Genomic DNA, 41258 nt, shown 5'->3' with positions numbered 1-41258 from the left:
TATGAATTTACAATTCACGGGTATGACCAGACGTAGCATTGCTACGTCTCTACAATGATTTGGCATCGAGCTACAAAAATGTATGCAAACATAATTCATGACCAAATTCAGCAACGCCAGTTGCAAAAGTCGGGAGCCTCCAAATCCTCGTTACTAGGTTGAACCTGGTAACGAGAATTAGAGCCTCTAGCTCCTATTGAATCGGACATGATATCAACCAACTACTAACCACCAAAAAACCTTAAAAAATTTTCTGTTATTGATTAACATTTACTCAATGTGTGTCTGCTATTCACAATCATGTAAACAAATATTGACTTAAATAGCCACTTAACATATCTAGTTTATTTTTATTAAAAAATCAGCATCCGTCTTAGCTGAATTACCATGCTTATATGAAAAATTTACTGATGCTCGCTGACTGCATAAATTTATTTATCACTTCGTTCAGTTAATTATTAAACAAATTGGTGTTTATCTTTTCATATCAAACAAAATTTCTATTTAACAACTGGGAATGTAAAGAGATTCGCTACTAACTAAAAGTAAGAAAAGTTACTATTTTAGAATGCTTTATAGTTTCCATCAGATTTTTTTAAAATTGCCTTCCACGAACAGTCCAGTTGATGCTAGCTATGCTAATGTTGGTGTTAATTCTCATGATTTCAGCGGCAGGGCAAATTAGTTAGTTGATTGAGAGCGGACAACTAAACACTAAAAAAAGTCTAATTGCCATCATTAATTACTAGTTCAATTATTTGGTAAATTTGCTCATGAATTCGGATGAAAGGAGGCGTTTTTCTGTAACGATTTTGTCAAATAATGTTTGACAAAATTTATAGAATATATTATCTTGGAAGTCGAAACTGCTATGGCATTTATTAAGATTCAGAACGTTGTCATTAACACTAACTACATTGCCGCAGTTAAGCTAGAGAATCAAACTGGCTCTGGAGAAAAAAGCATTTCTATCCTCTTAGTTACTCCCAAGTTTTCATTATTCCAGCTTGAAAGCATCTCCACCAATCACCATCATTACGAATGGATTGAGTTCACTGGTCAAGCAGCTAACGCACTGCAAGACTACTTTACTAGTTACAACAACGTTATCGACCTACTACCAGAATCTCAGGAGTCGAGCGCTGTGTAATATTTTTTTATCCGATCGCAACAGACGTAGCCGAGATGATTTTCATCGGGTAAAGCGTCTACTCATCAGGGTGACATTTGCTATTTGGCATGAATGTCTGTACAGGTATTTAGCTTTCGTGCATAGGATAACTGCTACATTAATTCGCTACAGAAATTGTAGCAGTTCTAGCATCCACATTATCAAAGATTAGTCTATTTTTCTATGTCTGCTCATTCAATTGATATTGCCTTAGCGCAATTGGAAGAACAGATAAACGATTGTGAAAAGGCTTTGGTGAGGTTTATTGAGGTCAAAAAAAAGATGTCGGATCAATCAACGCCAATCGAAAAAATTAACAGAAAATTGCAACATAATCCTATCGCCATTATTGGTATGGCTTCTTTATTTCCTCAAGCCAGAAACTTGCGGGAATATTGGCAAAATATTGTTAACAAACTCGACTGCATTACCGACATCCCATCAACACACTGGAATGTAGAAGATTACTACGATCCCAATCCCAGAACACCAGAAGACAAAACCTACTGTAGAAGAGGTGGATTTATCCCTCATGTTGATTTTAACCCAATGGAGTTTGGTATTCCACCAAATATCTTAGAGGTTACAGATGTTTCGCAACTGTTGAGCTTGCTAATTGCCAAACAGGCGATGGAAGATGCTGGCTATACAGAAAATCGCGAGTTTAATCGCGAAACTGTAGGCGTTATCTTAGGTTCAGCAGCACTGAAACTGGGGATTCCCCTTGCTGCGCGTCTGCAATATCCAATTTGGGAAAAGGCACTCAAAAGCAGTGGCTTATCTGATGAAGATACCCAAAAAATTATCGAGAAAATCAAAAGCGCCTATGTGAAATGGGATGAAAATGCATTCCCCGGTATGCTAGCTAACGTAATCGCCGGACGCATTGCCAACCGTTTAAATTTAGGCGGGATAAATTGTACAGTTGATGCTGCTTGTGCTAGTTCCTTCGCTGCCCTGAAAATGGCAATTAGCGAGTTAGTAGAGCATCGCTGCGATATGATGCTGACTGGCGGCGTTGATACAGATAACTCCATCACAGCTTATATCAGTTTCAGCAAAACACCAGCAGTATCTCCCAGCGAAACCGTTAGACCTTTTGATACCGAGTCCGATGGCATGATGTTGGGTGAAGGTATCGGTATGGTTGTCCTCAAACGCCTAGAAGATGCGGTACGAGACAACGATAAAATCTATGCAGTCATCAAAGGCATCGGTACATCCAGTGATGGACGCTATAAAAGCATTTACGCCCCTCGCCAAGAAGGGCAAGTGCAAGCATTACGCCGTGCCTACGAAGATGCAGGCTTTACGCCCGAAACTGTCACCCTAATTGAAGCACACGGTACGGGAACTATGGCAGGCGATCCCACCGAATTTGGTTCTTTGCGAGAATTTTTCGGGAAAAACAACTCTAAAAAGCAATATATCGCCCTTGGAACTGTCAAATCTCAAATCGGACATACAAAAGCTGCTGCTGGTGCGGCGAGTCTAATCAAAACTGCTTTGGCACTTCATCACAAGATTCTCCCAGCCACGATTAACGTCACTCAGCCCAATCCCAAACTCAACATCAAGAATACCCCCTTCTATTTGAACATCGAAACCAGACCTTGGATTCGGTCAGAAGGTGAACCGCCAAGACGGGCGGGTGTGAGTTCGTTTGGCTTCGGCGGTACAAATTACCACGTCGTCCTCGAAGAATACGAAGGCGAACATAACCAGGCTTATCGCTTGCACATTGCTCCCAGTGAAGTAGTGCTGTTTGCTCAAACTCCGGCGCAGTTGTTGAGCAGTTGTGAAGAAACTTTAACTAAGTTGCAGTCTGAAGCAGGCGACAAGCATTATTTAGAACTGGTAGAAGCTTGCAAAACTACAGAAATTCCTGAGAGTGCTGCCAGAGTTGGTTTTGTGGCAGAGTCTCGCGCTGAAGCTTGCAAGTTCATGCAAATAAGTATCGACTTGCTGAAAAACAAAGCTGCTGCAACATCTTGGGAGCATCCCCAAGGTATTTTCTACCGCGCTGCTGGTATGGAGTTAGCTGGGAAAGTAGTGGCTTTATTTTCCGGGCAAGGTTCGCAATACTTGCATATGGGTCGGGAATTAGTCATGAATTTCCCGGAAATGCGCGGTCTTTATGGCTACATGGATAGCCTGTTACGCAAAGATAATTTGCAACCACTCTCGGAAATAGTTTTTCCCCATTCTGCATTTGAAGAGACGGAAAAAAATGCCCAAGTGGCGGCATTGCAGCGAACAGAATACGCTCAGCCTGCCATCGGCATGTTAAGCGCAGGGATGTATAAATTACTGCAAAAATCTGGATTTCAGGCAGATTTTGTAGCCGGACACAGTTTTGGTGAACTCACAGCTTTATGGGCGGCGGGAGTTTTGAGTGATGCAGATTACTGTTTGCTGGTGAAAGCACGGGGACAAGCAATGGCTGCACCCAAAGACCCGAATTATGATACGGGTGCGATGCTGGCGGTAAAAGAAGACCTGAGTAAGGTGGAAGGGGTGCTGAGGAATTTTCCGCAGGTAGCGATCGCCAATCTCAATTCACCCCGACAAGTAGTGTTAGCAGGCCCTACAGATGAAATCGCAAAAGTCCGGGATGCTTTGCACAACCAAGGATACGCCGCTGTCTTGCTACCAGTATCCGCAGCTTTCCATACACCGCTAATTGCTTTTGCTCAAAAATCCTTTGCGATCGCCATCAAGAACGTTAACTTCCAAATTCCCCAAATCCCTGTTTACACCAACGTCACAGGTAAGGAGTATCCCAAAGAACCAGCAGTAATTCAAAGAACCCTAGAATCCCACCTCTCGAACTCAGTCTTGTTCAAACAGGAGATAGAAAATATCTATGCGGCTGGGGGTTACTGCTTTGTGGAATTTGGGCCGAGAAACATTCTCACCAACTTGGTAAAAGATATTCTTGGCGAACGTCCGCATATGGCGATCGCATTGAATCCCAGCGCCCAAAAGAACAGCGATCGTTCTCTGCGGGAAGCTACTGTGCAGTTGCGCGTCGCAGGAATGCCCTTGAAAAACCTCGACCCTTACCAACTACCACCAGTTATTGCCGAACCACAGAAAAACAAGGGTTTGAGCGTGCAGTTATGCGGTAGTAACTACGTATCAGAAAAAACGAAAATGGCATTTGGGCAAGCTTTACAGAATGGGCAAACAGTGAAATTGCAGCACAGCGGATCTGAGGAAAAGACAGTTACATCTCAACCTCTTACCCTAACTGTAAATGCCACTCCCACCCCAGCAGTGCAACAAAGTAACGGAAATAACGGACACAGTAAAAAACCCCTTCTGATAGAAGACACAGAACAGAAGGGCAATGGGCAAAGGGCATGGGGCATTGGTAACAAAACCAATCCCCAATCCCCAATCCCCAATCCCCCCCTCTCACCCAAACCAGATCTGGAGTCGAAAATGCCAGATATCCCAGACAAACTTGTAAATTATCAAAGAGTTTTAGAAAGCTTAGAGTACGTCCTGACACAGTTTCAACAAAATCAAAGTGAAAATTTACAAGTTCATTCCCACTATCTGAACCATCAGGTGGAATATGCCAAAACCTTTTTCCAACTGATGCAGCAGCAAAATTCCTTGCTTGCTAACAACAAACATTCACCGGATGCGGCCAAACTGAAACCAACAATCATCGAAAGCTTAGACCGCAGCATGACGCAGTTTCACGCCCAACAAGGTGAAACCCTACGCATCCACGAGCAATATCTCAAGGATCAGGTAGAATATACCAAAAACTTTTTCCAACTCGTCCAGCAAGAATATTCCCAACTCATCACCGATGGGGCAACTCCTCAACCAGTAATTTCTACAAATGGGAGAATAGAAGTACCAGAAGAAGTCAAAACAATAAAAGAAGTCACAGAAGTAAGAGAAGTCAAACCAGTCAAAGAAGTAACACAAGAAAACACTTCTCTACCTTCCCCCACCTCCCCCACTCTCCCACTCTCCCACTCTCCCACTCCCCCCACTCCCCCCACACTGACCGTCAGCACACCACCTCAACCAGTAGTTTCTCAAGTACCACTACCGCCAGCATCAGCACCAGCCATTGATTTGTCCGACTTGGATCAAACCCTGCTAGCCATCACCAGCGAAAAGACTGGCTACCCAGTCGAAATGCTGGATATGGACATGGACATGGAAGCAGACTTGGGGATTGATTCCATCAAACGTGTAGAAATCATGGGTGCGTTGCAAGAGAAATACCCCGACATGCCCAAGCCAAGTAATGTAGAAGAACTGGCAGAATTACGCACCATCGGTCAAATTGTCCAGTATCTGCAATCTTTGGTTTCTACCCCAACCACCACCCACCAACAACCAACCACCACCCACCAACCACCAACAACCAACAACCAACAACCAACAATAGCCAACGACTCCACCGCAGTTAGCGAAAGTGTTGCAGTAGCCGCAGAAACAATTATCACAGTTACTGAAACACATACTCCTGTATCAGAAGTTGACTTAAGCAACTTATCTGAAACCCTGTTAGCTATTACTAGCGAAAAGACAGGCTACCCAGTCGAGATGCTAGAACTCGATATGGACATGGAAGCAGACTTGGGGATTGACTCGATTAAACGGGTGGAAATCATGGGTGCGTTGCAGGAGAAATACCCCGACTTACCCAAGCCAAGTAATGTAGAAGAACTAGCAGAACTACGCACCATCGGTCAAATAGTCGAGTATCTCCAGAAACTAGCTGCTGGGGCTGAAAAAAAAAAGTACCAGCATGAATCTGCTGACCAGCTAGACGACTTAAAACACAATGTCCAACGCCGTCCAGCTAAACTGCAAATTCTACCTCCACCAGATTTTTGGGAAATTCCCATACCAGAGGGACACATCGCCTTAATCACCGATGATGGTTCTCTCACCACTACCAAAGTTGCTGAATTACTCAGCCAACGGGGATGGAAAGTAGTAGTTTTAAATTTACCCCCATCCCTCGTTCCCGAAAAATCGCCCCTACCCCCAAGCGTCAGTCGCGTTACCTTGCAAGACCAAAGTGAGGAACATCTGCAACAACAATTAGCAGCGATCGCCACTAACTATGGTGCAGTCGGGGCATTTATCCACATTCATCCCGTCTTCCAGGCAAGTAATACAAGTAATAATGGTACAGTTGCGTATTTCCCAGAAGAAAAAGCGATTATTAAGCAAGTTTTCTTCATGGCGAAACACTTGAAAAAATCCCTCAACGCAGCAGCTAATTACGGACGCAGTTGTTTCTGTACCGTAGCACGTCTAGACGGAGTTTTTGGCCTGGAACACAAAGTCAACTTTGGGGCGATCGGTGCAGGTTTATTTGGACTAACCAAAACCCTAGTTTGGGAATGGCCAAAAGTGTATTGTCGAGCGATCGACCTCAGCCCTGATATTAACTCAGAAGAATCAGCACATCACATCGTTGCCGAACTTCATGACCCCAATCGCTATCTTACCGAAGTAGCCTATGGTTCACAGGGAAGAGTAACTCTCATTAGTACACCTGAATAAGAGGAGGGGGAGATGGGGAGATGAGGGGAAATTAGCAGGGGAAGAGAGGGAGAGGGGGAAATAGGAGTGGGAGAGGGGGGGAAAATGTTAAAACAACTCCCCCACTCCCCCACAGCCCCCACTCCCTCACTCCCCCACTCCCCCACTTCCCCACTCCTCCACTCTGCTTGAAGATATGTCCAAGAATCAAACAATTACTTACCTGGGTCGCGTTCTAGATCAAAAGAAACATGCCCCTATTAGTGGAGCAAAAGTTTCACTAAATTATGAAGGTCATTCAGTTTCTACCTATACAGATTTAGAAGGAATTTATCGACTGACTGTAAACTTTAACAACAGCAATTATTTGCAGGGACAACTATCTATTCAAGCCAATGGCTACAAAAGTTATAACTCTTTTATAAAACTCTCACCAAAACAGAAAGACCTTGGTGATGTTCGGCTTGTTGAGCCTAATTCCAATTTAGCTTCATATTCAAATATCGGGTCAAGTTCCAATTTCAGTTCACAATCTCAAAATGAAAATTTTATACCATTACCAATAATAATAGCAATCATGATTGTAATGTTTTTAATTATGGCGATCGCAATCAAGCCTTCACCTCAAAAAAATCCTACAAACAGAAGAAATACTGTGATTAATATCTATCAACAATCAGATTTTGATAGTTTCATAATTACCTGAAAATAACAAGAATGTTTTTATTTAGAAAATCTTTATGCACGCATACAATTTTTGATTATTTTCGACCACAGATGAACACAGATTAATCATCAGTGTTTATCGTTACTTGACAATGATTTCTTTGCCTTTAATCGCTGCAAGAGGAAAATTTATGACTACAGTAGCTCAAATTCGCCCTTCATCAGTTTTTCTGGTCAGTGGCGGTGCTAAAGGTATTACAGCTAAGTGTGCTATTAGGTTAGCGCAGCAATATTCTTGCAAGTTTATTCTTCTTGGTCGTTCGGAAATTTTAGAAACAGAACCTGATTTTGCTCAAGATTGTTTTGATGAAGCGACATTAAAAAAACGCATCATGGAATATCTTCTTTCTCTTGGAGAGAAGCCCACACCCATGAGTCTGCAAAAGGTTTATAATCAAATCTCTTCGAGTCGAGAAATTAAAGAAACTTTGGCGGCGATTCAAAAAGCAGGTGGTCAAGCAGAATATATCAGTGTTGATGTCACTGATGTCTCAGCTTTAAATCAAAAACTCGCTACAGCTGTTGAACGTATAGGTCAAATTACAGGCATCATTCACGGTGCTGGCAATTTAGCCGATAAGTTGATTGAAAAGAAAACAGAACAGGATTTTGAAAAGGTTTACACTGCTAAAGTACAAGGTTTAGAAAATCTTTTAACTTGCATCAAACCCAGTCAACTTGAACATTTAGTTTTGTTTTCTTCGGTAACAGGTTTTTACGGTAATATCGGACAATCTGATTATGCTATTGCTAACGAAATTCTCAACAAATCAGCCCATTTAATCAAGCAAAAATATCCCCAGTGTCACGTTGTTGCTATTAACTGGGGAGGTTGGGATAGTGGCATGGTGACACCAGAATTGAAAAAAGAATTTGCCCGTCGGGGTATTGATATTATCCCAGTGGAAGCGGGAACACAAATGTTAGTTAGAGAAATGCATCTTGCCAATCACAATACCACACAAGTTGTGATCGGCAGTCCAATGACTCCACCCGCTGCAACTATAGAACCAGAACTCCGCAGCTATCGCATCCGTCGTAAACTTGCACTCGCAGCAAATCCCTTTTTACAGGATCATGTAATTGCCGGTAATCCCGTTTTGCCAGCAACTTGTGCAGTATCATGGATGTCCGATGTTTGCGAAAAACTATATCCAGGATATAAAGCATTTAGTAGTACAGATTTCCGGATATTCAAAGGAATTACCTTCAATGAAACCTTAGCTAATGAATATATTCTCGACTTGCAAGAAACTTCCAAAAATATCGATACTCACGAAGTTAATTTCTTGTGCAAAATTTCGAGTAAAACTCCAGAAGGTAAAACCATATATCACTTCAGCACTCAAGTTAAACTCCTGCGTGACATTCCTCCCGCCCCTACCTATGAAAACCTGAATCTCGTAGAAGATAACATCATTACCACCACTGGTAAAGACTTTTATCAAACAGGAGAATCAGCATTATTTCACGGTTCCACTTTCCAACAACTTAGAAGAGTAATAAATATTAGTCCCGATAAAATCACCGTCGAATGTTTTTGGCAAGAAATCGACAAAACCAAACAAGGTCAATTTCCAGCATATTGGATCAATGGATTTACAACCGATCTGAGTACCCATTCCTTATGGATTTGGCTATATCATTACCATCAAGAAATTTGCTTGCCAGGACAACAAGAAAGATACGAACAATTTGCCAAAACTCCCTATAATAAGCCTTTCTACGTCTCCTGTGAAATCAAAAGTAAAACACAAACAGGCGTAGTTGCTGATTTCTTTGTACACGATCAACAAGGAACAATCTACTCACAACTCTTGGGAGGTAAAGGCATTATTTTCCCAGCCAAATTAATGCAACCTAAGTCCTAAATCTAAAACTAAACAAATCCCAATACGAATTGGATATTCACTCATAAAAACTCTGCGTACCCTCTGCGCTAACCTCTGCGTTCCTCCGCGTTTAAATTATCAAGACTTAGGAGATCACCCGTGGAAAAAATCGCCATCATTGGATTCTCATGCCTATTTCCCGACGCCAAAAATCCTGAAGAATTCTGGCAAAATCTCATTCAACAAAAAGATTCAACATCATCCATAACTTCCGAAGAACTCGGAGTAAATCCACAAATATTTTACGAACCAACCAAAGGTAAACCAGACAAAATTTACTCCTTAAAAGGTGGATTCATCCGCGATTTTAAATTCTATCCTACAGGATACAAACTACCAGCAGAATTACTAGAAAAACTAGATGACACCTTTAAATGGTCACTGCATGTTGCTAAACAAGCTTTGCAACACAGTGGTTATTTAGATCAAGAATCTCTTCTCTCTCGGTGCGGAGTAATATTAGGTACTCTCTCTCTACCTACCAAAGCTTCAAATCAATTATTTGCGCCAATATATCAGCAAGTTTTAGCACCCGCAGTTAGAGAACTTTTACAGCAACAAGAATTCGATTTAGCTACATTAAATTCATCTGACCAAACTTCACCCTACAATGCGATGATATCGGGCTTACCAGCAGCAATCATCGCCCAAGCTTTTTCACTATCAAATATTCATTTTTGTATAGATGCTGCCTGTTCATCGCCACAATATTCTATTAGGCTGGCATCCCATTATCTGTGGACGCACAAAGCTGATTTAATGCTAGCGGGAGGTATTAGCTGTGCAGATCCGCTGTTTATCAGGATGTTATTTTCTGGTATTCAAGGATATCCCGAAAATGATGATATTAGCCGTCCTTTAGATAAATTATCGCGGGGGATGCTAACTGCGGAAGGTGCGGGAATGGTGGTGCTGAAGCGATACAGTGATGCAGTTAGGGATGGCGATCGCATTTATGCTACCATCACAGGCAACGGGCTTTCTAATGATGGTCGAGGCAAGCATTTACTTAGCCCCAATTCCAAAGGGCAAACTCTCGCTTTTGAACGTGCCTACCAAGAAGCACAGATCAATCCTAACAACATTGATTACATGGAGTGCCATGCTACTGGCACGTTATTGGGAGATAGCACCGAATTCCAATCAATTGAAACTTTCTTCGGTAAATATCAAGCAACACCTTTGCTGGGTTCTGTGAAATCTAACGTCGGTCACTTGCTCACCACCGCTGGCAGCGTTAGTTTAATTAAGGTGCTAATGAGTATGTCTCATGGTGTCATCCCAGCCACGATTAATATTACAGAACCGATGGGTTCAGATAACAATGTTGTTTCCCCAAAACGCATTGTGACTAGCACCACAAATTGGCCGGGAAATACACCAGTCAAACGCGCCGCTATCAGTGCATTTGGTTTAGGTGGAACCAATGCCCACATGATTTTAGAACAAGGAAATACAACAGAAGCAGTTACACCCGAAGAACCTCTCCACCCTGCCAAACTTGCCATCGTTGGTATGGATGCCTTGTTTGGTGGATGCGATGGTTTAGATGCTTTTGAACGCAGCATTTATGAAGGCACACAACATTTTATTCCCTTACCACCTAACAGATGGTACGGGATAGAAAAGCAAGCAGAGTTACTTAAAAAGTATGGGTTGGCTGATGGTAAACCACCATTAGGAGCATACATCACTGATTTTGAAATCGATACTGTTTCAAGCAAAATTCCGCCGAATGAACTAGAAAAACTCAATCAACAACAATTATTACTGCTAAAAGTTGCCGAACGTGCTTTAAAAGACGCAGGCATTAAAGAAGGTGCAAATGTATCAGTAATAATTGCCACAGAAACAGAATATTCTGCTCATCATTTACAGCAAAGATGGAATTTATCTTGGCAGATTAAGGAAGGATTAATTGCTGGAGAAATTTCTCTACCGTCCGATCAAGTCGATCAATTAGAAACCATCATTAAAGATGGCATGCACCATCCCGTCGAAAGCAGTGAATATGTAAGTTACATCGCCAATATTATGGCGAGTCGCATTTCTTCACTGTGGAATTTTACTGCCCCTGTTTTTACCATCACTGCGGGAGAAAACTCTACTTTCAAAGTTTTGGAAGTAGCACAACATTTACTTACTACTGGGGAAGCAGATGCTGTACTTGTGGGTGCCGTCGATTTAGCTGGCGGGTTGGAAAATGTACTGTTGCGAAATCAAATGGCAGCAATTAATACGGGTGCAAATACCCTTGCCTACGACCAAAAAGCAAATGGCTGGATGGTCGGTGAAGGTGCAGGCGCAGTAGTATTAAAGCTGCACGAAACTGCTAAAAAAGATAGCGATCGCATTTACGCGGCCGTTGACGCCATCAGTTTTGTGCAAGATCGTCTGGGAAACAGTTGTGCCAAAGCTGTTCACCAAGTTTGCCAGCAAGCTTTGTTGATGGCAGGTATTAAACCTACAGACGTGAACTATCTCGAAGTTCATGGTAGTGGCATTCCACAGGAAGATGAAGCAGAAATCACAGGTTTGCTTCAGGCTTATCCAGGAAGTGCAAATGATTTAAGCTGTGCAATTGGCAGCGTTAAAGCAAATATCGGTCATACATACACTGCATCGGGAATTGCCAGTTTGATAAAGACTGCCCTGTGTCTTTATTACAGATATATTCCAGGTACACCCAAGTGGACTGGAGTGAAGAGTAAAGAATTATTTCAGGGCAGTCCCTTTTACGTTGCAACTGAATCAAGGCCTTGGTTCCTTGACAAACAAGCGACAAAAAGAATCGCTGCCATCAATAGTATTGGAATGGATGGCACATACGCCCATGCGATCTTATCGGAAGAACCAGACCAAACAGAACGCAGCAGCAGATTTTTGCAGCAAACACCCTTTTATTTATTCCCGATTACCGGACGCGATCGCACTGATTTACTCACACAACTTGATACCCTCGAAAACACCGTTAACAACGGCACTTCCCTAGCAAACGCTGCTAACCTGGCTTTTGCTAACTATAAACTTGATGCGCGTGCAAATTACATCTTAGTAATTTTGGCACACAACCAAAACGAACTAACCAGAGAAATCGCCGCCGCCCGTAAAGGTATAGACAAAGCCTTTGCAAGTGGAGAAGACTGGCAAACACCGCTAGGTAGTTATTTCACAGCCAAACCACTAGGTAAACCAGGTGGAGTTGCTTACGTCTATCCAGCAGCAGTCAATTCCTATCTAGGTATCGCCCGCAACCTCTTCCGTTTATTCCCCAAAACCCTCGACGATATTGCCCTCAAAAAACTGCAATACCTCGTCGCCGACATTTCCCGCATAGTCTTTCCCAGAAGCTTGAACAAACTCTCATCGCGTCAACTCGAAACTCTCGAACAGAAATTCTTGGACAATCCTCTGGCCATCTTCGACGTTGACATGCTGTATACCAGATTCATCACCCAAATCATTCGGGATGAATTTCAAGTCAAACCTAAATTCGTTTTTGGCTACAGCCTGGGTGAAACTAGCATGATGTCTGCGGTAGGTGTGTGGGATAACTTTACCGAAGGAATTCGCACCTTACACGCCTCACCACTATTCGCCGACAGATTATCGGGTGCAAAAACAGCCGTCCGCGAGTATTGGCATTTACCACCAACCCAAGATAATAACTTCTGGGCTAACTACGTTCTCATGACTACCCCATCCCAGGTTCGAGAATACCTCAAACATGAGAACCGTGTCTTCTTAACTCAAATCAACACACCAGAAGAAGTCGTCATCGCCGGTGAACCGGCAGCATGTGAAAGAATCATTCAAATTTTAGGCTGCAACGCCTTCCGCGCCCCCTTCGATCATGTCATTCACTGCGAGGCGATGCGTTCAGAATACGGGGAAATAGCTAGAGTTAACACCCTACCCACCCAGAAAAACCTACCAGATGTCACTCTCTATTCTGCTGCTGAGTATGGCCCGGTGAAAATAGAAAGTGGGGCGATCGCTAACAGTATCGCCACAGGATTATCACAACAATTAGATTTTCCCCGCTTAGTCAACCGAGTCTATGAAGATGGGGCCAGAATATTTATCGAGACGGGTGCTGGCAATATTTGCTCACGATGGATTGATAAAATTCTCGGCAATAAAGAACACATCACTATATCTTTAAATAGAAGAGGTTTAGACGATCATAGCGGTATTGTTAAAGCGCTAGCAAAACTTGTCAGCCATCAGGTTTCTGTTGATCTATCGCCACTCTACACCCCGGTAACAGAAACTAATAAAAAATCCAAACTCACCCTTAAAAAAGTCACATTGGGTGGTCAAAGCATTACTGACAAAATCTTGACGGAAGAAAACAAAAAACTCTTCCACAATCTCGCTACAACTGCCAAAAAACCTGAACCCATCAACTCTCTTCAGACTCAGCCAGAAGAAATGCCAATACAAAATATCATGGATAACAGCTTAGAGCAAAAAGCAGCAGTACAATTTGTTGAGTTAACAGCCAATCCTCAGAAAATTACTCGACCCATTACCATTTTAAGTCAGGCTCATTACCAACAACTGAATGCTAACAATATCAGGGTTCATAAAACCCATGATGCTTTCTTAAAATCTCGTCAAGAATTTAGCCAGCAAATCAGCGAATTGATTCAACTACAAGTAGCTTGTGCTGAAAATTTGCTAAGTGAATAAAGGTTGCTGTAGTTATTTTATTACCACCCAGATAATACTTGTTTAACGAACCACAAAGGGCACAAAGAGCGCAAAGAAAGAATTTGACTGGCAAGTTAGAAATATAGCACTTTATTTATCTCTTTAATATCTTTACTTCGTGTACTTCGTGTGCTTTGTGGTTCGTTCTTATTGCCCATTTTGCATTGTGTATTAATCAATTACTAATACTTGAGGTCTAACTACCGTGAAAACAGTAGATGCGGTACTAGGTAAACAAGAGAATGGTCTTGATTTTTATGGACAACCCTGTAACTTCAATCAGGTATGGAAAGGTTCCTTAGATTGCGTCACATTTGACCCTGACATAATCAAAGAAAAACTTCTATCTTTAGATAAACCTTGTTATATTGTTAGAGTTGACGGCAAAATTGGTGTCAGCAACGACGGTTATTTGTCTCCTCTTGATAATGGTAAAACAGGACAAATTGAACTGTTAACAGTGATTCCACCCATCAAGCTACAACAATTAGGAGACCCAAATTTTCTCTCTTTTCATGGCGTGAAATATGCCTATACCACTGGTGCAATGGCTGGTGGTATTGCTTCAGAAGAAATGGTTATTGCTCTCGGAAAAGAAGGAATTTTGAGTTCCTTTGGTGCAGGTGGTTTACCTCCAAATCGCTTAGAAATAGCTATTAACCGCATCCAGCAAACCTTGCCAAATGGCCCCTATGCTTTCAATTTAATTCACAGTCCGAATGAACCTGCAATTGAGCGTGGTGCAGTGGATTTATACCTCAAATATGGGGTGAGAACAATAGAAGCTTCGGCATTTTTGGACTTAACTCCTAACATTGTTTATTATCGTGCGGCGGGACTGGGTGTAAATGCAGCCAATGAAATTGAAATAAAAAATAAGGTTATTGCCAAAATTTCCCGTCGTGAAGTTGCTAGTAAATTTATGCAACCAGCGCCGCTAAGAATGCTCCAAGAACTGGTTGCACAAGGATTAATTAGTGAATTTCAAGCGAATTTAGCCGCTAAAATTCCCCTAGCAGATGATATTACAGCAGAAGCAGATTCCGGCGGTCATACTGATAACCGTCCTTTAGTTTGTTTGTTACCTTCAATTGTCGCTTTGCGGAATGAAATTCAGGCACAGTATAACTATGAAAAACCGATCCGAGTAGGAGTAGCAGGTGGAATTGCGACACCACAATCAGCTTTAGCTGCCTTTATGATGGGTGCTGCATATGTAGTGACTGGTTCAATTAATCAATCATGTATTGAATCTGGAAGTTGTCAGCACACCAAACAATTGTTAGCACAAGCAGATATGGCTGACGTGATGATGGCCCCAGCAGCAGATATGTTTGAAATGGGGGTAAAATTGCAAGTTCTTAAACGCGGTACGATGTTCCCTCTCCGCGCTCAAAAATTATATGAAATCTACAGGAACTATAACTCAATTGAAGAGATTCCTAACCAGGAAAGAGAGAAGCTAGAAAAACAAGTTTTTCGCAAGCCGCTTGCTCAAGTTTGGGAAGAAACTGTAACTTATCTATCTCAAAAAAATCCAGAAAAACTCGGGAAAGCTGTTAATAATCCCAAAATGAAAATGGCATTGATTTTCCGCTGGTATTTAGGGTTGTCTTCTCGCTGGTCTAATTCTGGAGAAAAAGGTCGAGAAGTAGATTATCAAATCTGGTGTGGCCCAGCAATAGGTAGCTTCAATGATTGGCTGCGAGGTTCCTATCTGTCAGATCCTAATAATCGCCGAGTAGTTGATGTCGCTAACCACATCATGATTGGTGCTGCATATTTATACCGGATTCAAAGTTTGAAAATTCAAGGACTGCAAATTCCGAATTATTACACTCAGTATTCCCCAGTTCATTCTACATTGGAAGTCTAAATATGAAGACAGCAAAAAAATCTTTAACAGCAGCAGAAATTCAAGCTTGGTTACTATCACATCTTGCTGAATTATTAAAAGTTGCACCCGACCAAATCGATACTGAACAACCATTAGATAGCTACGGTTTGGATTCTACCCAAGCGATGTTGCTTGTTACCAAAGCAGAGAAAATGCTAGGATTTAAAGTGGCTCCAACGCTGCTGTGGCATTACCCAACAATTGCATCGCTATCACAGCGTTTAGCTGAAGAATCTGAAGAATTATCATCAGATTTACAAGATACTGTTGCAGTTAAAAATGTAACTCCTGTCTTAGATTTAAGTGCTGAAGCTGTTCTCGATCCAAACATTCGTCCTGTATCTGGCTCTTTTGTGTTTAAAAACGAACCAGATAACATCTTTTTAACAGGTGGAACTGGCTTTTTGGGAGCTTTTTTAATCCACGAACTACTACAGCAAACTCATGCAGATATTTATTGCTTAGTACGTGCTGCTAATCCAGCAGAAGGTAAGCAAAAACTCAAGAAAAATTTGCAAAGTTATGCGCTGTGGGATGAACAATTCAGTTCAAGAATTATACCTGTTATCGGCGATTTGTCTCAGCCTTTGTTAGGGATTAGCAAAGAAGGCTTTGAAATGCTAGCTGCTAATCTTGATAGTATCTATCACAGTGCTGCAACGCTGAATTATGTTTATCCTTATTCAGCACTCAAAACTCCCAACGTTTTAGGAACGCAAGAAGTGTTACGCTTGGCAAGTATTTTTAAAGTCAAGCCTGTACATTATGTTTCTAGCGTCGCAGTTTTTGAATCGCCTTTTTATGCTGGCAAAGTTGTTAAAGAAGATGATAGCTTTGAGCATTGGCAAGGCATTTTTCTGGGTTATTCTCAAACTAAATGGGTAGCAGAAAAGCTAGTCACAATTGCTCGTAAAAGAGGGCTTCCTGTAACTATCCACAGACCACCTTTAATTGCAGGAGATAGCCAAACAGGTGTTTGCAATACAGATGATTTTATCAACTTGGTAATTAAAGGCTGTATCCAAATGGGATGTTTTCCAGATGTGGATTATATGTTGGATGCATCACCTGTAGATTATGTGAGCAAAGCGATTGTTTATCTATCTAAACAAAAAGAATCACTGGGCAAAGCTTTTCACTTACAGCATCCCGCACCTGTTCCGTTATCTAATTTACTTGAATGGATGCGTTCTCTTGGTTTTTCTATTCAAGTAATTCCCTACCAAGAGTGGCAAACAAAGTTAATTAACGATATCTATTCCGCAGATAATCCGTTATATACGCTACGACCTTTCTTATTGGAACGCTGGTCGGAAGAACAAATCACTATTCCAGATTTGTACTTGCAAACTAGAAGACCAAAAATCAATTGTGAAGCTACTTTGAATGCACTTGCTGGTAGTGGTATCGTTTGTCCGCCAATGAATACGCAATTGTTTATGACCTATTCTGCTTTCTTGATTCAAAATGGTTTTCTAAATGTTGCGTAGTACAGTATTGTACAAGTTCGTTCAGAACTAAAAGTATTTTTCGACCCCCCGCAACTTTACTGGGGGGATCTAATTTGTGGCAATAAATCATAGCTTTTTTAAACGCAGAGGAACGCGGAGTAACCGCAGAGGGGCGCAGAGTATTTAAAATTTAATTCGTTACGAATTTGTGTAATCTTGTACTTGGTAGATAAAACGTTTGTTAATTGGCAAATTTACTATTAACAAAAAATGTTGATAGCTGAATTGTAAGTTTAGGTTCGTTCAAATTCTTATCAATTCAAACTCAATGTTTGGTGGGCATATTTCATAAAAACCTCTCTAAAAGATACGCCCCTTGACAGATTGCAAGAAATGGAGATATCTCTAGCATGAACATGAAGGCATGAGATCTTCCGCTTCGGTTTTGGGCTTGCTTTTCTCATCTACTTTAAGCAGAATACTCGCAATATTCGTCAATTAATTTCTGGAATATTTGTTCATGAGATTAAGAACAAATACTCTTTGTTTTGACAAAGGATATCTAAATTTATGAATCTTAAAGACAAAACTATCCTAATTACGGGAATAGGTGGATTTATTGGCTTACGTACTACCGAATTAGCGATCGCCCGGGGAATGCATGTTAGAGGACTAGAAAATGATCCTAATAACGCAAAAACGGCGCAGAGTCTAGGTGCGAAAGTGATTGTTGGTAGCGTCTGCGATCCAATTGTTGCCCAAGAGGCTTGTCAGGGAGCGGACATTGTTCTGCATACAGCCGCCCTCGTTAAAGAAGGAGGATCGCTAGACGAGTTTCGTAATGTCAATGTTGGTGGCACCCTCAATATAGCAAGCGCAGCCAGAAATGCTGGTGTCAAGACTTTTGTTCACCTCTCCAGCGTAATAGTATATGGCTTCACCTATGCAAATAAAGTTACAGAAGAAGGGCCACTCCGTAGCGAGAATAATCCTTACTCTTTGACCAAAATAGAAAGTGAACAAGAAATATTGAAGCTGAACGCACCACCAGATTTTGGTGTCATTATTATTAGACCGACAGCTGTTTATGGGCCAAGGAGCAACCCTTGGGTGGTTCGTCCCCTTTCGCTAATGCGTCAAAGACGATTTGTGATCCCTGATGCGGGAGGGGGAGTGATGAATCACGTATATATAGATAATCTAATTGATGGAATCTTTCTCGCTATAGAAAAGGAAGCATACGGAGAAGCTTTCAATATCTCTGATGGACAGGAAACCTCTTGGAAAGAATACTACAAACGTTTGGCTGAAGTTGGAAATGTACCTGCGCCCTTGTCTCTACCAGCACCAATCGTCAAGTCTTTGATTCGGTTGGAGTGGTTAAGAATGAAAATTTTGGGTCAACAACCTGTTATTTTCCCAGCAGCTGTAGACTTTTCCACTAGCCCTCATGCTTATTCCATCAAAAAAGCGCAAACCCAGCTAGGATATGAGCCGAAAATAACTCTAGAAGAAGGTATGGAATATATACGGGAATGGCTAGACAATACAGATACCCAGGCATCAAATAACTGAAAGAAACTCTTGTGACATTAATATTGCCAGCACTTCAGATCTAACTCAAAACCTTCTACAGCAACTGCACCAACATAATTATCAGCAGGTAAAAGTTCTATCAAACTCCACTGTTCATCGGTGGTGAGTTTTGCTGGTTCTTCTGGAGTCAAGGAAATCTCTACTTGCTCCAGTTGAACTAGTCCCACTCCTGTTGCTTTTAAATAAGCTTCTTTACATGTCCAGTAGCGAAAAAACACCTTTTGCTGTTGTTGTGGAGGAAGCGATCGCACTACTGCATATTCTCTGGGTGAAAAGAAGCGTTTGGCAAGGGCTTCTACATCACTCACAGATCTGATGTATTCTATATCAACACCAATCACGCGGTTAATACTTACCGCACATACAGCTAAATCTTGAGAATGGGACAAGTTAAACGATAGCCCACTATGGATATAAGTATCACCTAATATTGGTTTGCCACGGGGTTCATATTCAAATCGCACCGCTTGTGGTTCAACACCCAAGTAGCGACCCAAGATAGCACGAAGGATTCCCCGGCCGGCGATAAAACGCTGCTGATGTTGCTGAAAATAAAAACGCCGAGCGCGAGCTATTTCGTCACTGGAGAGAGTAGCTTCTAAAGCTTGCAGTTCTGGTTCTGGTCGTTCAAGGTCAATTCGCCAGATATGAACATCATATGGCAACAATTTTAAATCAGTCGGTGCAGCTAGCCACATAAGATCTCATCTCCCACCCCAAAAACAATCTAGAAGTTGAGACAAGGGTTAAAGAAATTGTCTTTTCCTTTCCCCCTTATTGTTTAATCTTTCCCCCACCTCTTGCAAAAGTTACTTTTGCAAGAGGTTTAATCTTCTCCGGTTTTCAACCACTTTTGCAAGAGATATATTATCAGGACTTGCCAAAGGAAGGAGTCTCCGTAAATGCTTCGCAAATGTTTTCGCACAACCCTCCTAGCATGGCGGCAGTTAGTTAAAGAGAAAACTCGTTTGGCGATCGCAGTGGTAGGTATTGCCTTTGCAAACATTCTCATCTGTGCCCAGATGGGGTTTGAGGCTTCACTATTTGACAGTTCCACAGCACCACAAAGGGGTTTAGATGCAGATTTGGTGGTGGTGAGTTCCCATTTTAAAAGTGTATATTCAGTCAAAAATTTCTCCAGAGAGCGATTGTATCAGGCGTTAGGATTTGCAGAAGTGGAGTCGGTGAGTCCACTCTATATGGGTTACGGAAAATGGAGAAATCCGCAAACACGTCGCATACAATCTATTTTGGTGTTTGGTACAGATCCGAGAACCACAGCATTTAAATTTCCTGAAGTTCATCAAAACCGCAGTCAGCTGCAAAAGCTGAATACAGTGTTGTTTGACCAAGCTTCCATACCAGAGTTTGGGCCAATCGCGACTTTATTTCAACAGCAATCAACAGTGGAAACTGAATTAAATGATGTCAGTATCCGGGTTGTAGGTTTGTTTATCTTGGGTGCGTCATTTGGTGCCTATGGTAATGCTATTACCAGTGACTCAACCTTTTTACATCTATTCCCCGACCATCATCCCAATCAAATTCAAATCGGTCTGATTCAGTTGAAACCAGGTGCAGATGCACAACAAATTGCCAAAATTTTAACAGATGATTTACCTGATGATGTCATGATTCTCACAAAAGAGGATTTTGCACGGGTAGAAAAAGCTTATTGGGCAAAAACAACCCCCATAGGTTTTATTTTTGGTTTGGGTGTGATTGTCTCTTTCATTGTCGGCATTGCGATCGTTTATCAAATCATTTATGCCGATGTAGCCGATCACTTGCCACAATACTCTATGCTGAAGGCAATTGGATATAGCGATCGCTATTTAATAGTAGTTCTTATTCAAGAAGCTTTACTCCTAGCAGTGTTGGGTTACATACCAGGATTTATCGTTTCACTAGGACTTTATCAACTAGCAGCAGCGGCTACCATGCTGCCTATGTTTATGACTATTGAGCGGAGTGTAACTGTGTTTGTTTTAACAGTGGCAATGTGCTTGATTTCTACCGCTAGCACGATGCGAAAGCTGAATTCTGCCGACCCCGCCGACGTGTTTTAAAACATGAGGTAAAAGCAATATTCAAAATTCTCCCCCTCTCCCCCTTTCCCCATCCCCCCATCTCCCCATCTCCTCCTCGCCGCATCCTTTTGTTAATGTAAGTATGCGTTGTTAATTAGTCAAAATATCTTCGATACTATTATTGCTCTTGCGCCTCTGTTGGGTCTTCTTGGTACCGTCTTGGGATTAATTGCTTCCTTTGCTTCTTTAAATATTGGTGATGTCGGAGGCGCAAGAACAGCAGGTGTGACAGGTGGTATTAGTGAAGCTTTGGTTTCAACCGCATCGGGATTGGTAGTTGCTATTTTTACACTGCTATTTGCTAATAGCTTTCGAGGGCTTTACCAGCGTCAAATTGCACTGATTCAAGAATATGGCGGACAGTTAGAATTGCTTTACCGTCGTCGCTATGAAAGGGGAGATAAAACCTATGCACCTTCCCGATGAACCAGACTTGCCACCGCCTTAGTGGGGAAATAGGAAATTGCGAATAGCTAATAGGTGGTTTTCCTCTCTATTAGCTATTAGATATCTCTTGGCTTTAATAGTATTCTTAGATCACACACTAAAATTTTTGCGCTTTACTTTTTGAGGAAATACAGCATGACTATTTGGGTAAACGAGCAAATTGATCCTTCCGGCATGATTTATGCTTGTATAGCCTGCTGTAATGAGTCCCAAGCCAAAGATTGCCATGAGTCTTTTAAACAGAATTTGACTGAAACTCAAAAATCAGCTGGTTGGATAGCGCGATTGCGGACTGTTGATTCTTGGGATGATGTTCCAGTCAATGCTTTAAAACTTAATTAATTGGGTAGTGGTTAGTGGTTAGTGGTTAACTACTAACTACTAACTACTAACTACTAACATTCTTACTAATAGGTTAAGAAAATATAACAATAAGATTAAGAAATAATAAATATTTAACAATAGCTTCAAATAAACCTATCCAGTGCAGAAAATAGTTGATTTTTCTGAATCTTTAAGAGTTATCATCTATACAAAGTAAAAATTAAAAAACTTGAAAAAAACGACATAAGATTAGTGAACTATCCAACGCTTAATACTTCTGTTGTAGGCTATCCTATTAATTTGGTTGGCACAAGCGGACAAGCGGTTGAGATTTCAATTCATCCCCCGAGTCAGTACATTTGTGCTAACCGCGAACGGATATTACCAGATTGGAAAAATCAACTTTTTTTGTGGGTGGTGATTGTTTTACAAAAATCTAGATATGGAATGGTGGAAACTACGCCAGAAATTGAAGCAGAAAAACAATGGTTGCGAGAAAATTTTATGAGGTTTGGCTTTGATGTCGCCTTCAATTTACGCGATCGCAACTACCTCACAGACCTCATCGATCCCCGCACTGGCTATCCCTTGCTTTCTCGTCCAGGGATAATTCCCCATGACGACACAGCTGTTGTGAAAGCTTTACTTGGTTATCCAGTCATTCAAAATAAATGTCGCGTACTAATTCATCCCGAATGGGGAATGGCAGTTTATCCCAGTATCTTAATATCAGTAGCTCCCCCAATCATCATCGAATCGGCCATCAGAAGTATAGCTCCTTTGCATGGTTGGAAGGAGGAAATGAGTTAAGTAGATCGGCACAATTAAAGTTAACTCGTGAAGACCGTCATTTGTCATTTGTCATTGGTAGGGGTTTCAGGTATATTTACTTTTCGTAACATAGTTATGTTTATTTCCACCCACCTACTTAGTGGTTGGTGGTTGGTGGTTGGTGGTTGGTGGTTGGTGGGCTTTCAAAATTTTTTTGAGCCGCCATGGTAACACAAAGACCTTGTGCTTAAAGCTAAATTGTTTACGTAGCAAGGCTTTAAGACCTCTTTTGTAAATTTGCACTGAGGGAAGTTCAGTTTGAGGTATGAGTGCGATCGCAAAGTGCAGTAAAAGATACTTGATAGGGATACTAAACCGCTGTTATGCGATGCACTTCCTGATTAGCGATCGCCTTTTGAGGAAAACTTTTCAATTTAACTGAACATTGGGTTACGCAAAAACCTTTTTGACCTCCCACGTCTAGCTGTTGTCCACAATCGGAGAAATTATACCGATTCAAAAAATGTTTAAGGGCAGATAACCCCACCCGGAGTGACGGACTCTCAGAGAACTCGCGCTTAGGGTTGGGGAGGCGTCTTATCTATGTGTTGCATTCTTTTTCAAATTGGTATTAACCCTGTTTTGTCACTTTTGCAGTGGCAAAATTTTACGAAGACTTACTTCACAAGGGTTAAAGACATTGAACTCTTCTATCATTCCGGGAGCGAGTCAACGCTCTCAAAGCTTTACTGAATAGAGGTTTCATTGACAGAAGCAGGTTAACTACTTTGCATCTACACACTCTAGTTGATTTGTCAACACCTTCTACTGGGCTAGAACTCTAAAACGTCGATTCAGTATTCAGAAATTGTCTTTATGGCTGAGACAAGGAAGAGGGGGGAACCGGAGGTGGGTAGTTGGGGAGTTGGGGAGAATCTAAAACAGGACTCTCCGCATCACCCCATTGCCCCCCAACCCCACAAAGTGGGCACCCCTAGCCCCTCATCACCCCATCCTTCCTTGTCCTCCTTCCCTTGTCCTTCTTTTCATTTGAAGATTACTGAATCGGTGTTCTAGCCGTCGATCAATTTCACTCCCGGTATTGGATTGACTATATATTGATGTGACTTTGATATAGAGTTAAATCAATGCTTATCCATTGAAAATGGAATAAAACCTTATAAAAAAGAGGTGCAAAAATAGGTGAAAATACTTGTTGGGAGTGGCTTTTACGTCAGACTCACGATTGAGCAGCGTCAAATGAAACACGCAAGGTATTTTACCGTGCGGCCAAGGGCTGGTTAAGTATGAGCGAATATGAGGTGCATGATGAAACTAATCTCAAACGCCATTGGATTCTTGTTTTTTGTGCCTACAGTTTTATTCATTGGCATCAGTTGACCGGAGGTTTTCGACGACAGTGGGCGACTAAACCTCTCATAACCTTTGTTGAGGCATTGAAAACCTTCCGTACAGCTGTTGGATTTCGTTTCATCCATTGGTTAAATACCCACATCGATGTATTTGCTGCTCACAGCGCTAAGTCTGGCTATATTTGGGCTTAGGAATTTTCAAAGTACCACAGAAATAGTGTATTTTTTCAAAGAAAATTACGATCAACCCTTACCCAACAGGCAATTCCCGTGTTAGAAGCATTCATATTCGCAACAATATTGTGCGGGTTTTTCGGCATCATCCTTAAAAAGAACCTTGTTATGAAGATCATCTCTATGGATGTCATGAGCACGGGGGTTATCGCCTATTACGTGCTGATTGCATCGCGAGATGGTTTGTTCACACCTATTGTTTCAGATGTCAAAAATGGCGCTTACTCCGATCCGGTTCCCCAGGCAGTAATATTGACGGCGATTGTGATCGGCTTTTCGATTCAGGCCTTAATGCTGGTCGGTGTCATGAAATTGGCGCGGGATAATCCGACATTAGAAACCAACGAAATCGAGAAGAACAATACGCCATGAGTACCCTTACGATTGCTTGGATCGGACTCCCGTTTTTTGTGGGATTCGTAATTTATCTGCTCCCTAAACTGGATCGCTACCTCGCACTGGGGATGGCTTTTGCTTCTGCTGGATATGCCTTGCAGCTATTTGCCGAGCGAGCGCCACTGACACTGCAATTACTAGATCATTTCGGCGTCACATTAGTAGTCGATCAGTTGAGTGGCTACTTTATATTAACAAATGCGCTGGTAACTGCCGCGGTCATCCTCTACTGTTGGCACAGCGGTAAGACGGCTTTTTTTTATGCACAGACCATAATTCTGCATGGCAGCGTTAATGCCGCGTTTGTCTGCTCGGATTTTATCAGTTTATACGTGGCATTAGAGGTGATCAGTATTGCCGCGTTTCTCTTGATTGCCTATCCCCGCACCAATCGGTCGATTTGGGTTGCTTTGCGCTATCTGTTTGTCAGCAACGTGGCAATGCTTTTTTATCTGGTTGGCGCGGTGCTGGTCTATCAGACGCATCATTCATTTAGTTTTGCAGGTTTGCGCGGGGCACCTCCGGAGGCGCTTGCCCTCATCTTTCTGGGACTCTTAGTCAAGGGAGGGATCTTTGTATCGGGATTGTGGCTACCGTTGACCCACTCCGAATCGGAAACGCCGGTGTCGGCTTTGCTGTCGGGAATTGTGGTCAAAGCTGGTGTCTATCCATTAGTGCGGTGTGCGCTGATGGCGGATGAAGTTGATCCGATCGTCAGGATATTTGGAGTTGGGACGGCGCTGCTGGGAGTGTTCTATGCAGTCTTTGAAAAGGATACCAAGCGGATGCTGGCGTTTCACACGGTTTCGCAGTTAGGCTTTATCCTTGCCGCACCTAAAGTGGGTGGCTTTTATGCACTGACGCACGGTCTGGTCAAATCCGCGCTCTTTCTGATCGCGGGTGCCTTACCGAGCCGAAACTTCAAGGAACTGCAACAGAAGCCGATCGATACCGGGATCTGGGTTGCTCTGGTTATGGCCAGCTTCTCGATCTCAGGCTTTCCCATGTTGTCTGGCTTTGGGGCCAAGGTGTTGACAACGAAGAATTTGCTGCCTTGGCAAGCGATCGCCATGAATGTTGCGGCCCTGGGAACGGCAATATCGTTTGCCAAATTCATCTTTCTGCCCCATGAGAGACGAGAGGGACAAAAGGATGTACGACCTGGTTTCTGGGCAGCGACGATCTTGTTGATCGGTGGCCTCATTTTGGCAAATGTTGTGTATTTTGAGGCGTATACCGTCGCGAATATTACGAAACCACTCGCCATCATCGGCGTTGGCTGGGTGGCGTATTTTTTGATTTTTCGACGGTCAGTACTCAAGCTGCCGCGTGTACTTGAGCAATTTGAGCATCTGATCGGTGTAATGAGTCTGATGTTGATCCTACTCTTCTGGATGGTATTTCCATGATTGGGTATTTGAATCTGATATTGCGACTGGCCATCTGGTTTCTGCTCACCGCCAACCTGAGTGTGGCAAATATCATCATCGGCGTCAGCGTCGCACTCCTATTGCCGCACAGACATAAAGCCACAGGAGCATTGAAGGATTGGCTGCGGGCACTGGGTGAGGTGATCGTGGCAATTCCGCAGGCGTATATTGAGGCATTTGAAATCATCCTCCGTCCCCATAACGAAGAAGATGTAACCTTGGAACGAGTCCCACCACGACGGACACCCGGTCTTATATTCTTGGATGTATTTATAATCACCTTTACGCCCAAGACCATTGTCTTGAAATACCACGAAGAAGGCTGGTACGAAGTGCATCGAGTGCGACGGAGGAAAAAGACGTGAACCTGGTACTGATAGCAATGATTTTGGCACTGCTCATCCCCATGTACGAGGCATGGCAGGATGATGATATCTGGCAAACGATGTTGGCTTTTGCCAGTATCGCCACCAAGACATCAGTCATGATCCTGGTCGTATCCGTCTTGCGGGATGATTGGATGATCGGTGTTGTCGGGGTAATTATCCTGAGTGTGGGAAATGCCGCATTGATGCTGCTGGCCCATGTGATCAAACGAATGAATGATGGATTGAAGAGTGATATATGATCGACGTATTTAGTTATGCTTGCATAGGTCTAGGAATCTTCTTCTGGTTTTGGGGCACTTTTCCCTTGCTGGGCAAGCGATCGGTCTTGTTTAAATTGCATAGTCTTTCGGTTGCCGATACCCTCGGTTCGATCAATATCGTGATTGGGCTACTTTTAAGGATACCCAGTGAATGGCCGTTACTTATCCTCGCCATTATCTCCTTGGCGATCTGGAATACAGTACTCGGGTATGTATTGGCATACTGTTCCAGCAGCGGAGGTAGCAATGGCTGATAGCTATATCTATGTCATCATCGCCCTGCTGCCGTTGGCTGCGTCCATGCTAGTACTTCAGGTCAATCCATACCATGCCCTGGTAATCCGCGGCATCCTGGGAGCGATGGCGGCATTGGTATATGAGGTTTTGGGGGCACCGGATGTTGCTTTGACCGAAGCATTGGTGGGTACCATGCTCGCGATTACTCTCTATGCGATTGCGGTGCGTTCATCGCTGGTCATGCGTCTTGGCGTGATCAAAGACGAGTCGATCAAGGCAGATGACGATCGCCTTTTTGGGCAACTGATGAATGAGTTACGAACTATTTTTGGCAAACGCCACATGCGTCTTGAGTTAGTGACCTACACAAATACGCAGGCTTTGCACCGGGCGCTGATGGACAAAGAAGTCCATGCGATCTGTGCCCCATCGGAATACAGCGATGAATATGGTGATGTGCCTGGAGATGAAAAGCAACCCTATCAAACTGCGACCAGGGTTCAACGCATCTATGAAATCATGCAAAGCGAACTTTCATCACCAGGGACAACCCTAACCTATGTAAGTACACCAGACTCAGGAAAGAAGCATCCATGAAATGGCTATATATTATAGCAGGGATAGCGCTGTACGTCAAAATGCTTGTCATCCCCAACCCAGCACCGGACTTGTCGATCTCTATCGTCGAGTCGGTTGTACGTGATAGTGGGGTGCCTAATGCAGTTTCGGGTATCATTTTCAGGAATCGTCTGTACGATACTATCTTTGAAGTAGTGGTATTTACAATTGCGATCTTGGGTGCCAATTTTCTGCTGGCGGATGAAAAACCGTCCTGCACGATCTATCAGTTCACAGATCAGCCATCCATTGTGCTGGCGCGCCTGGGAGCGACAATTACCGCGTTGGTGGGTATCGAACTAGCGATTCGGGGGCATTTGAGTCCGGGCGGTGGTTTTGCGGCCGGGGTGGCGGGCGGAACGGCGATCGGTCTTGTTGCGATTACCTCATCATCGCAGTGGATGCAGGCGCTCTACAAGCGCTGGCATGCCGCTACATGGGAGAAGGTTTCGGTTCTTATTTTCATTGTCCTGTCAGTTATCACTCTGGCGGGAGGGGAATTACCGCACGGAGAGTTAGGCGCACTGGTCAGCGGGGGGATTCTCCCCATTCTCAACATCCTGGTGGCAGTAAAAGTCGCATTGGGGTCGTGGGCGGTTGTTTTGATTTTTATTCATTATCGGGGATTGTTGTGAGAGATGTGAGGTTGGGGATTGGGGATCGGGGATCGGGAATTGGGGATTGGGAATAGGTAAAATTATGAGTGACGAATCCTGAATGCTGAAAATTTCATAATTCATAATTCATAATTCATAATTTTTATGCCCCAGTCCCCCATTATGCCGTTACAGCCGCGATCGCCTTGTCAACAAGTTGCAACGCCGTATCTACTTCTTTTTCTGTCACAATCAAAGGTGGTACGAACCGGATCACCTTGGTGCCAGCCGGCACGAGTAATAAACCCTCATTAATTGCAGCTTTAACTACATCAGCGGCAGTAATTTCAGCATCTGCTTTTAACTCCATGCCGTTGATTAAACCCCAGCCGCGTACTTCGGTGATGTGATGGGGATATTTGGCTGCGATCGCCCTCAACCCAGATCGCAATTGCTCACCCCTCTGCTGTACGTTCTCTAAAATATTCTCTTTCTCCAATGTCTGGCAGACAGCGAGAGCAACGCCACAAGCAAAAGGATTACCGCCAAAGGTGCTAGCATGTTCTCCTGGTTGGAAAACATCGCAGAATTTTTTACACATCATTGCGCCAATGGGAATACCACCGCCTAAGCCCTTGGCACTGCTGAAAATATCCGGCTCAACACCAAGATGTTCGTAACCCCATAACTTGCCACTGCGTCCCATGCCGACTTGCACTTCATCGAAAATCAGCAGTACGCCCGTTTCATCACAAATTTGTCGCAGTTTCTGGAAGTAGGCCACATCCCCCGGACAAACACCCCCTTCTCCCTGCAATGGCTCGATCAAAATCGCCGCGACGCGGTAATCACCTTCATCCAACTCACTAATCGCTGTTTCTACCGCCGCAATATCGTTATAAGGTACGTAGTGGAATCCGGGTACTAATGGATCGAAATTTTTTTGATACTTGGGTTGTGCTGTGGCGGTAATCGTGGCTAAAGTTCTGCCGTGGAAACTAGAGTGAGCCGTTAAAATAATCGGTTGTTCAATTTCCAACACTGTATGCGCGTATTTGCGCGTAAGCTTGATGGCAGCTTCGTTTGCCTCCGCCCCTGAGTTGCAGAAAAATACGCGATCGGCGCAGGAATGCTCAACTATCCACTTTGCCAATTCTCCCTGTTCGGGGATGTAGTACAAATTAGAAACGTGATGCAGTTTTTGAATTTGACGTGTGACTGCTTCCACCATCGCTGGGTGGGCGTGTCCCAAGGTGCAAGTGGCAATTCCTGCTACAAAGTCGAGATATTCTCGCTCCTCGGTATCCCAAACACGACATCCCGCACCCCGTTCTAAAGCTAGGGGAAACCGCCCATAGGTAGACATGACAGCTGCATCGAAGCTATCAGCATCAAAGGGGCTAGATGACACAGAACCTGACTCTGAGGTAATGAGGTGTTGTTGAACAAGAGTTTCTAGGCTCACTGCTTTGCTGCTCCATTAAACTAATACAACACGCAGTCGTAAATGCTGATATCAAGCGGCATCTTTTTGCGATCGCCGCAATTGCCATAAATCTGAGAACTAGGACTATAGACCTTACCAAAAATCTCATGCCACTCAAGCAACATCGCCTCTTGAGTGGCATAAGAATAAATTCGATAGGTGTAGTTCATGACCAGCATGAAAATACTTTACCATAAGTGACAAGTTATGGTAGTTGCCCTCACCCCCGATCCTAGAAAACTAATTCAGTAATCTTCAAATTGGAGACAAGGCAGACAAGGAGGACAAGGAAATAACGCTTTTCCCTTTAACCTTTACCCTTTAAGCGACCAACACCCGTTAATTTTGGGTTGGCGAAGTATTAATAGTTCATCTTAAGCTGACACTCGGTTATCCTCAAAACGAGTGGCGGTGGTGAAATATAGTGTACTCAACTCTGGAACAAAAATATCAACGTATCCAAAAAGAGTTAATGGCAGGGGCGGTTGCTCTCGGCGGTGTATTCCTCATCGGTACTGTATGGTATCGCCTAGTGGAAGGCTGGTCATGGGAAGACGCAGCATATATGACGATCATCACTTTAGCGACTGTTGGCTATGGTGAAACACGACCACTAGAAAGCAGGGGGCGACTGTTTACAATAGCCCTGATTGTAATGGGTGTAATCAGTATTGGTTACATCGTGAACCGATTTACAGAAGCCGTAATTCAAGGCTATTTTCAAGAAGGAATTCGACTACGACAGGTGCGGCGCGCAATGGAATCTTTATCAGGGCACTATATCATTTGTGGATATAGTCGGACTGGTCGTCAAATTGCCAAAGAATTTCAGGCAGAAGCCGTTTCTTTTGTAATTATTGACTCCGACGTGGAATCTGTGCGAAAGGCACAAGAACTAGGTTACACCATATACCAGGGTGACGCCACTTTAGATGAAACGCTGATCAGGGTAGGTATTGAAAGGGCAGCTTGTATAGTAGCAGCCCTACCTTCCGATGCGGAAAATTTATATACAGTTCTTTCGGCAAAACATCTGAATCCTGGAATTCGAGCGATCGCCCGAGCAAGTACAGAAGAAGCGTTACAAAAGTTACAACGTGGTGGTGCAGATGCTGTGATTTCTCCTTACATCACCGGCGGTAAGCGGATGGCAGCAGCAGCACTCAGACCCCAAGTTATGGACTTTGTCGATGGAATTATCTCAGGTGCAGACCGACAGTTATATATGGAAGAATTTTTACTCGACCGAAATATTTGTCCGGTTGTGGGTCAAACTTTAGGACAAGCAAGGTTACGAGCGCAAACAGGCGCATTGATTCTCGCTGTCCGTCGCGTCGATGGCACCCTGATCGGTGGCCCCACTCCTGACACAGTATTTATGCCAGGAGATGTATTAATTGCGATGGGTACACCTGAACAACTACGTGCTCTCAACCAGCTTCTTGGGCCAATTGGTTCCAAGCAATTGCGAAGACCAAAGAAGAGTTAGACACAAGCAAGAAGAATATTTTTACCTAAAAGTAACGCGGCTACCATCATTGATTTGTTCACTGGGATGGAGAATGACTACTTCACCTTCCTTAAGTCCTTGCCGAATTTCAGCTTCAAAATCACTGCGCTGTCCGATTTCAACCAAGCGACGAGCAGCTTTACCATCTTTGACTACAAAGGTACACCAAGATCGATCGCAGCGAAAAAGTGAACTCAACGGTATCTTCAGCAGATTTTTACTATCCCAAATCACAATTTGCACATCGACACGGTAAGCATCACCGAAGGAGTGAGGTGTATCAACAAAATCACCAATAACGTTGACGCGTTGCTCCTCAACTCCCAGGGCAGAAACTTTAGTAAAAGCTGAAGGTTCCACTAGTCGCACTTTCGCCAGAATTGGCTGAGTATCGCTTCCCCGGTCAATTAAAATAGTATCCCCAGGCTGAATTTTCACAGCATCGCTGGAAAGCACGTCAATTACTAGTTCCAGCTTGGAGACATCACCTATTTCTAACAGAGGTGTGCCAGATGTAACATATTGGGCACTTTTCTGGAGTATCCGCAGAACTTGACCACGCACAGGGGAGCGAATGTCAGTACGGGCTGCTTCATCCTTTAGCTTCGAGAGTTCCGCCTCTACGCTGGCAATCCGGGCATCGTAAACCTTGAGCAAATAATCTGGGTCACTCTGTTGTTGTTGTAAGACAGTTAGGGCTGCCTGTGCTACCTGAACTTCCGCAGTAGCAGATTTTGCTTCCAGCTTTGCTGCTTCTAGTTCTTTGGCTTTGGTAGTTTCATTCAGTTCTGCAATTTCCCGGTCTTTGCGGGGAATCACCCCAGCCGCTTGCAGTTCTTGGGCACGTTGACTATCCCGTCGGGCTTGTGCCAGTGCTGCCTGGGCTTGTGCTACCCTTGCCTCTGCCTGACGCTGGGCGGCAAGCGCTGCCTGGATGCGCTTTTGTGCCTGTTCTAAGGTTGCCTGTTTGGGTCGCTGTGTTGCTACTCCTTCTCGCTGTGCCTGCCATTCTGCTAGCCTTGCCAAGGCTTCTTTGACTGAAGCAGTTAGGGGAAGCGGGTCAATGCGGGCAACTAAGGTTCCTTGCTCAACTTTATCGCCTGCATCTAGTTCAATCCGGGCAAGGCGACCATCAACGGGTGCTGAAACCACAAAGCGATCGCGCACCCGAGTTTTGCCTTCTGCATTTACTGTTACTCGCAGTTCGCCACGAGTAACGCGCCCGGTGTCTACTGGAATGGGAGCAGGACGAAATGCCCAAACAACCAGTGTGAGGGTAGCAAGGGCGATCGCACAATAGACAAACAACTTTCGCGAAAATTTCGGCAAACGCTTCCTCAAGCCCTCGGTATCTTTAGTTGGTTTTTGGTCAGTTGCTTGCTTAGGTGATGGTAATAGCTTCATGTGTCCTTACTCCGTAGTTTTGAGGACAGCGATGAGATCGAGGTGAGTTAGCTGGCGGCGGACAATTAGTCCAGAAACAATAGCCGCGATCGCCACCACAACAAAAGCAAACGCAAAAGTCGCCCTCGTCACAATCAAAGGGAAGCGGTAAAGTTCCGAGTTGTAGGCAAAAGACATCAAAGCACAAAAACCAAACCCAATTGCAAACCCCAGAGGAATTGCAGCCATCGTCAAAACTGCCTGTTCGCCCAAGAGAATGACTGCAACCTCTGCTTGAGTGAAACCAATTACACGCAGTGTAGCCAGTTCCCGACTGCGTTCTGACAAAGCAATGCGGGCAGCATTATAGACTACTCCAAAGGCGATAATACAAGCAAAAATTACCAATACAGTAGTGAAAATACTGAGGCTGCCAGCGATGGTTTCTTGAAAGCGGGCGATCGCTGTCGTTCGCACAGAAACACCTGTTACCGCAGGTGTCCGTTTTAGCAGCGCATATAACTTATCAATTTGCAACGAGTCAGCAGCCAGATATGCCCCAGAGACAGTTCCCCCTTCACGCATCAACCGATTCAATGCATGGATATCCATGTATGCTGCAACACCAATCAGTTCATCCACCAACCCAGCTACAGCAACACTGCGGGTAGGTCTAGCTCCCTCTAAGACTTCCACCGTCAAGACATCGCCTGGTTTAACTTCCAGAATTTCCGCTAGTTTTGTTGTCAGCACGACCCCATCAGGTGGTAAATAGACAGTATGCAGTGTCTTATCCACCAAGCGGCGCAGTTCTCCTGTTGGTTCCAGCCCTGTCAGGGCAATTCGGTATGTGCGATGTTCAAAGCGCAACCTGGCTGGCACTGCCCGGAATGGTTCGGCTTGCAAGACACCAGGCAGATGATTGACTTCATACCGCACCCGAGAGGGGCGCGGCTCATTGAAGACAATCGTCACATCCTCACGTTGGACATTGCGGAACTGCACATCAATCATGTGTTGCATAGCATCGCTAAAGTAGCGACCGACAACCAGCATGGCAACGGCAAGGGCTATCCCAAGAGTAGACAAAAAAGCTTGTACTGGTTTCCGTTCCAGATTTCGCAGTATCATCCGACCCACTGGTGAGAGCAAATCTTGAAATCCCATACGTTCGATGATGGTGGGGCGAAAGTGGGCGGGTGGTTCGGGACGCATCGCTTCAGCAGGAGGTAGAGAAACCGCCTTTTGCACAGACATGAAAGCACCAATAACAGCAGCGCCACCACTAATAAAAATTGCCCCCATCACTTGAGCTATACCAAATTCATAGCGGAGTACGGGAAAGGAGAAAAATCGGGTATAGTTATGAGTGACCGCAACACCAAACCACAATCCCAAGGCAGTGCCAAGTGCTGCACCGATGAAAACAATCGCCAGCACAAACTTGAGATAGTGCCAGCCTATGCTCAGATTGTTGTAGCCGAAAGCCTTCAATACGGCGATTTGGTCGCGCTGGGTAGCGATGAGGCGAGAAAGCAAGATGTGCAGTAAAAATGCCGCGATACCAAGAAAAATAGACGGTACTATCGTTGCAGTTCCTTGCAATTGGGTAATTTCTTCCGATAAAAAGCGGTTAGAAAGCTGGTCTTTGCGTCCGTAGGCACCAAATCCGCCATACCTTTCCAGAAATTGATCGAGCCGGAAGATAACATCTGCTTCTATTGCCCCTCGCATCAGCGTCAGCGTCACATCATTAAACGCCCCATCCATATCAAAGGCTGTTCCCAAAGCATCACGTCCCATCCAAAAAACACCGAAGCGTTGATTATCGGGGAAAATATCGCCCGTTCCCTGGATGGCGTAGACATACTCTGGTGAAAGCGCTATCCCCACAATCCGCAACTTTTGCCAGCGTCCGTTAATGACTGCACCTATGGTATCACCTAAATCTAGTCGATGGGCTTTGGCAAAGTTTTCACCGATCAATACTTCATCATCTCTATCTGGCTGGATGTAGCGCCCCCGTCGGATGAAAAGGTCGTTGAGCATCGGCATTTGCCGCTCTGGTATAGATATTAACCGTCCTGTGGCTGGTTCACCTCGTCCGGCAATGTCGAGGCTGACATCTGCTACTACCCGCGTTTGCACCTGCACCACTCCTGGAATTGACTCTATTTGCGGCTTGAGGGATTCTGGAGCGCGTTTGAGTTGGGCGAAAACTTGGGCAAAGCGATATTGCTCGTAATAGTTTGCCTGGGAAAGTTTGAGGGATTCGTAGGCACTCAGCATTGAGACAAAGCTAGCAATTCCGCAGGCGACAACCAAGGCTATGGCTATCATTTGACCGCGCATATGCCAAAGGTCACGCAGGAGTTTTTGATCGAGGGCTTTCATAACAGTTGTCGCCTCATCAATCCCGCTCAGGGATTGCTCACCTTTATATAGAGGTTAGGCAAGAAAGTTGAGGAAGTTGTGAGAGTTTGGGAAGATAAAGGCGATCGCCAGAACTTATTAGCAACGCCAGCACAATGTAACAAGCCTCTGAAACAACATAGACGCCCCAACGGCTTATCGTCAGACATCGCCCTTCTAGTTCACAAGTGCATTAGCGAAGCTATCCCAAGGGATAGCAACTTACTCGATGAAAGGGGCGATCGCATCTGGAAAGCTCTTTCTATTGCAAACCTCTTTCCACAATTTCTCGAATTTCTCTGACGAACTCAGCGGGAGTCTGGATAATTATACCACTCTGGGCGGCGACTTCGGGAGTAAAATCTTTAGTGTTCAAGCTTAATAGACGGTCAACTTTTGCCAACACAGCAGCAGCTAGAATTGGCGCATCTTTGGCTTCGATAAGCGCTGTCCATCCAGTCGATTCTGCCAAGGGTGGGTTCGGTTGAATTTTGGGGTTGATAGCTGCCAATAATTGCGTGAAAATTGGCAACGCAGCAGGTAATTTTTTACTGAGGTTGCGTTGGCATTCTTCCAGAACTTGCTCGGATACAACTAGCTGGAAAAGACCAATCTCAGCCATAGTTAGCACAGCACGGCTAGCCCCTGTACGCGAAGCTGCTCCAGCAATCAGAACGCTAGAGTCGGCAAAAACTTTACGCATTTTGCTGCCGCTCTTGCCAGATTGCCTCGCGTTCTATTTCTAGCCCCTCTAGCAAATCGCTGAGGTCTAAACCTACATTTTCCATAAGGGTTGCGATTTTGTCTGCGAGTTGAGGAACTTGGGGTTGTTTGGGAGTGAGCAAAACTAAATCGCCAATTTGCAGAAGTATCAGCGTATCACCTTCAGTCAGGCTGAGATAATCCTGTACGGCTTGCGGGATAATAATTTGCCCTTCTTTTTGCAGGCGAATAGGGAAGGCTCTCATCTCAACATTAGTATTTTCTGATGTAGAAGTCACAAAGTTCAAACCTTTCAAAAGGAGTGTATTTGCCTATTTTAAGAAAATAGGGCGGGCGATCGCTTTTGGTGGTTGATGTTGGATGGCGGCGAGCGCCATAACTTATCGACAACGCCAGCACCAAAGGTCACGCAGAAGTTTTTTAAAAAGTTAACACCTTATCGGCATCAACTGTCCATTGCGTAAGCTGACTCATGGTGCCGTTTTCAATGCCATCAATAAAGGTTATTCATCTGCTTTGTCCAAAAACATCTCGCATTTCATTGTGACAGGTAGCAGACAAAGTTGAATTTCTGTCCTACAAATAGCTTGAAATTGCACAACTTCTACCACTAATCAATTACCCTTAAACGAATCACCTTACCGATCGCTTCCAAATTAATTTGACACTAAACACCAACCGAGCTGATGAACTTGCTCTTGCACTACTATTCCAACTAAACTAGACTTAGTCTACAAACTTAGTTTTTAAGCTCGTGGAAACCGTAAATATCCATCAAGCTAAAACAAATCTTTCACGGCTTTTGTCGCGAGTGGAACTTGGAGAAGAAATCATTATTTCAAACCGAGGCGTTCCAATCGCAAAGCTAGTTCCGTTTCGCACCTCATCAAATCGACGAGCTAGTTTAGGGCAAGATCGAGGGCGTTTCATCGTGCCAGAAGATTTTAATGCTCCTTTGCCGGAAGAGATTTTGGCAGCATTCGAGGGTGGCCAGGAGTGAGACTCTTGCTGGATACACAGTGCTGGTTGTGGTGGTTTGCCCAACCAGAGTGTTTGAATGAAGAGGCGATCGCCCACATTGCCGATGAAACCAACGAATTGTGGTTCTCTGTTGCCAGTATCTGGGAAATGAGCATCAAAGTTGCGATCGGAAAGTTGCCGCCAATGCAGTTTTGAAACAAGCAGGACTGCCGAAAGCGTTTTAATCTTTATTACCACTCCAATTGTGCAGGTGCAACCTTACTCTCATTACACTGCACGCTTGCAATCTGACCGCTTCGCATCGTCACTACTCGGTCAGCCATCGCAGCGATACCAGCATTGTGCGTAATTACCGCAGTTGTAGTACCTAGTTCTCTGTTTACCTGTTCCAACGCTTCCAACACCAGTTTGCCCGTCTGGAAATCCAGCGCCCCTGTGGGTTCATCGCACAGCAGCACTTCAGGACGCTTGGCAATAGCGCGGGCGATCGCTACCCGTTGCTGCTCACCACCTGACAATTGTGCGGGAAAATGATTCAGGCGATCGCCCAACCCCACTAACTCCAATGCTTGTTCTGGACGCATCGGTTTGCGAGCAATCTCGGTCACCAAAGCTACATTTTCTTTGGCTGTGAGGCTGGGAATCAGATTGTAGAACTGAAAGATAAAGCCAACACAGTTGCGACGAAAGCGAGTGAGTTCTGCTTCACTGGCATGGGTCAAGTCACGGTTGCGAAAAAATACATGACCGCTAGTCGGTACATCTAACCCACCCAAAATGTTCAACAGGGTTGATTTACCACTACCTGAAGGCCCTAACAATACCACAAATTCTCCCTCATAGAGGTCAAGGTCAATCGACCGGAGGGCGTGAACCTCTACCTCACCCATGCGATAGACCTTGGTGATTCCATGAATATGAAAGACCACTCCCGATGGTGCTGTAGTATCTGGGTAGGATTTTAGTATTTTGCCAAGTTTATTCTTCACTATTTTGCCTAGACAGTTTGGATATCGGCTAGCTTCACCGACGGCAGGTAAAGTATAACTCAGCATCAGCATCTACCGACCGTCCGATGCAAGCGTTTGTTCGACCGCGATCGCATTTCAAGGCTCGCTTTATTTGGGACATCACTCCAGTGATGCTTGTGCAAAGGCAGTATGATTGGGCAACATCATCTGCCAGTCACGCAGGGTCTCCACATCAGCTATAGGGTTAAGAAATTCTCCATCAAGCAGGTGCCCTCCTGCTTTGCGATCGCTCGTAATGAAATGAAAGTGATAGCCTGCCACATTCACACTTTTGAGATATTGCGGCAGCCGAAACCCCACTAAAGTACCCCGCACATCTCGCAATTCAAAAACACGCTGCTGCTGACTAACCACATTACTTAATGGGGGATAAGGAAGTGTTTGTTTGGGTACACTCCTCACTTTCAAATAAGGAAAGGTGCCTTGAATGCGAATCGCGTAAGGCAAGTTCTGCGTTGGCAACCGTTCGCCGATCTGCTGCTGCAATTCCTGATAGGTCAAAAGTCCAGTCAGACGAAGCGATCGCTCTCTACGGAAAAACGTAACAGCAGAAAATGGCGTTTTCACCTCATCTGCAACGGGATAAGCAACGCCATCCACTTTGATTTGATAAAACTTGCCATTGAGAACAACCATCTCTCCATCCAATCCCTCGAAGGTGCCCAACCCAAAGTTTCCATGCTGTTTAAGTTCAGCTAATGTTGTGGCTCCTTCATACACCCCAACGTTTAAGGCTCCCAAGGTAGAAACCTGAAATCCTGGATGGGGCTGGAGAATTTGTTGGGAATAGGCAGGTAACACACTAACTACAAGGGCAATGAGCAATACCGCAAACCATAAATACCGTTTTAGCTTCACTATCCTTTTCCTCAGCACAAGATAAAACCTTGAACCAAAGTATCTCTTCACCAATAACTTAAGCAATCGACTAGTTAATAGTGAGACAACAGTTTGAGGAACTTGTGAAGAAAATTGGTTCAAACTGACAGTTACAGTTCCACTGGATGTTGTCCATAGAATGGCAGTGCTTCTGACCAATGGGGACGCTTTCCTTGTTGCCATTCTATATACGCCAGCTGCAATATACTTGTCACCGTCGCAGCTAATCCAGATTTGGCTTCAATTAACCGATAATTGTTATTCCAACTTGCTAACTTTTCCTGCCATGCTTCTGGCATCAACACAGTATCTGGTAATAAGACTTTGAGTCCGGAAGCATCAGGTGCAAGTTGATAAATAGCGGCGAAGATTTGACCCCGTTGTGCTGGCATTTGCACGGCAATAGCTCGATCCCCCCTAGCCCCCCTTTGTAAGGGGGGAACATAGTCCTTTTCAAGGGGGATCTGCGGGATATATTCTGACCACGCTACCGCCGCTAATGTGGAAATAGCAAATACAGGAATATCTAACTGTTGCCCTAAAGTCCTAGCAGCAACAACTCCAATACGAGTGCCGGTAAAACCACCAGGCCCCTTAGCTACAGCAATAAACGCCAAGTCTGCCCAAGTTTGAGGTTGAATAAATTCCATTAAATATTGGTGCAGCAGACTAGATAATTCACGTTCCAAATTCCAAACACCAGAACGTGTGTCGACCGCAAAGTTGCTCATTGCTAAACCCAATTCGGGAGTAGTTGTGTGCAGTGCTAAACCGTATTTTGTCGGGTCGAGATGTTGTAGTTCGGTAGACAAAGCTAATTTAAATATCTGTTTTGCTAGATGTAACTTGATTTATTCAAGCACATTGAGGCTACCACTTTATTTACTCACATTAAAATATATACGACTACCACACTAAATAGCAGTAGTCGCATTAAAAGCACATAACTTTATTTGTCAAGTCGGCACTAACTCACCAGGACGCAACTTCGACCACTTGCCCTGTTCTAGCTTAAAGCTACGACATCCCACAACATCCCATTCCATTTCAATCACATCGCCTCGCGGACGGATGTTGACATTGATAGATGGTTCATTCGGCTCAAAATCTGGGGTTTCAGTCAAATGGGGCTGTTGGTGTTGGGTTTCTACCGCGTGATAGGTGACACAGCGGTCTACATAGTGGCAGTTTACGCAAACACACATAATACAACCAACTCCAGAACCTTTATTGTTAATCTAGCTTAAGCCAAAACTTTATTCATTAGCCGCTGGGTTTATTTTTATTACAATGGCTAGTTTATTCTCTTCTTGTCTATTTCCGGAAAATTGGCCTTTTAGCCTGGAATTGTTGCCACAACCAGCTTACATGGTGGGTGGTGCTGTCCGAGATGCCATCTTGGGAAGAACTCGCGAATATCTGGATTTAGATTTTGTTCTACCATCTAATGCTGTCAAAGTAGCTCGTCAAATCGCGACGCATTACAAAGCTGGTTTTGTTCTACTCGACTCAGAAAGACAAATTGCTCGTGTGGTTTTTCCTCATGCTACTGCTGACTTTGCCCAACAAGAAGGAGATAGTCTAGAAGCCGATCTGCATAGGCGAGATTTTACAGTAAATGCGATCGCCTATAATCCCCGCACCCAAGAAATCATCGATCCTTTGCAAGGTTGTGCAGATATAAAAAAACACCTTTTGAAAATGGTATCACCTGCCAACTTGGCAGACGACCCCTTGCGGTTACTACGGGCCTATCGCCAAGCCTCCCAACTTGGCTTTACCATTGAAACAACAACCCAAGCAGCTATTCGTGCTTTGGCGTCACACATAGCTAAAGTTGCCCCAGAACGAGTACGCGTAGAATTGGCATATATGCTGGCAAGTTCTCAGGCTACTCCCTGGCTGATCGGTGCTAGCAAAGATGGTTTGCTTGCACCTTTTTTCAAATCCGCCACACCAAAACACTTCCATCAACTTGCAGAAGTTGACACAGCAGCTAATCAACTTACACATAGATGGCCGCAATTAAGCGAACAACTGCAAAGCTACGTCCGCGATACTGTTAAAACTACTTGGTTAGGTATTGCCAAACTCGCTTGTTTGGTGAACCCAAATCCAGAAATAGCAGAAATTGAACTGCAAGAACTCACCTACAGCCGTGCAGAAATTAAAGCCGTTACCACCGCCCTGAAACTGTTCCCACAACTAAAAACTCCCCTGATGACTTTGCGAGAACAGTATTTTTTATTTCAAGAGGCGGGAACTGTATTTATAAGTACAGCCATTTTATCCGTGATACACGGTCAATCGGTAGAGGCGATCGCACCCTTAATAAGCCGCTACCTTAACCCTGACGACCTGGTCGCGCATCCCACCCCTCTAGTGAGTGGGAGAGATATAATGGTAGCATTAAAAACTCCTGCTTCACCACTGGTAGGCAAACTGCTGACGGAAATTGCGATCGCTCAAATTGAGGGGAAGGTTTCTACACCAGAAGAAGCGATCGCTTTTGCAGCCAAGTTAGTTATTAATCATTAAAAGGACTATTGCGAATCGCATCGCCAAAGCTTGGACAAACAAAACCGTGGACGTGACCAAAAGAATGGGATACAAGCCCCGTCCTTCTAGGACGGCTTTTCTTGATTCCTAATGTACTCCTTCAAGACTTCTATTGGCGCACCCCCTACAGACACCGCAAAATAACTGGGAC

At 44.1% G+C, this 41258-nt stretch carries 33 protein-coding genes and 4 pseudogenes; 25 read left to right on the top strand and 12 right to left on the bottom strand.

What is annotated here, in order from left to right; genetic code table 11:
- The first annotated feature begins 871 nt into the window (after positions 1–871).
- The 8 genes from HXY43_RS10505 to HXY43_RS10470 all read left to right on the top strand — a co-directional run bounded on the left by HXY43_RS10505 (position 872) and on the right by HXY43_RS10470 (position 18957).
- Complete coding sequence (locus HXY43_RS10505) at positions 872–1150, top strand: hypothetical protein (protein WP_290883087.1); 279 nt, start codon at positions 872–874, stop codon at positions 1148–1150.
- Between the two features lie 204 nt (positions 1151–1354).
- Complete coding sequence (locus HXY43_RS10500; protein ID WP_290883085.1) at positions 1355–6721, top strand: type I polyketide synthase; 5367 nt, start codon at positions 1355–1357, stop codon at positions 6719–6721.
- Between the two features lie 175 nt (positions 6722–6896).
- Entirely contained in the window at positions 6897–7406 is a 510-nt protein-coding gene (locus HXY43_RS10495) for a carboxypeptidase-like regulatory domain-containing protein (protein ID WP_290883082.1), read from the top strand.
- Between the two features lie 151 nt (positions 7407–7557).
- Positions 7558–9297 (top strand): SDR family NAD(P)-dependent oxidoreductase, encoded by a 1740-nt coding sequence (locus HXY43_RS10490; protein WP_290883079.1) that lies wholly within the window; start codon positions 7558–7560, stop codon positions 9295–9297.
- Positions 9298–9417: 120 nt separating this feature from the next.
- Positions 9418–14013 (top strand): PfaB family protein, encoded by a 4596-nt coding sequence (locus HXY43_RS10485; RefSeq protein WP_290883077.1) that lies wholly within the window; start codon positions 9418–9420, stop codon positions 14011–14013.
- A 226-nt stretch (positions 14014–14239) separates the two neighbouring features.
- On the top strand, positions 14240–15910 hold the full coding sequence (locus HXY43_RS10480; protein WP_290883074.1) for a PfaD family polyunsaturated fatty acid/polyketide biosynthesis protein: 1671 nt from the start codon (positions 14240–14242) through the stop codon (positions 15908–15910).
- Positions 15911–15912: 2 nt separating this feature from the next.
- Positions 15913–17421 (top strand): thioester reductase domain-containing protein, encoded by a 1509-nt coding sequence (locus HXY43_RS10475; protein ID WP_290883071.1) that lies wholly within the window; start codon positions 15913–15915, stop codon positions 17419–17421.
- 531 nt (positions 17422–17952) lie between these two features.
- Complete coding sequence (locus HXY43_RS10470) at positions 17953–18957, top strand: NAD(P)-dependent oxidoreductase (protein ID WP_290883069.1); 1005 nt, start codon at positions 17953–17955, stop codon at positions 18955–18957.
- A gap of 17 nt (positions 18958–18974) precedes the next feature.
- On the opposite strand, the gene hetI is transcribed toward HXY43_RS10470, so the two are convergent.
- The gene (hetI, locus tag HXY43_RS10465) at positions 18975–19676 is read right to left on the bottom strand and encodes a 4'-phosphopantetheinyl transferase HetI (protein ID WP_290883067.1); all 702 of its coding nucleotides are present in this window, start codon (positions 19674–19676) and stop codon (positions 18975–18977) included.
- A gap of 204 nt (positions 19677–19880) precedes the next feature.
- On the opposite strand from hetI, the gene devC reads away from it, so the two are divergent.
- The 12 genes and pseudogenes from devC to HXY43_RS10405 all read left to right on the top strand — a co-directional run bounded on the left by devC (position 19881) and on the right by HXY43_RS10405 (position 28182).
- Complete coding sequence (gene devC, locus HXY43_RS10460) at positions 19881–21047, top strand: ABC transporter permease DevC (protein WP_290883065.1); 1167 nt, start codon at positions 19881–19883, stop codon at positions 21045–21047.
- Positions 21048–21167: 120 nt separating this feature from the next.
- Positions 21168–21494 (top strand): annotated as a pseudogene (locus HXY43_RS10455) (MotA/TolQ/ExbB proton channel family protein); the annotation flags it as partial.
- A gap of 156 nt (positions 21495–21650) precedes the next feature.
- Positions 21651–21857: a hypothetical protein gene (locus tag HXY43_RS10450; RefSeq protein ID WP_026732279.1), complete on the top strand. Its 207-nt coding sequence runs from the start codon at positions 21651–21653 to the stop codon at positions 21855–21857.
- Between the two features lie 234 nt (positions 21858–22091).
- A complete protein-coding gene (locus HXY43_RS10445; protein ID WP_026732280.1) occupies positions 22092–22649 on the top strand; it encodes a methylmalonic aciduria and homocystinuria type D protein in 558 nt (185 codons plus the stop codon).
- A 1232-nt stretch (positions 22650–23881) separates the two neighbouring features.
- A pseudogene (locus HXY43_RS10440) lies at positions 23882–24175 on the top strand (IS701 family transposase); the annotation flags it as partial.
- A gap of 78 nt (positions 24176–24253) precedes the next feature.
- Positions 24254–24589: a cation:proton antiporter subunit C gene (locus tag HXY43_RS10435; RefSeq protein ID WP_290883061.1), complete on the top strand. Its 336-nt coding sequence runs from the start codon at positions 24254–24256 to the stop codon at positions 24587–24589.
- Positions 24586–26022: a cation:proton antiporter gene (locus tag HXY43_RS10430; protein WP_290883059.1), complete on the top strand. Its 1437-nt coding sequence runs from the start codon at positions 24586–24588 to the stop codon at positions 26020–26022. The genes HXY43_RS10435 and HXY43_RS10430 overlap by 4 nt, the downstream gene beginning before the upstream one ends.
- Positions 26019–26408, top strand: coding sequence for a Na+/H+ antiporter subunit E (locus HXY43_RS10425; protein ID WP_290883057.1), 390 nt, complete (start codon positions 26019–26021; stop codon positions 26406–26408). Before HXY43_RS10430 ends, HXY43_RS10425 begins: the two co-directional genes overlap by 4 nt.
- Entirely contained in the window at positions 26405–26671 is a 267-nt protein-coding gene (locus HXY43_RS10420; RefSeq protein WP_026732285.1) for a hypothetical protein, read from the top strand. Before HXY43_RS10425 ends, HXY43_RS10420 begins: the two co-directional genes overlap by 4 nt.
- Positions 26668–26946 carry a monovalent cation/H(+) antiporter subunit G gene (locus HXY43_RS10415; RefSeq protein WP_290883054.1) on the top strand — a complete coding sequence of 93 codons (279 nt, stop codon included), beginning with the start codon at positions 26668–26670 and terminating at the stop codon, positions 26944–26946. Before HXY43_RS10420 ends, HXY43_RS10415 begins: the two co-directional genes overlap by 4 nt.
- The gene (locus tag HXY43_RS10410) at positions 26939–27526 is read left to right on the top strand and encodes a DUF4040 domain-containing protein (RefSeq protein ID WP_290883052.1); all 588 of its coding nucleotides are present in this window, start codon (positions 26939–26941) and stop codon (positions 27524–27526) included. The genes HXY43_RS10415 and HXY43_RS10410 overlap by 8 nt, the downstream gene beginning before the upstream one ends.
- A complete protein-coding gene (locus HXY43_RS10405; RefSeq protein ID WP_290883050.1) occupies positions 27523–28182 on the top strand; it encodes a Na(+)/H(+) antiporter subunit B in 660 nt (219 codons plus the stop codon). The genes HXY43_RS10410 and HXY43_RS10405 overlap by 4 nt, the downstream gene beginning before the upstream one ends.
- 142 nt (positions 28183–28324) lie before the next feature.
- On the opposite strand, the gene HXY43_RS10400 is transcribed toward HXY43_RS10405, so the two are convergent.
- Both HXY43_RS10400 and HXY43_RS10395 read right to left on the bottom strand, forming a co-directional pair.
- Positions 28325–29608: an aspartate aminotransferase family protein gene (locus HXY43_RS10400; protein WP_290883048.1), complete on the bottom strand. Its 1284-nt coding sequence runs from the start codon at positions 29606–29608 to the stop codon at positions 28325–28327.
- A 20-nt stretch (positions 29609–29628) separates the two neighbouring features.
- On the bottom strand, positions 29629–29808 hold the full coding sequence (locus HXY43_RS10395; RefSeq protein WP_290883046.1) for a hypothetical protein: 180 nt from the start codon (positions 29806–29808) through the stop codon (positions 29629–29631).
- A 245-nt stretch (positions 29809–30053) separates the two neighbouring features.
- On the opposite strand from HXY43_RS10395, the gene HXY43_RS10390 reads away from it, so the two are divergent.
- Complete coding sequence (locus HXY43_RS10390; protein ID WP_290883044.1) at positions 30054–31118, top strand: TrkA family potassium uptake protein; 1065 nt, start codon at positions 30054–30056, stop codon at positions 31116–31118.
- A 21-nt stretch (positions 31119–31139) separates the two neighbouring features.
- On the opposite strand, the gene HXY43_RS10385 is transcribed toward HXY43_RS10390, so the two are convergent.
- The gene (locus tag HXY43_RS10385) at positions 31140–32543 is read right to left on the bottom strand and encodes an HlyD family efflux transporter periplasmic adaptor subunit (protein ID WP_290883042.1); all 1404 of its coding nucleotides are present in this window, start codon (positions 32541–32543) and stop codon (positions 31140–31142) included.
- Between the two features lie 6 nt (positions 32544–32549).
- A complete protein-coding gene (locus HXY43_RS10380; protein WP_290883039.1) occupies positions 32550–34916 on the bottom strand; it encodes an ABC transporter permease in 2367 nt (788 codons plus the stop codon).
- Between the two features lie 78 nt (positions 34917–34994).
- Between HXY43_RS10380 and HXY43_RS10375 the strand changes: the two genes are divergently transcribed.
- Entirely contained in the window at positions 34995–35237 is a 243-nt protein-coding gene (locus tag HXY43_RS10375) for a hypothetical protein (RefSeq protein ID WP_290883037.1), read from the top strand.
- On the opposite strand, the gene HXY43_RS10370 is transcribed toward HXY43_RS10375, so the two are convergent.
- Together HXY43_RS10370 and HXY43_RS10365 are read right to left on the bottom strand one after the other, a co-directional pair.
- Positions 35197–35637, bottom strand: a complete 441-nt coding sequence (locus HXY43_RS10370; RefSeq protein WP_290883035.1) for a putative toxin-antitoxin system toxin component, PIN family — start codon at positions 35635–35637, stop codon at positions 35197–35199. The two genes, HXY43_RS10375 and HXY43_RS10370, sit on opposite strands and share 41 nt — an antisense overlap.
- Positions 35630–35935 carry an AbrB/MazE/SpoVT family DNA-binding domain-containing protein gene (locus HXY43_RS10365; RefSeq protein ID WP_290883033.1) on the bottom strand — a complete coding sequence of 102 codons (306 nt, stop codon included), beginning with the start codon at positions 35933–35935 and terminating at the stop codon, positions 35630–35632. The genes HXY43_RS10370 and HXY43_RS10365 overlap by 8 nt, the downstream gene beginning before the upstream one ends.
- Positions 35936–36411: 476 nt before the next feature.
- Here HXY43_RS10365 and HXY43_RS10360 point away from each other — a divergent pair, with 476 nt between their 5' ends.
- A complete protein-coding gene (locus HXY43_RS10360; protein ID WP_290883031.1) occupies positions 36412–36657 on the top strand; it encodes a type II toxin-antitoxin system Phd/YefM family antitoxin in 246 nt (81 codons plus the stop codon).
- A pseudogene (locus tag HXY43_RS10355) lies at positions 36654–36818 on the top strand (type II toxin-antitoxin system VapC family toxin); the annotation flags it as partial. The gene HXY43_RS10360 and the pseudogene HXY43_RS10355, both read left to right, overlap by 4 nt.
- A 50-nt stretch (positions 36819–36868) precedes the next feature.
- On the opposite strand, the gene HXY43_RS10350 reads toward HXY43_RS10355, so the two are convergent.
- The 4 genes from HXY43_RS10350 to HXY43_RS10335 all read right to left on the bottom strand — a co-directional run bounded on the left by HXY43_RS10350 (position 36869) and on the right by HXY43_RS10335 (position 39753).
- On the bottom strand, positions 36869–37528 hold the full coding sequence (locus HXY43_RS10350) for an ABC transporter ATP-binding protein (protein WP_367161477.1): 660 nt from the start codon (positions 37526–37528) through the stop codon (positions 36869–36871).
- Positions 37529–37768: 240 nt separating this feature from the next.
- Complete coding sequence (gene budA, locus HXY43_RS10345) at positions 37769–38527, bottom strand: acetolactate decarboxylase (protein ID WP_290883027.1); 759 nt, start codon at positions 38525–38527, stop codon at positions 37769–37771.
- Positions 38528–38658: 131 nt separating this feature from the next.
- Positions 38659–39360, bottom strand: coding sequence for a tRNA (adenosine(37)-N6)-threonylcarbamoyltransferase complex dimerization subunit type 1 TsaB (gene tsaB, locus HXY43_RS10340; protein ID WP_290883025.1), 702 nt, complete (start codon positions 39358–39360; stop codon positions 38659–38661).
- A gap of 144 nt (positions 39361–39504) precedes the next feature.
- The gene (locus HXY43_RS10335) at positions 39505–39753 is read right to left on the bottom strand and encodes a Ycf34 family protein (protein ID WP_290883023.1); all 249 of its coding nucleotides are present in this window, start codon (positions 39751–39753) and stop codon (positions 39505–39507) included.
- Between the two features lie 85 nt (positions 39754–39838).
- On the opposite strand from HXY43_RS10335, the gene HXY43_RS10330 reads away from it, so the two are divergent.
- On the top strand, positions 39839–41086 hold the full coding sequence (locus tag HXY43_RS10330) for a CCA tRNA nucleotidyltransferase (protein WP_290883020.1): 1248 nt from the start codon (positions 39839–39841) through the stop codon (positions 41084–41086).
- A gap of 86 nt (positions 41087–41172) precedes the next feature.
- Here the strand turns inward: HXY43_RS10330 and HXY43_RS10325 are convergent.
- Positions 41173–41258 (bottom strand): annotated as a pseudogene (locus tag HXY43_RS10325) (IS200/IS605 family transposase); the annotation flags it as partial.

The sequence above is a fragment of the Fischerella sp. genome (assembly GCF_013388695.1).
Taxonomy (GTDB): domain Bacteria; phylum Cyanobacteriota; class Cyanobacteriia; order Cyanobacteriales; family Nostocaceae; genus PCC9605.
This window is presented reverse-complemented; position numbering and strand designations above follow the sequence as displayed.

What these genes read in the sequence shown, in the direction of transcription:
- HXY43_RS10505 (WP_290883087.1), top strand. Translation starts at nt 872, where the DNA reads ATGGCATTTATTAAGATTCAGAACGTTGTCATTAACACTAACTACATT.
- HXY43_RS10500 (WP_290883085.1), top strand. Translation starts at nt 1,355, where the DNA reads ATGTCTGCTCATTCAATTGATATTGCCTTAGCGCAATTGGAAGAACAG.
- HXY43_RS10495 (WP_290883082.1), top strand. Translation starts at nt 6,897, where the DNA reads ATGTCCAAGAATCAAACAATTACTTACCTGGGTCGCGTTCTAGATCAA.
- HXY43_RS10490 (WP_290883079.1), top strand. Translation starts at nt 7,558, where the DNA reads ATGACTACAGTAGCTCAAATTCGCCCTTCATCAGTTTTTCTGGTCAGT.
- HXY43_RS10475 (WP_290883071.1), top strand. Translation starts at nt 15,913, where the DNA reads ATGAAGACAGCAAAAAAATCTTTAACAGCAGCAGAAATTCAAGCTTGG.
- HXY43_RS10470 (WP_290883069.1), top strand. Translation starts at nt 17,953, where the DNA reads ATGAATCTTAAAGACAAAACTATCCTAATTACGGGAATAGGTGGATTT.
- hetI (WP_290883067.1), bottom strand. Translation starts at nt 19,676, where the DNA reads ATGTGGCTAGCTGCACCGACTGATTTAAAATTGTTGCCATATGATGTT.
- devC (WP_290883065.1), top strand. Translation starts at nt 19,881, where the DNA reads ATGCTTCGCAAATGTTTTCGCACAACCCTCCTAGCATGGCGGCAGTTA.
- HXY43_RS10450 (WP_026732279.1), top strand. Translation starts at nt 21,651, where the DNA reads ATGACTATTTGGGTAAACGAGCAAATTGATCCTTCCGGCATGATTTAT.
- HXY43_RS10430 (WP_290883059.1), top strand. Translation starts at nt 24,586, where the DNA reads ATGAGTACCCTTACGATTGCTTGGATCGGACTCCCGTTTTTTGTGGGA.
- HXY43_RS10425 (WP_290883057.1), top strand. Translation starts at nt 26,019, where the DNA reads ATGATTGGGTATTTGAATCTGATATTGCGACTGGCCATCTGGTTTCTG.
- HXY43_RS10415 (WP_290883054.1), top strand. Translation starts at nt 26,668, where the DNA reads ATGATCGACGTATTTAGTTATGCTTGCATAGGTCTAGGAATCTTCTTC.
- HXY43_RS10410 (WP_290883052.1), top strand. Translation starts at nt 26,939, where the DNA reads ATGGCTGATAGCTATATCTATGTCATCATCGCCCTGCTGCCGTTGGCT.
- HXY43_RS10405 (WP_290883050.1), top strand. Translation starts at nt 27,523, where the DNA reads ATGAAATGGCTATATATTATAGCAGGGATAGCGCTGTACGTCAAAATG.
- HXY43_RS10395 (WP_290883046.1), bottom strand. Translation starts at nt 29,808, where the DNA reads ATGCTGGTCATGAACTACACCTATCGAATTTATTCTTATGCCACTCAA.
- HXY43_RS10385 (WP_290883042.1), bottom strand. Translation starts at nt 32,543, where the DNA reads ATGAAGCTATTACCATCACCTAAGCAAGCAACTGACCAAAAACCAACT.
- HXY43_RS10380 (WP_290883039.1), bottom strand. Translation starts at nt 34,916, where the DNA reads ATGAAAGCCCTCGATCAAAAACTCCTGCGTGACCTTTGGCATATGCGC.
- HXY43_RS10370 (WP_290883035.1), bottom strand. Translation starts at nt 35,637, where the DNA reads ATGCGTAAAGTTTTTGCCGACTCTAGCGTTCTGATTGCTGGAGCAGCT.
- HXY43_RS10350 (WP_367161477.1), bottom strand. Translation starts at nt 37,528, where the DNA reads ATGGGTGAGGTAGAGGTTCACGCCCTCCGGTCGATTGACCTTGACCTC.
- HXY43_RS10335 (WP_290883023.1), bottom strand. Translation starts at nt 39,753, where the DNA reads ATGTGTGTTTGCGTAAACTGCCACTATGTAGACCGCTGTGTCACCTAT.
- HXY43_RS10330 (WP_290883020.1), top strand. Translation starts at nt 39,839, where the DNA reads ATGGCTAGTTTATTCTCTTCTTGTCTATTTCCGGAAAATTGGCCTTTT.